The 57,671-nt window shown below is 72.6% G+C and carries 49 protein-coding genes and 1 tRNA gene (1 of these 50 running past the window's edge); 35 read left to right on the top strand and 15 right to left on the bottom strand.

What is annotated here, in order from left to right:
- Window positions 1–770, top strand: the 3' portion of a protein-coding gene (locus tag QEZ54_RS28120) for an SUKH-3 domain-containing protein (RefSeq protein WP_281307746.1). Its footprint begins 499 nt before the window's first position; the window shows 770 of its 1,269 coding nt (coding positions 500–1,269); its start codon lies off the left edge, out of view; it ends in the stop codon at window positions 768–770.
- Between the two features lies 1 nt (window position 771).
- Here QEZ54_RS28120 and QEZ54_RS28115 read toward each other — a convergent pair whose 3' ends face one another.
- Entirely contained in the window at window positions 772–2,037 is a 1,266-nt protein-coding gene (locus QEZ54_RS28115) for an SUKH-3 domain-containing protein (protein WP_281307745.1), read from the bottom strand.
- 105 nt (window positions 2,038–2,142) lie between these two features.
- On the opposite strand from QEZ54_RS28115, the gene QEZ54_RS28110 reads away from it, so the two are divergent.
- Window positions 2,143–2,811 (top strand): hypothetical protein, encoded by a 669-nt coding sequence (locus QEZ54_RS28110; protein ID WP_281307744.1) that lies wholly within the window; start codon window positions 2,143–2,145, stop codon window positions 2,809–2,811.
- A gap of 6 nt (window positions 2,812–2,817) precedes the next feature.
- Here the strand turns inward: QEZ54_RS28110 and QEZ54_RS28105 are convergent, their stop codons facing one another.
- On the bottom strand, window positions 2,818–3,504 hold the full coding sequence (locus tag QEZ54_RS28105) for an LON peptidase substrate-binding domain-containing protein (RefSeq protein ID WP_281307743.1): 687 nt from the start codon (window positions 3,502–3,504) through the stop codon (window positions 2,818–2,820).
- A 111-nt stretch (window positions 3,505–3,615) separates the two neighbouring features.
- On the opposite strand from QEZ54_RS28105, the gene hisD reads away from it, so the two are divergent.
- From hisD to priA, 6 genes are read left to right on the top strand one after another with little or no spacing between them, the layout of a single operon-like run.
- A complete protein-coding gene (gene hisD / locus QEZ54_RS28100; protein WP_281307742.1) occupies window positions 3,616–4,971 on the top strand; it encodes a histidinol dehydrogenase in 1,356 nt (451 codons plus the stop codon).
- Window positions 4,968–6,044 carry a histidinol-phosphate transaminase gene (locus QEZ54_RS28095; protein ID WP_281307741.1) on the top strand — a complete coding sequence of 359 codons (1,077 nt, stop codon included), beginning with the start codon at window positions 4,968–4,970 and terminating at the stop codon, window positions 6,042–6,044. The genes hisD and QEZ54_RS28095 overlap by 4 nt, the downstream gene beginning before the upstream one ends.
- Window positions 6,041–6,655, top strand: a complete 615-nt coding sequence (gene hisB / locus QEZ54_RS28090; protein WP_281307740.1) for an imidazoleglycerol-phosphate dehydratase HisB — start codon at window positions 6,041–6,043, stop codon at window positions 6,653–6,655. The genes QEZ54_RS28095 and hisB overlap by 4 nt, the downstream gene beginning before the upstream one ends.
- Entirely contained in the window at window positions 6,652–7,281 is a 630-nt protein-coding gene (hisH, locus tag QEZ54_RS28085) for an imidazole glycerol phosphate synthase subunit HisH (protein ID WP_281307739.1), read from the top strand. The genes hisB and hisH overlap by 4 nt, the downstream gene beginning before the upstream one ends.
- A 52-nt stretch (window positions 7,282–7,333) precedes the next feature.
- Window positions 7,334–7,666, top strand: a complete 333-nt coding sequence (locus tag QEZ54_RS28080; protein ID WP_281307738.1) for a hypothetical protein — start codon at window positions 7,334–7,336, stop codon at window positions 7,664–7,666.
- Complete coding sequence (gene priA, locus QEZ54_RS28075; protein WP_281307737.1) at window positions 7,667–8,392, top strand: bifunctional 1-(5-phosphoribosyl)-5-((5-phosphoribosylamino)methylideneamino)imidazole-4-carboxamide isomerase/phosphoribosylanthranilate isomerase PriA; 726 nt, start codon at window positions 7,667–7,669, stop codon at window positions 8,390–8,392.
- Window positions 8,393–8,433: 41 nt separating this feature from the next.
- Here the strand turns inward: priA and QEZ54_RS28070 are convergent, their stop codons facing one another.
- Window positions 8,434–9,342, bottom strand: a complete 909-nt coding sequence (locus tag QEZ54_RS28070; RefSeq protein WP_281307736.1) for a LysR family transcriptional regulator — start codon at window positions 9,340–9,342, stop codon at window positions 8,434–8,436.
- Between the two features lie 71 nt (window positions 9,343–9,413).
- Here QEZ54_RS28070 and QEZ54_RS28065 point away from each other — a divergent pair, with 71 nt between their 5' ends.
- A complete protein-coding gene (locus tag QEZ54_RS28065) occupies window positions 9,414–10,439 on the top strand; it encodes an EamA family transporter (protein ID WP_281307735.1) in 1,026 nt (341 codons plus the stop codon).
- Window positions 10,440–10,506: 67 nt separating this feature from the next.
- Complete coding sequence (gene hisF, locus QEZ54_RS28060) at window positions 10,507–11,277, top strand: imidazole glycerol phosphate synthase subunit HisF (RefSeq protein WP_281307734.1); 771 nt, start codon at window positions 10,507–10,509, stop codon at window positions 11,275–11,277.
- 226 nt (window positions 11,278–11,503) lie between these two features.
- Here the strand turns inward: hisF and QEZ54_RS28055 are convergent, their stop codons facing one another.
- Window positions 11,504–12,235 (bottom strand): Bax inhibitor-1/YccA family protein, encoded by a 732-nt coding sequence (locus QEZ54_RS28055; protein ID WP_281307733.1) that lies wholly within the window; start codon window positions 12,233–12,235, stop codon window positions 11,504–11,506.
- 171 nt (window positions 12,236–12,406) lie between these two features.
- Between QEZ54_RS28055 and QEZ54_RS28050 the strand changes: the two genes are divergently transcribed.
- The 4 genes from QEZ54_RS28050 to QEZ54_RS28035 are packed head-to-tail and all read left to right on the top strand — an operon-like array spanning window position 12,407 to window position 20,282.
- Window positions 12,407–15,574: an efflux RND transporter permease subunit gene (locus QEZ54_RS28050; protein ID WP_281307732.1), complete on the top strand. Its 3,168-nt coding sequence runs from the start codon at window positions 12,407–12,409 to the stop codon at window positions 15,572–15,574.
- 20 nt (window positions 15,575–15,594) lie between these two features.
- Window positions 15,595–16,068: a hypothetical protein gene (locus QEZ54_RS28045; protein WP_281307731.1), complete on the top strand. Its 474-nt coding sequence runs from the start codon at window positions 15,595–15,597 to the stop codon at window positions 16,066–16,068.
- Window positions 16,069–16,081: 13 nt separating this feature from the next.
- Window positions 16,082–19,567, top strand: a complete 3,486-nt coding sequence (locus tag QEZ54_RS28040) for an efflux RND transporter permease subunit (protein WP_281307730.1) — start codon at window positions 16,082–16,084, stop codon at window positions 19,565–19,567.
- On the top strand, window positions 19,560–20,282 hold the full coding sequence (locus tag QEZ54_RS28035; protein ID WP_281307729.1) for a phosphatase PAP2 family protein: 723 nt from the start codon (window positions 19,560–19,562) through the stop codon (window positions 20,280–20,282). Before QEZ54_RS28040 ends, QEZ54_RS28035 begins: the two co-directional genes overlap by 8 nt.
- A gap of 421 nt (window positions 20,283–20,703) precedes the next feature.
- On the opposite strand, the gene QEZ54_RS28030 is transcribed toward QEZ54_RS28035, so the two are convergent.
- A complete protein-coding gene (locus QEZ54_RS28030; RefSeq protein WP_281307819.1) occupies window positions 20,704–21,345 on the bottom strand; it encodes a hypothetical protein in 642 nt (213 codons plus the stop codon).
- Between the two features lie 180 nt (window positions 21,346–21,525).
- Here QEZ54_RS28030 and QEZ54_RS28025 point away from each other — a divergent pair, with 180 nt between their 5' ends.
- The gene (locus QEZ54_RS28025) at window positions 21,526–22,977 is read left to right on the top strand and encodes a PLP-dependent aminotransferase family protein (RefSeq protein WP_281307728.1); all 1,452 of its coding nucleotides are present in this window, start codon (window positions 21,526–21,528) and stop codon (window positions 22,975–22,977) included.
- A gap of 74 nt (window positions 22,978–23,051) precedes the next feature.
- On the opposite strand, the gene QEZ54_RS28020 is transcribed toward QEZ54_RS28025, so the two are convergent.
- Both QEZ54_RS28020 and QEZ54_RS28015 read right to left on the bottom strand, forming a co-directional pair.
- Window positions 23,052–24,875, bottom strand: coding sequence for a long-chain fatty acid--CoA ligase (locus QEZ54_RS28020; protein WP_281307727.1), 1,824 nt, complete (start codon window positions 24,873–24,875; stop codon window positions 23,052–23,054).
- A gap of 130 nt (window positions 24,876–25,005) precedes the next feature.
- Entirely contained in the window at window positions 25,006–25,638 is a 633-nt protein-coding gene (locus QEZ54_RS28015; RefSeq protein ID WP_281307726.1) for a TIGR03085 family metal-binding protein, read from the bottom strand.
- A gap of 208 nt (window positions 25,639–25,846) precedes the next feature.
- On the opposite strand from QEZ54_RS28015, the gene QEZ54_RS28010 reads away from it, so the two are divergent.
- Both QEZ54_RS28010 and QEZ54_RS28005 read left to right on the top strand, forming a co-directional pair.
- Window positions 25,847–27,640, top strand: a complete 1,794-nt coding sequence (locus tag QEZ54_RS28010; protein ID WP_281307818.1) for an ABC transporter ATP-binding protein — start codon at window positions 25,847–25,849, stop codon at window positions 27,638–27,640.
- Complete coding sequence (locus QEZ54_RS28005) at window positions 27,637–29,439, top strand: ABC transporter ATP-binding protein (protein WP_281307725.1); 1,803 nt, start codon at window positions 27,637–27,639, stop codon at window positions 29,437–29,439. The genes QEZ54_RS28010 and QEZ54_RS28005 overlap by 4 nt, the downstream gene beginning before the upstream one ends.
- A 135-nt stretch (window positions 29,440–29,574) precedes the next feature.
- On the opposite strand, the gene rpsD is transcribed toward QEZ54_RS28005, so the two are convergent.
- On the bottom strand, window positions 29,575–30,183 hold the full coding sequence (rpsD, locus tag QEZ54_RS28000; RefSeq protein WP_281307724.1) for a 30S ribosomal protein S4: 609 nt from the start codon (window positions 30,181–30,183) through the stop codon (window positions 29,575–29,577).
- Window positions 30,184–30,265: 82 nt separating this feature from the next.
- Here rpsD and QEZ54_RS27995 point away from each other — a divergent pair, with 82 nt between their 5' ends.
- Complete coding sequence (locus QEZ54_RS27995; RefSeq protein WP_281307723.1) at window positions 30,266–30,730, top strand: hypothetical protein; 465 nt, start codon at window positions 30,266–30,268, stop codon at window positions 30,728–30,730.
- On the opposite strand, the gene QEZ54_RS27990 is transcribed toward QEZ54_RS27995, so the two are convergent.
- The 4 genes from QEZ54_RS27990 to QEZ54_RS27975 form a co-directional block, all read right to left on the bottom strand.
- Window positions 30,685–31,302 carry a TetR family transcriptional regulator gene (locus tag QEZ54_RS27990; protein ID WP_281307722.1) on the bottom strand — a complete coding sequence of 206 codons (618 nt, stop codon included), beginning with the start codon at window positions 31,300–31,302 and terminating at the stop codon, window positions 30,685–30,687. The genes QEZ54_RS27995 and QEZ54_RS27990 overlap by 46 nt on opposite strands.
- Window positions 31,303–31,366: 64 nt before the next feature.
- Window positions 31,367–32,095 (bottom strand): ABC transporter permease, encoded by a 729-nt coding sequence (locus tag QEZ54_RS27985; protein ID WP_281307721.1) that lies wholly within the window; start codon window positions 32,093–32,095, stop codon window positions 31,367–31,369.
- Complete coding sequence (locus QEZ54_RS27980; protein ID WP_281307720.1) at window positions 32,092–32,814, bottom strand: ABC transporter ATP-binding protein; 723 nt, start codon at window positions 32,812–32,814, stop codon at window positions 32,092–32,094. Before QEZ54_RS27980 ends, QEZ54_RS27985 begins: the two co-directional genes overlap by 4 nt.
- A 182-nt stretch (window positions 32,815–32,996) precedes the next feature.
- Complete coding sequence (locus tag QEZ54_RS27975) at window positions 32,997–35,141, bottom strand: hypothetical protein (RefSeq protein WP_281307719.1); 2,145 nt, start codon at window positions 35,139–35,141, stop codon at window positions 32,997–32,999.
- Between the two features lie 198 nt (window positions 35,142–35,339).
- Here QEZ54_RS27975 and hisI point away from each other — a divergent pair, with 198 nt between their 5' ends.
- From hisI to QEZ54_RS27930, 9 genes are all read left to right on the top strand, one after another.
- The gene (gene hisI / locus QEZ54_RS27970; protein ID WP_348650582.1) at window positions 35,340–35,726 is read left to right on the top strand and encodes a phosphoribosyl-AMP cyclohydrolase; all 387 of its coding nucleotides are present in this window, start codon (window positions 35,340–35,342) and stop codon (window positions 35,724–35,726) included.
- Window positions 35,723–35,980: a hypothetical protein gene (locus QEZ54_RS27965; RefSeq protein ID WP_281307718.1), complete on the top strand. Its 258-nt coding sequence runs from the start codon at window positions 35,723–35,725 to the stop codon at window positions 35,978–35,980. The genes hisI and QEZ54_RS27965 overlap by 4 nt, the downstream gene beginning before the upstream one ends.
- Complete coding sequence (locus QEZ54_RS27960) at window positions 35,964–36,761, top strand: fused MFS/spermidine synthase (protein ID WP_281307717.1); 798 nt, start codon at window positions 35,964–35,966, stop codon at window positions 36,759–36,761. The genes QEZ54_RS27965 and QEZ54_RS27960 overlap by 17 nt, the downstream gene beginning before the upstream one ends.
- A gap of 181 nt (window positions 36,762–36,942) precedes the next feature.
- The gene (gene trpC, locus QEZ54_RS27955; RefSeq protein WP_281307817.1) at window positions 36,943–37,746 is read left to right on the top strand and encodes an indole-3-glycerol phosphate synthase TrpC; all 804 of its coding nucleotides are present in this window, start codon (window positions 36,943–36,945) and stop codon (window positions 37,744–37,746) included.
- Between the two features lie 44 nt (window positions 37,747–37,790).
- On the top strand, window positions 37,791–39,008 hold the full coding sequence (trpB, locus tag QEZ54_RS27950) for a tryptophan synthase subunit beta (RefSeq protein WP_281307716.1): 1,218 nt from the start codon (window positions 37,791–37,793) through the stop codon (window positions 39,006–39,008).
- A complete protein-coding gene (trpA, locus tag QEZ54_RS27945; RefSeq protein ID WP_281307715.1) occupies window positions 39,005–39,784 on the top strand; it encodes a tryptophan synthase subunit alpha in 780 nt (259 codons plus the stop codon). Before trpB ends, trpA begins: the two co-directional genes overlap by 4 nt.
- Window positions 39,785–40,134: 350 nt before the next feature.
- Window positions 40,135–40,320, top strand: a complete 186-nt coding sequence (locus QEZ54_RS27940; protein ID WP_281307714.1) for a hypothetical protein — start codon at window positions 40,135–40,137, stop codon at window positions 40,318–40,320.
- A 122-nt stretch (window positions 40,321–40,442) separates the two neighbouring features.
- On the top strand, window positions 40,443–41,465 hold the full coding sequence (lgt, locus tag QEZ54_RS27935) for a prolipoprotein diacylglyceryl transferase (protein ID WP_281307713.1): 1,023 nt from the start codon (window positions 40,443–40,445) through the stop codon (window positions 41,463–41,465).
- Window positions 41,466–41,532: 67 nt separating this feature from the next.
- Window positions 41,533–42,732, top strand: coding sequence for an NAD(P)/FAD-dependent oxidoreductase (locus QEZ54_RS27930; protein WP_281307816.1), 1,200 nt, complete (start codon window positions 41,533–41,535; stop codon window positions 42,730–42,732).
- A 256-nt stretch (window positions 42,733–42,988) separates the two neighbouring features.
- Here QEZ54_RS27930 and QEZ54_RS27925 read toward each other — a convergent pair whose 3' ends face one another.
- Window positions 42,989–43,840: a hypothetical protein gene (locus QEZ54_RS27925; protein ID WP_281307712.1), complete on the bottom strand. Its 852-nt coding sequence runs from the start codon at window positions 43,838–43,840 to the stop codon at window positions 42,989–42,991.
- Between the two features lie 537 nt (window positions 43,841–44,377).
- Between QEZ54_RS27925 and gltB the strand changes: the two genes are divergently transcribed.
- The 6 genes from gltB (at window position 44,378) to QEZ54_RS27895 (ending at window position 54,507) form a co-directional block, all read left to right on the top strand.
- Complete coding sequence (gene gltB, locus QEZ54_RS27920; protein WP_281307711.1) at window positions 44,378–48,955, top strand: glutamate synthase large subunit; 4,578 nt, start codon at window positions 44,378–44,380, stop codon at window positions 48,953–48,955.
- Window positions 48,948–50,417 (top strand): glutamate synthase subunit beta, encoded by a 1,470-nt coding sequence (locus QEZ54_RS27915; RefSeq protein ID WP_281307710.1) that lies wholly within the window; start codon window positions 48,948–48,950, stop codon window positions 50,415–50,417. Before gltB ends, QEZ54_RS27915 begins: the two co-directional genes overlap by 8 nt.
- 184 nt (window positions 50,418–50,601) lie before the next feature.
- Window positions 50,602–51,495 (top strand): LLM class flavin-dependent oxidoreductase, encoded by an 894-nt coding sequence (locus tag QEZ54_RS27910; protein ID WP_281307709.1) that lies wholly within the window; start codon window positions 50,602–50,604, stop codon window positions 51,493–51,495.
- A gap of 55 nt (window positions 51,496–51,550) precedes the next feature.
- Window positions 51,551–52,984 carry a pyruvate kinase gene (gene pyk / locus QEZ54_RS27905; RefSeq protein ID WP_281307708.1) on the top strand — a complete coding sequence of 478 codons (1,434 nt, stop codon included), beginning with the start codon at window positions 51,551–51,553 and terminating at the stop codon, window positions 52,982–52,984.
- 36 nt (window positions 52,985–53,020) lie between these two features.
- A complete protein-coding gene (locus QEZ54_RS27900; RefSeq protein WP_281307707.1) occupies window positions 53,021–53,899 on the top strand; it encodes an acyl-CoA thioesterase II in 879 nt (292 codons plus the stop codon).
- A gap of 173 nt (window positions 53,900–54,072) precedes the next feature.
- A complete protein-coding gene (locus QEZ54_RS27895; protein ID WP_281307706.1) occupies window positions 54,073–54,507 on the top strand; it encodes an Rrf2 family transcriptional regulator in 435 nt (144 codons plus the stop codon).
- Window positions 54,508–54,756: 249 nt separating this feature from the next.
- Here QEZ54_RS27895 and QEZ54_RS27890 read toward each other — a convergent pair whose 3' ends face one another.
- Window positions 54,757–55,323, bottom strand: coding sequence for a hypothetical protein (locus QEZ54_RS27890; protein ID WP_281307705.1), 567 nt, complete (start codon window positions 55,321–55,323; stop codon window positions 54,757–54,759).
- A gap of 215 nt (window positions 55,324–55,538) precedes the next feature.
- Window positions 55,539–55,623: transfer RNA gene (locus QEZ54_RS27885), tRNA-Leu, on the bottom strand.
- A gap of 73 nt (window positions 55,624–55,696) precedes the next feature.
- On the opposite strand from QEZ54_RS27885, the gene QEZ54_RS27880 reads away from it, so the two are divergent.
- Window positions 55,697–56,311: a response regulator gene (locus QEZ54_RS27880; protein ID WP_281307704.1), complete on the top strand. Its 615-nt coding sequence runs from the start codon at window positions 55,697–55,699 to the stop codon at window positions 56,309–56,311.
- A 32-nt stretch (window positions 56,312–56,343) separates the two neighbouring features.
- Window positions 56,344–57,597, top strand: a complete 1,254-nt coding sequence (locus tag QEZ54_RS27875; protein ID WP_281307703.1) for a hypothetical protein — start codon at window positions 56,344–56,346, stop codon at window positions 57,595–57,597.
- The last annotated feature ends 74 nt before the right edge of the window (window positions 57,598–57,671 follow it).

The raw sequence follows: 57,671 nt of genomic DNA, 5'->3' as shown, positions 1-57,671 counted from the left end.
TCCTGTCGGACTGGCTGCACGAACTGGACCAGCACGCCGCTCGCGACGGTGCCGCGCCGGTCGACCTGGCCGGGGTGCGCGAGCTGGCCGCGACGGTCCTGGACCTGCGTATCACGCTGCTGCGCGACCCGGGCGACCCGCTGGACGGCACGCCGGCGGGCCCGTGCGACACCTGCCTGGCGGTATGGATCCACGTCGGCCTCGCGCCCGAGTCGGCCGCCCCGGTGGTGCGCGAGCCGGTCGCCCCGCTCACCGGCATCCCCGCCGCCCTGGCCGGGCTGCCCGAGGACATCGCGGTCACGCTCGCGGCGGGCGGCTGGGACCGGCCGGTACGCGTCGGCGGCCGGGACCTGACCTCGGCCGAGTGGGCCGACCTGTCCGTGCGGGCGCTGGCCGCGCACGGGCATCCGCCGCTGGAGTCGCTGCGCGCGGCGGTGGTGAAGTTCCCCTACCTGGCCTCGGTGCGGCGCGGCCCGGGGGTGGCCAGCCGGGTGCAGCCGTTCGAGCTCGGCGCCGAGCTGGTGTCGGACACCACGGCCACGCTGGCGCGGTTCGCCGAGGTGACCGGGGTGCCGCTGGCGCCGATCGGGGCCGAGCACGACGGGGACGGCGTCATCGCGATCGACGCGCTGGGCCGGGTGTGGGTGCTGGACCAGGCCGGGGAGTGGTACGCCGGCCCGGACCTGGACACCGCGTTCACGGTGCTGCTGCAGGGCCATCCGATGCCGCGCGTACGCGACGACGGCAACCTGGCCCCGCCGGGGCAGTAGCTCACCAGCTCCCGTCGGCGCGCACCCGCGGCGTGGCCGCCCCGGTGTCCAGCGTGTGCAGGGCGGCGGGCAGGTCTACGCCGAGGAACCAGGCTCCGGCGTGGTCGACGGCGTACACCCGGCGCAGCTCGTCGACGGCGAGCAGGCCGTAGTAGCCGCCCTCCTCGGTGCCGACCGGGAACAGCCGCGCCCCGATGCGCTCGGCGAGTTCGCCGAGGGTGTCGGCGGTGTGCTCCGACACCCAGGCGTTGATCGTGTACGACTCCACCCGCTGCTGCGCCCCCGGGGAGCTCTGCAGCACGGGCATCATCGGCGCGTACGGCAGCAGCACCTCGACCAGGAACGGCAGCGCCGTCAGCCGGTGCCGCAGACCGGGCACCGCCGCGGTCGCCGCGAGCGCCTCGACCAGGATCGAGGTCATGAACTCGTCGCCGCCCGGCGGCCGCCCGGGCATCTGCGGGGTCACCACGTCGCGCGGCGGCGCACCCGGCAGCCCGAGGTCGGTCAGGACGGTCGCGCAGGTGTGGCAGGAGCGGGTGGGCTGGGCCTCCGCCGGGTCGGCGGCCTCGCGCAGGCGGCGCAGGTCCAGGGTCGCCCCGGCGAGCAGGTGCGCCAGCCACGCCGGGTCGGCCTCCTCGCCGGCCAGCGAGAACAGGGCCCGGGAGGCGGCGATCAGCTCAGGGTGCCGGGTGGCGCCCCGGCTGCGGGCGGGAGGCGGGATCTCGGCCAGGGCGCGCAGGATCGCGGGGTGGTGGTCGTACTCGGCGTCGTCGGTGTGGGCGGCGGCCTCGAACACCCGGCCGTCCACCGTCAGCGCGGCGGTGAGCTGCGGCAGCCTGGCCTCGACGCCTAGCCGGGCCAGTTCGGCGGCGGCCGCGGCGGCCCGCTCCCGCAGCACCGGCAGGGGCAGCGGGGCGGGGCCGAAGGCGGAGAACGGGAACGACGGCGGCGGGGGCGGGGCGGATGCCTCGAACCGGGGCGCGGGGGGCAGGTCGGGCAGTCCGAGGGGCGGGCGCGGCGTGTACCGGTCCATGGCGACCTGCGGGGGCAGGCCGGGCACGACCGACAGCTCGCCGGTGTTGCGGTCGATGATCACGGTCTCGCCGGTGCCCGGCTGCGCCAGGGGCGCGTCGGCGGGCGGCGGCGCCCAGACGACCCAGCCGCCGTCGAACTCGTACACCCTGGGCTCGCAGGGGTGGCCCCGGCGCAGCGTCTCGGTCGCCCCCCAGTGCCGCACGATCTCCTGCAGCCGGTCCTGTGAAATCATTGCGGCTCCCGTGATGGCTCGGTCCGGACAACCTATCGCAGGAGGGCACGAACGCCCTATCCCGCCGGATCGGTCCACGGGCACCGCCGCGGAGAGGTTTACGGTATGAGCATGCTTTCCGACGACACGTCCTCGTACGAGGCGCCGCTCGACCTCCAGCCCCGGCCCCGCCCGTCGGTGGCCGCCGAGCTGTGGCCCGCGGCGGCGGTGGCGCTCGGGATCGCGCTGCTGGGGCTGGTGCTGGGCTGGGCCTGGCACGCGCTGGCGCCGACCCTGCCGCTGAAGATCGTGGCGGAGGGCGCGGTCTACACCTCGGCCGAGCCGGAGCAGCTGGCCGCCTCCGACAGCTGGTTCGCGCTGCTCGGGTTCGGCTTCGGCCTGCTCGCGGCGCTGCTGGCCTGGGTGCTGCTGCCCAACCGGCGCGGTCCGTGGCAGCTGGCCGGGGTGGTGCTCGGCTGCCTGGTCGCCGGGTGGGCGGCGTGGTGGCTGGGCCACAACCTCGGCCTGGCGCACTACCAGGACCTGCTGGCCCACGCGCCGGTGGACACGCTGATCCAGAAGCCGGTGGACCTGCGCGCGGTCAAGCACCTGGACTTCTTCCCGTACGCGATCGGCGGCAGCCTGCTCGTCCCGGCGCTGGGCGCGGTCATCATGTACGCGATGCTCGCCGCCTGGTCGAGCTGGCCGTCGCTGCGCCGCGGCGAGGAGCCGGACGACGAGCCGTTCGGCGACCAGCTCGGCTACGGCGTCGAGCCGCCGCGCCAGGACGCCTGACCCGGCTCAGTTCGACGAGGGCGCCGGTCCCAGCTGCGCCAGCTGGGCCGGCACCGCCCGGACCTCGCGCAGCAGCGACGTCTCCCGGGCCAGGATCTTCAGCTCCAGCCGCAGCCGTGCCGCCGGGTCCAGCGCGCTGAGCAGCTGCTGCCGGTCGGCGATGGTCAGCGAGGCACTGGCCGCGACCAGGTGCGACAGCACCACCGGATCGTCGGGCAGCTGGTCGTCGGGGTTGCCGCGCAGCACGCCCAGGTACTCCCGGAACGAGGCCAGCACGCGCGGCGCCAGCGCGTCGGCGGCCGCGTCGGGCTCCGGCTCCGGCAGCCACTCCACCCCCACCACCGGGTACGGGTGCGAGCTCGGCACGAACCCGGTGATGCGGAACCGCCGCTGGCCCACCGTCACGATGTCGAACTTGCCGTCGGGATGCTCGGTGATCTGCCGCAGCTGCGCCACGCAGCCGACGTCGTGCACCACCACCTCGGAGGTGGACAGGCCGTCGTTGGGCGGCGGCATGACCTCCAGCCCGCGCTCGATGGCGACCACGCCGAACTCGCGCGGGGTGCCGTCGGGCAGGTCCATCAGGTTGCGCACCAGCGTGCGCCAGCGCTCCTCGAAGATGTGCAGCGGCAGCACCAGGCCCGGAAAGAGCACCGTGCCCAGCGGGAACAGCGGCAGTGTGCCGGTGGTCATGCGCTGAGACTAGCTCCCGCCACCGGGCGCCCGCCTCCGTGGCGCGGGTCACTTTCCCAGTGCCTGGGCCGGTTCGACGCGGCGAGTGGGGGCGCCAGTAGACTTTGGGAAGTGTTGACCCGTATCGACCTGCGCGGACGGGATTTCGCCGGTGCCGGCGCCGATCCGCGAACCCTGCTGCCCCGTGCCCAGCTCGACGTCTCCCAGGCGGTCGAGCAGATCCGCCCGCTGGTGGAGGGGATCCGGGTCCATGGGGTGGAGGCGATCCGCGAGGCGACACATCGCTTCGACGGCGTGCGGCCCGCGGCCCTGCGGGTGCCCGCCGAGGTGATCAAGGAAGCCGAGCAGGTGCTGGAGCCCCAGGTGCGGGCCGCGCTGCTGGAGGCGATCGCGCGTACCCGCAGGGTCCACGCCGACCAGCGGCGCACCGACCACACCACCCAGGTGGTGCCGGGCGGCACCGTCACCGAGCGCTGGCTGCCGGTCGCCCGGGTCGGGCTCTACGTGCCCGGCGGCCTGGCCGTCTACCCGTCGACCGTCGTGATGAACGTGGTCCCGGCCCAGGCCGCGGGTGTCGAGAGCCTGGTCGTCGTGAGCCCGCCGCAGCGCGGGACCGGCCTGCCGGACGCGCGGGTGCTGGCCGCGTGCGCGCTGCTCGGCGTCGACGAGGTGTACGCGGTGGGCGGTGCCCAGGCGGTGGCGATGCTGGCCTACGGCAGCCGCGGCAGCGCCGACCCGGGCCGCGAGCTGTCGCCCGACGACGACTGCGCCCCGGTCGACCTGATCACCGGGCCTGGCAACGTGTGGGTGACCGCCGCCAAGCGCCTGGTGCGCGGCGTGGTGGGCATCGACGCCGAGGCGGGGCCGACCGAGATCGCGATCCTGGCCGACGACACCGCCGACCCGGCGCATGTCGCCGCCGACCTGATCAGCCAGGCCGAGCACGACCCGATGGCGGCCAGCGTGCTGGTCACCGACTCGCCCGCGCTCGCCGACGCGGTGGACGCGCAGCTGGCGGTGCGGGTGGCCCGCACCAAGCACAGCGAGCGGGTCACCACGGCCCTGTCCGGGCCGCAGTCGGGCGTGGTGCTGGTCGACTCGGTCGAGGCCGGGCTGAAGGTCGTCGACGCGTACGCGGCGGAGCACCTGGAGATCCAGACCCGGGACGCGCGCGCGGTGGCGATGCGGGTGCGCAACGCCGGCGCGATCTTCGTGGGGGCCTACGCGCCGGTGTCGCTGGGCGACTACTGCGCCGGATCCAACCACGTGCTGCCGACCGCGGGCTGCGCCCGGCACTCCTCGGGCCTGTCGGTGCAGTCGTTCCTGCGCGGCATCCACGTCGTGGAGTACGACGAGGCGGCGCTGCGCGAGGTCGCCCACCACGTGGTGGCGCTGGCCGACGCCGAGGACCTGCCCGCGCACGGCGAGGCCGTGACCGCGCGCTTCGAGAATGAGGTCGGGGCATGACCGAGTGGGTGCAGCAGCTTCTGCGCGAGGATCTGCGCGGACTCAGCGCGTACGGTGCGCCGCAGCTGGACGTGCCGGTCCGGCTCAACACCAACGAGAACTCGTACCAGCTGCCCGACGAGGTCGTGCGCGCGGTGCAGCGGGCGATCGCGGGCGAGATCGCCGACCTGAACCGCTACCCCGACCGGGAGGCGGTGAAGCTGCGCGCCGACCTGGCCGCCTACTGCGGGCACGGGCTGACCGCCGAGCAGCTGTGGGCCGCCAACGGCTCCAACGAGATCCAGCAGCAGCTGTTCCAGGCGTTCGCCGGGCCGGGCCGGATCGCGCTGGGCTTCGGCCCGGCGTACTCGATGCATCCGCTGTTGGCCAAGGGCACCGCCACCGGCTGGGCCGACGGGCTGCGCGGCGAGCGCTTCGAGCTGACGCCCGAGCACGCCGCCGAGCAGGTGCGCCTGCACCAGCCCGCGCTGGTGCTGCTGTGCTCGCCGAACAACCCGACCGGCACCGCGCTGGACTTCGCGGTGGTCGAGGCCGTCCTCGCCGAGGCGCCCGGCCTGGTGGTCGTGGACGAGGCGTACGCGGAGTTCCGCCGCCCCGGCACGCCCAGCGCGCTGGAGCTGCTCGACGAGCACGAGCGGCTGGTGGTCACCCGGACCATGAGCAAGGCGTTCGCGTTCGCCGGTGCCCGGGTCGGCTACCTGGCCGCGCACCCGGCGATCGTGGAGGCGGTGCAGCTGGTGCGCCTGCCGTACCACCTGTCGGCGCTGACCCAGGCCGCCGCCCGCGCCGCCCTGGCCCACGCCGACGTGCTGCTGGGCACGGTCGAGGCGATCAAGGCGCAGCGCGACCGGATCGTGTCCGAGCTGCGCGCCGACGGCTGGGAGGTGGCCGACTCGGACTCGAACTTCGTCCTGTTCGGACGCTTCGCCGACCAGAAGGCGGCCTGGCGCGCACTGCTGGACCAGGGCGTCCTGGTCCGTGATGTGGGACTGGACGGCTGGCTGCGCGTCACCGCAGGGACCGAGCAGGAGACTGATGCCTTCTTGGAGGCGATGAAGGGGCTGAGCGCATGAGCAGGACCGGCCGGGTCGAGCGGGTCACCAAGGAGACCAAGGTCCTCGTCGAGATCGACCTCGACGGCACGGGCCAGGCCGAGATCAGCACCGGCATCGGCTTCTTCGACCACATGCTCAACCAGATCGCCCGCCACGGCGGCTTCGACCTGACCGTGCGCACCGAGGGCGACCTCGAGATCGACGCGCACCACACCATGGAGGACACCGCGCTGGCGCTGGGCGAGGCGTTCGCGCAGGCGCTGGGCGACAAGGCGGGCATCCGCCGGTACGGCGACGCGGTGGTGCCGATGGACGAGGTGCTGGTCCAGGCCGCCGTCGACCTGTCCGGGCGGCCGTACGTGGTGCACGACGAGCCGATGGACCTGGCCCCGTACATCGGGCCGGTCTACCCGGTCTCGATGACGCGGCACATCCTGGAGTCGTTCGGGCAGACCGCGAAGATCACACTGCACGTCTCGGTGCTGCGCGCGGCCCGTCCGGGCACCAAGCCCGACGCGCACCACGTGGTCGAGGGCCAGTTCAAGGCCCTGGCCCGCGCCCTGCGCACCGCCGTGGAGATCGACCCGCGCAGCCGGGGCGCCGTGCCCAGCACGAAGGGCGTGCTGTGAGCGTCGACGTGGTCGTGCTCGACTACGGGTCGGGCAACCTGCGCTCGGCCCAGCGCGCGCTGGAGGCGGCCGGTGCCGCCGTGACCGTCACCGCCGACCTGGGCCTGGCCGAGCGGGCCACCGGCCTGGTCGTGCCGGGCGTCGGGGCGTACGCGGCGTGCATGGCCGGGATGGACGAGGTGCGGGCGGCCCCGGTCATCGCCGAGCGGGTGCTGGCGGGGCGGCCGGTGCTGGGCATCTGCGTCGGCGCGCAGATCATGTTCGAGGAGGGCGACGAGCACGGCGTGGTCACCAAGGGCCTGGGCCTGCTGCCCGGCACGGTGACCCGGCTCGACGCCCGCCGGGTGCCGCACATGGGCTGGAACCTGGTCGACGCCCCGGCCGGGTCGCGGCTGTTCACGGGCATCGAGGCGGACGCGCGCTGCTACTTCGTGCACTCGTACGCGGCCGTGCCCACCGCCGAACTCGACGCGGTCGCCTTGGTCACCACCACGACCCACGAGCAGGCCACCTTCGTGGCCGCCGCCGAGCGGGGCAGCCTGTCGGTCACCCAGTTCCATCCGGAGAAGTCCGGCGCCGTGGGCGCCGCCCTACTGCGCAACTGGATCGAGAGTCTGTCATCGTAGGTCGCGATCCCGCTGACCCCCCGGCGGGCGACGTGATGACGCGGGTGATCCGGTGAGCAAGGAACGCAAGCTGCGCCGGGAGGCGCGGGAGCTGGCCGCGCGCCAGGCGCAGGAGACCGAGGCCAGGCGCGCGGCGCGGCGGCTGGCCCGCCGTGAGGTGTGGCGCCGGATCTCGCTGTACGAGCTGCGCCGTCGCAGCAGCGGGCGGCTGTCCGTCGGGCAGACCCGGGCGCAGCGGGCGATCGTGGCCGTGTTCGTGCTGGTGTCGCTGTTCGCGATCTGGCAGCTGGTGCCGTCGGTGGAGCTCGCTGTGGTGCTCACCCTGGTGCTGCTGCTGACCCTGCCCGTGTTCGTACTGATCGCATTCGATCGAAGGAGTTCCTAGATGGCACTGGACCTGCTGCCCGCCGTGGACGTCGCCGGAGGCCAGGCGGTGCGCCTGGTGCAGGGCGCCGCCGGCAGCGAGACGTCGTACGGCGACCCGCTGACCGCCGCACTGGACTTCCAGCGGGCCGGGGCGCAGTGGATCCACCTGGTCGACCTCGACGCCGCCTTCGGCCGGGGCGCCAACGCCGCGCTGCTCGCCGACGTGGTGGGCCGCCTGGACGTGAAGGTGGAGCTGTCCGGCGGCATCCGCGACGACGCGTCGCTGGCCGCCGCGCTGGGCACCGGTGCCGCGCGGGTCAACATCGGCACGGCGGCGCTGGAGGACCCGCAGTGGTGCGACCGCGTCGTCGGCGAGTTCGGCGACCGCGTCGCGATCGGGCTGGACGTGCGCGGGCGTACCCTGTCGGCGCGCGGCTGGACCCGCGACGGCGGCGACCTGTACGAGGTGCTCGCCCGCCTAGACAAGGCCGGCTGCACCCGGTACGTCGTCACCGACATCCTCAAGGACGGCACGCTGCAGGGACCGAACCTGGACCTGCTGCGCGACGTCTGCGCCGCCACGCCCGCCCCGGTCATCGCCTCGGGCGGCGTGTCCACCCTGGACGACCTGCGCGCGCTGGCCACCCTGGCCCCGATCGGCGTCGAGGGTGTCATCACCGGCAAGGCGATCTACGCAGGTGCCTTCACCGTCGAAGAGGCGCTGGCCGCCCTCGCGCAGGCCTGAGCCGAAGCGGCGGCCCGAGCCGAGGCGGCGGCCCGCGCGGGCTAGGCGGGCATGCCCGCGGTGGTGCGCGAGTGCCACGCGCGGGTGAGGGCGTCGATCACGGCGGCGACGGCGGGGCGGTGATCGGCGGCGCCCCGCCAGGCCACGCTGACGCGGCGGGTCGGCACCGGGTCCAGCGGGACCACGGCGGTGCCGGGCACGGCGGTGATGCGGGCCAGGCGGGGGATCAGCGCCACGCCCAGGCCCGCCGCCACCAGTGAGAACTGGCTCTCGAACTCGCCGACCAGGAACTCCGGCCTGAGGCCGGGCAGGATGCGGATCAGCCAGTCGTGGCAGATGGTGCCCTCCGGCGAGGCGATCCAGCGCTCGGCGGCCGCCTTCTCCAGCGGCACCGGCCCGGCCCCGGCCAGCGGGTGCCCAGCGGGTACGACCAGGTCGGCGGCGTCCTCGCCCAGCGCCCGCGCCGACACGCCGGGCGGCAGCACCAGCCGCACCTGGCGCCAGTCGTCGACCACGGCGAGATCCACCCGCCCCTGGTCCAGCGCCTGCAACCCCTCGTACGGGTTGCACTCGACCAGTTGCGGGCGCAGTCGGGGGTGCTCGGCGGCCAGCAGGGCCAGGGCGGGCGGCAGCAGGCCCCGGCAGGCGGTGGCGAAGCTGGCGACGGCGATCGTGCCCGCCACCTCGCCCCGGTAGGCGTCCAGGGCCGCCGCGGCGGCGTCGACGGCGGTCAGCACGGTCGCGGCGTGCTCGGCCAGCAGCCGCCCGGCCCCGCTGAGCCGCAGGCCGCGACCGTCCTTGTGGCACAGCGTGGTGCCGGCCTCGCGCTCCAGCTTCGCGAGCTGCTGCGAGACGGCCGAGGGGGTGCAGTGCAGCGCCGCTGCGGCGGCGTGGACGGTGCCGTGCCGGGCGAGGGCGTCGAGGGCGCGCAGGCGGCCTAGGTCGAACATGCAGTCATACTAAACGAACTGTGAAGAACTATTCGCTGGTGCTTCACGATGGCGCGGGCCACGATCTGTGCATGCGACCCAGAGACATCCTGCTGGCGGTGGCCGTGGCCGCCGCGTGGGGCTTCAACTTCGTGGCGATCGAGGCCGGGCTGGACCGGATGCCGCCGCTGCTGTTCTGCGCGCTGCGGTTCGGGCTGGCCGCCGTACCGGCGCTGTTCTTCGTGGGGCGGCCGCAGGTCGCCTGGCGGTGGGTCCTCGCGGTCGGCCTGGTCCTCGGCGTGGTCAAGTTCTCGCTGCTGTTCGCGGGGGTCGCCGCGGGGCTGCCCGCGGGCCTGTCCTCGCTGGTGCTGCAGAGCCAGGCGATCTTCACCACCGTGTTCGCCGTGGCGCTGCTGCGCGAGCGCCCCGCGCTGCGCCAGTGGGCCGGGCTGGGCATCGCCGTCCTGGGCGTGGCGCTGGTCGCCGGGCGGCTCGGCACCGACCGCCCGGTCGAGGGGTTCCTGCTGGTCCTGGCCGCCGCCGTGGCGTGGGGCCTGTCGAACGTGCTGATGCGCCGGGCCGCGCCGCCGGACATGCTGCGCTTCGTGGTGTGGGTGTCGGCGGTCGCCACGCTGCCGCTGCTGGCGCTGTCGCTGCTGGTCGAGGGGCCGGAGCAGATCGGCCCGGCACTGCGCGGACTGGACCTGACCGGGCTGGGCGCGCTGGTCTACATCGCCGGGATCTCCACCCTGGCCGGGTTCGCGGGCTGGGGCGCGCTGCTGCGCCGGTACGGCGCCGCGACCGTGGCCCCGTTCTCGATGCTGGTGCCCTTCTTCGGGATGAGCTCGGCGGCGCTGCTGCTCGGCGAGCCGCTGCAAGCCACCGACCTGCTCGCCGGCGTACTGGTGATCGGCGGGGTGCTGCTCGGCGCGGCCCGCCGCCCCGCCGGCCCGGTCCCGGACCCGCACGCGGCCCTGCCCCACCCGGTCCGGGAGCCGGACGCGGCCCTGCCCCGCCCGGTCCGGGAGCCGGACGCGGCTCGGCGGTCCCATCAGCCGGTCCCGGAGCCGGGCGCCCTGACCGTGCCGACGAGGGCCCAGGTAGCGTCGGCGGCATGATCGAGCTCGGCGGGCGGCACCGGTCACCGGTCCCGGACCCCGCCGACCGGCGCAGCGAGGAGAACCCATGAGCGTCGCGGTGCGAGTCATCCCCTGCCTGGACGTCGACGCCGGGCGCGTGGTCAAGGGCGTCAACTTCGTCGACCTGCGCGACGCGGGCGACCCGGTCGAGCTGGCCGCCGCCTACGGCGCGGCCGGTGCGGACGAGCTGACCTTCCTCGACGTCTCGGCCTCGGCGGAGGGTCGCGGGACGATGCTCGACGTGGTGCGGCGTACCGCGGAGACCGTGTTCATCCCGCTGACCGTCGGGGGCGGGGTGCGCTCGCCCGAGGACGTGGACGTGCTGCTGCGCGCCGGGGCGGACAAGGTCGGGGTGAACACGGCGGCGATCCGGCGCCCCGAGGTGATCACGGAGATCAGCCAGCGCTTCGGCAACCAGGTGCTGGTGCTGTCGCTGGACGTGCGGCGGGTCGCCGACGCGCCGTACGCGCCGAGCGGGTTCGAACTGACCACGCACGGCGGGCGGCAGTCGGCCGGGATCGACGCGATCGAGTGGGCCCGGCGGGTCGCGGAGCTGGGGGCGGGGGAGATCCTGCTCAACTCGATGGACGCCGACGGGACCAAGGACGGGTTCGACCTGGAGCTGATACGGCTGGTGCGCGACGTGGTGGACATCCCGGTGATCGCGTCGGGCGGTGCGGGCAGGGCGGCGGACTTCCCGCCCGCGGTGGCCGCCGGAGCCGACGCGGTGCTGGCCGCGAGCGTGTTCCACTTCGGCGAGGTCGCGATCGGCGAGGTCAAGACGGCCCTGCGCGCGGGCGGCCACGCGGTCCGCTGACCGCCGCGTGCCTCGCCGTGCCTCGTTCGGCGGAGCATGATTCGAATTCGTGGACGCTGGATGTCGCCATAGCAGCATCAGGCGTCCACGAATTCGGATCATGGGCTGACCCCGTGCGATCGGCCGCGAGCACTCGCGTCGCGGCGCGTTAAGAAGGGGCCCTTCTGCTACGGAAAGCGATAAGAAGGGGCCCTTCCTTGCGTCCGGGGCGGATGGGCGGGCGGGGCTAGCGGCCGCGGATGAAGCTGAGCAGGCGGATGATCTGCCAGTACAGGAAGATCAGCCCCACCAGCAGCCCGAACGCCAGGTACCACCCATACCGCGCCGGCAGGCCGCCGTTCACCGCCCGCTCCACCTGGTCGAAGTCGACGATGAACGTGAGCGCGCCGACCACGATGCAGATCAGCGCGAACACGATCCCCGCCGTGCCGGGCTTGTAGATCCCCAGCCCGCCGCCGAACAGCCGCAGCGCGAAGTCCACCAGCGACAGCAGCAGGATCCCCACCAGCGAACCCACGATGATCTGCGTGAACCGCTTCGTGGCGCGCAGGATCCGCATCCGGTAGAGCAGCGCCATCGCCAGGAACACCCCGAAGGTGCCGATCACCGCCTGCACCACGATGCCGGGGAACCGCGCCTCCAGCTCCCGGCTGACCACGCCGAGGAAGACGCCCTGCAGCACGGCGTACCCGCCGATGACGAACGGGTTGGTGATCTGCTTGAACGTGATCACCAGGACCAGCGCCAGGGTGGCCAGGGTGGAGCCGAGTACGAACAGGCCGGTCCAGGCCGGGGACCGCAGCAGGTTCCACGACAGCGCGGCCGCGATGACGGTGACGGCTACCAGCACGAACGTGCGTCCGGCGACACCGTCCACGGTGGCCCGGCCGACCTCGCGGCGCTCCAGCACCGGCGGGTCGATGGGGCGGGTCAGCACCGGATTGGAGCTCTGCATCATGTCGCCGTCATCCTCCTGTGCGCTTCCCGGATGTTTCCTGGAACTTATCTGAATTTTCCGTATTGATACCGCAAACCCGTTGCGTGAGTAAGTTTCCCATTATGCGCCTGGTACGTGGGGCTGCTTCGTCCGGACCGCGCCTGACGGCGCCGCGGCGGGGAGCGTGAGGTCATGATGCGGTGGCTGGTGCGGGCGAGCCTGCGCTTCCGATTGTTGATCATTCCACTTGCGGCGGCGCTGCTCGTGCTCGGCGCGGTCCGGCTCAAGAGCGCCCCGCGCGACGTGCTGCCGGAGTTCACCGCCCCGCGGGTCGAGGTGCAGACCGAGGCGCTGGGGCTGTCGGCCACCGAGGTGGAGCAGCTGATCACCGTGCCGCTCGAGTCGGACCTGCTCAACGGCGTGGCCTGGCTCGACGACATCAATTCGGAGTCGGTGCCCGGCCTGTCGTCCATCGAGATGATCTTCGAGCCGGGCACCGACGTGTTCCGGGCCCGGCAGATGGTGCAGGAGCGCCTGACCCAGGCCCACGCGCTGCCCAATGTGTCCAGCCCGCCGGTGATGCTGCAGCCGCTGTCCTCCACCAACCGCGTGATGATGGTGGGCCTGACCTCGAAGGACCTGTCGCTCACCGAGATGTCGGTGCTGGCCCGCTGGGTGCTGAAGCCCCGGCTGACCGGCGTGCCCGGCGTGGCCAACGTGTCCGTCTGGGGCAACCGCGAGCGCCAGCTGCAGGTGCAGGTCGACCCCGAGAAGCTGCGCGCCAACGGCGTGACGCTGAACCAGGTCGTGTCCACGGCGGGCAACTCGCTGTGGGTGTCGCCGCTGACCTTCCTGGAGGCGTCGACCCCGGGCACCGGCGGCTTCATCGACACGCCGAACCAGCGGCTGGGCATCCAGCACATCCTGCCCATCCGTACGCCGGAGGACCTGGCCCAGGTGACGATCGAGGACCAGGAGTCGGGCAAGCGGCTGCGCCTGGGTGACGTGGCCACCGTGGTCGAGGACCACCAGCCGCTGATCGGCGACGCGCTGGTCTCCGGCGGACCCGGGCTGATGCTGGTGGTGGAGAAGTTCCCGAACGCCGATACCGTCGAGGTCTCGCGCGGGGTCGAGGCGGCGCTGGAGTCGCTGCGGCCCGGCCTGACCGGCGTCCAGGTCGACCCGCACATGTACCGCCCGGCCACCTTCATCGACCACGCCCTGGGCAACGTCGGCCTGGCCGCGCTGCTCGGGCTGGTGCTGCTGGCGCTGGTGCTGATCCTGCTGCTGTGGGAGTGGCGGGCCGCGCTGATCACGTTCCTCGCGGTGGTCCTGTCGGTCACGCTGGCCTGGGTGGTGCTGAGCCTCGCCGGGTACGGGCTGACGTTCATGCTCATCGCCGGGGTGCTGATCGGGCTGGTCTTCGCGATCGCCGACGCGGTCGGCGACACCATGCACCTGTCCCAGCGCCTGCGCGAGCGCCGGATCGCGCAGCGCGACACCGGGCAGGAGATCTCGGCGGGCCGGACCATCCTGAACGCCGCGCTGGAGGTGCGCGGCCCGATGACGTACGCGACGCTGATCATCCTGGTCGCGACCGCGCCGCTGCTGCTGCTCCCGGAGCTGACCGGGTTGTTCTTCCGCCCGCTGGTGCTGGCCTTCGTCGCGGTGGTGCTCGCCTCGTCGCTGGTGTCGCTGACGTTCACCCCGGCGATGGCCGCGGTGCTGCTGCGCGAGGCCCCGCTGGAGCGGCACCGCTCGCCGGTGCTCAGCTGGTGGCACCGGGTCTACGCGCAGGGGCTCGCCGCGGTGCTGCGCGGGCCGGCGCTGGTGTACGGCCTGGCCGGGCTGGTGCTGCTCGGCGGGGCGGTGGCCCTGCTGCAGCCGCTGGCGCAGTCGGCCATCCCGGCCCTGCGGGAGCGCAACCTGCTGGTCCAGTGGGACGCGGTGCCGGGCACCTCGGCCCGCGAGATGACCCGGCTCACCGAGCGGGTCAGCCAGGAGCTGCGCGCCATCCCGGGCGTACGCGACGTCGGCGCGCACCTGGGCCGGGCCATCGCCGCCGACCAGGTCGTCAACGTCGACTCCGGCGAGCTGTGGGTGACCCTGGAGCCCGGCGCCCACTACGACCGGACCCGGCAGGCGGTGGCCGAGCTGGTGGCCAGCTACCCGGGGCTGGACACGGACGTGGTCACCTACCCGGAGCAGCGGATCACGCAGGTGCTGTCCGGGGCCGACGACGCCGTCGTGGTGCGCGTCTACGGCCAGGACCTGAACGTGCTCAAGGCCAAGGCCGCCGAGGTGCGCGACCTGCTCGGCGGGATCGACGGCGTGGTGAACCCGCAGGCCGACCTGCCGGTGGAGCAGCCGACGGTGCAGGTGAAGGTGGACCTGGCCAAGGCGCAGCAGGCCGGGATCAAGCCTGGTGACGTGCGCCGCGCCGCCGCGACGATGCTGTCGGGCATCCAGGTCGGCAACCTGTTCGAGGACCAGAAGGTCTTCGAGGTGGTCGTCTGGGGCAGCCCCGAGGTGCGCAACAGCCTCTCCGGGGTACGCGACCTCATGATCAACACGCCGACCGGCGGGCAGGTGCGCCTGGGCGACGTCGCCGACGTGAACGTGGTGGCCGGACCGAACGTGATCGAACGCGACTCCGTGTCGCGCTACATCGACGTCAGCGCCGGCATCCACGCCCGCGACTACCGCTCCGTGGTCGGCCAGATCGAGGACCGGCTGGAGCACGTGTCGTTCCCGCTGGAGCACCACGCCGAGCTGCTCGGCGGGTACGAGCACCGCATCGACGACCAGAACCGGCTGCTGCTGGGCGCGTTCGCCGCACTGGTCCTGATCTTCCTGCTGCTGCAGGCGGCCGTCGGCGGCTGGCTGCTGTCCACGATGCTGTTCCTGATGCTGCCGGTGGCGGTCGCGGGCGGGCTGGTCGCCGGGGCGATCGGGTCGCAGCTGACGGCGATCAGCTCGCTGGCGGCGTTCACGGCCATCGCCGGGCTCAGCCTGCGCATGGTGCTGCAGCAGGTCAAGCACGCGCAGCAGCTCGAGCGCGGCACCCCCGACACGCCGGGCCAGCCGTTCGGGCCGGAGCTGGTCGCGCGCGCCGCGGCCGAGCAGGCCGGACCGCTGCTGGTCACCGTGGTCGCCACCGCTGCGGCGATGCTGCCGCTGCTGCTGCTGGGCTGGGTGGCCGGGCTGGAGGTGCTGCGCCCGATCGTGTGGGTGCTGCTGGTCGGCCTCGTGGTGACGCTGCTGCTGGCCCTGTTCGTGGTCCCCGCGCTGTACCTGCGGTTCGGCCGCGACAGCCTGCGCGACGAACTTTCCCTGCCCGCCGAACCGCAGGCGATCTGAGTCCGAAGGAGATGACCGTCGTGAAGCGTTGGGGCGGCAAGTGGGACCGCTGGACCGTTATCGCCCTGGTGGTGGGCCTGCTGCTGGTCGCCGGGCTGGGGGTGGCGGCGGTGCTCAAGGAGCCGGCGAGCACCGCGGCCGCACCGAAGCCGGCCAAGGTCGAGGCGCTGCCGGGGCGTACCGAGAAGAAGATCGTGCTGACCGAGGAGGGCGCGGCGCGGCTTGGCCTGCAGACGCAGCCGGTCGCGGCGGCCACCGCCGGCAAGCGCGCGATCACCACCATCCCGTACTCGGCGCTGATGTACCTGCCTGACGGCAGCACCTGGGCGTACACCCCGACCGACCACCCGCTGGCGTTCGTGCGCCACCCGGTGCAGGTCACCGCGATCCAGGGCGACAAGGTGCTGCTCGCCCAGGGCCCCGCCGCGGGCACGCCCGTGGTGACGGTGGGCGTGGCCGAGCTGTACGGCGCGGAAACCGGCGTGGGCAAGTGACGGGGCAGCGGCCATGATGCGATGGATCGTCGGTTCCAGCCTGAAGTTCCGGGCGCTCGTGGTCGCGATCGCCTGCGGCCTGATGCTCCTCGGCGTCGGCCAGCTGCGCGACATGCCGGTCGACGTCTTCCCCGAGTTCGCCCCGCCCCGGGTGGAGATCCAGACGCCCAGCCTGGGCCTGTCCGCCGCCGAGGTCGAGTCGCTGGTCACCGTGCCGCTGGAGCAGGCGCTCAACGGCGTCGAGGGGCTGGACGCGATCCGGTCCAAGTCGGTGCCGCAGCTGTCGTCCATCGTGCTGATCTTCAAGCCCGGCACCGACCTGCTCCGGGCCCGGCAGCTGGTCTCCGAGCGCCTCAACGAGGTGACCGCGACGCTGCCGACCTGGGCCAGCCCGCCGTTCATGCTGCAGCCGCTCTCCTCGACCAGCCGCGTCATGAAGATCGGCCTGTCCTCCCAGGACCGGTCGCTGATCGACCTGTCCATGATCTCGTACTGGACCATCCGCAACCGCCTGCTGCGCGTGCCCGGCGTGGCCAACGTGGCCATCTGGGGCGAGCGCATCCAGATGATGCAGGTCCAGGCCGACCCGGTACGGATGAAGCAGCACGACGTCACCCTCGACGAGGTCATGGAGGTGACCTCCAACGCGCTCGACTCCGGTCTGCTGCGCTACTCCGAGGGCGCCGTGGTCGGCACCGGCGGCGACCTGGAGACGCCCACCCAGCGCATGCCGATCCAGCACGTGCTGCCCATCGTGATGCCCGCCGACCTGGCGCAGGTGCCCGTCGCCGAGCGCGACGGCAAGACCATCAAGCTGTCAGACGTCGCCACCATCACCGAGGACCACCAGCCGCTCATCGGCGACGCCGTCATCAACGGCGGACCCGGCCTGATGCTGATCGTCGAGAAGCTGCCCTGGGGCAACACGCTGGAGGTCACCCAGGGCGTCGAGGAGGCGATGAAGGAGCTCGCCCCCGGCCTGACCGGCATCGACGTCGACACCACCATCTTCCGGCCGGCGACCTTCGTGGAGACCGCCATCGGCAACCTCGGCCGCGCCCTGGCGCTGGGCTGCCTGCTGGTCGTGCTGGTGCTGGCCCTGTTCCTGTTCGAGTGGCGTACGGCGCTGATCAGCCTGATCGCCATCCCGCTGTCGCTGACCGCCGCGACGCTGCTGCTCAACGCGTTCGGGTTCGGCATCAACACCATGATCCTCGCGGGGTTGGTGATCGCCGTCGGCGTCGTCGTCGACGACGCGATCATCGACATCGAGAACATCGTCAGACGCCTGCGCCAGACCCGGCGCGACGGCGCCGACACCTCGCTGCGCACCACCGCCAGGACCGTGCTCGACGCGTCGCTGGAGGTCCGGGGCCCGATCGTCTACGCCACCCTGATCATCATCGCCTCGGCCGTGCCGGTGTTCTTCCTGGAGGGCCTGACCGGCTCCTTCTTCCGGCCGCTGGCGCTGGCGTACATGCTGGCGGTGCTCGCCTCGATGGTCGTCGCGCTGACGGTCACCCCGGCGCTGGCGCTGATCCTGCTGCGCAATGCCCCGCTGGAGCGGCGCGAGTCGCCGCTGGTGCGCTGGCTGCAGCGCGGCTACACGGCGGCGCTGTCGCGCATCACCAAGCGCCCCGGCCGCGCGTACGCCCTGGTCGCGATCATGGTGCTGGCCGGTGTCGCGGTGCTGCCGGGCCTGGGCCAGGCGCTGCTGCCCTCGTTCAAGGAGCGCGACTTCCTGATGCACTGGGTCACCGAGCCGGGCGCCTCGCACCCGGAGGAGGTGCGCATCACCCAGCAGGCCAGCAAGGACCTGATGGCCATTCCGGGGGTACGCAACTTCGGCGCCCACATCGGCCAGGCGCTCATCGCCGACGAGGTCGTCGGCGTGAACTTCGGCGAGAACTGGATCAGCGTCGACCCGTCGGCCGACTACGACACCACCCTGAAGAAGATCGAGGATGTGGTGCAGAGCTACCCGGGCCTGCGCCGCGACGTGCAGACGTACCTCAAGGAGCGGGTGCGCGAGGTGCTGTCCGGCGCGGGCGACGCGGTCGTGGTGCGCATCTACGGCGAGGACCTCACGACCATGAAGGCCCAGGCCGAGCAGGTGCGCGACATCCTGGGCGGCATCGACGGCGTCGTCGACGAGCACATCTCGCTGCAGGCGAACGTGCCGCAGGTGCAGGTCGAGGTGGACCTGGCCAAGGCGCAGGCGCTGGGCGTCAAGCCCGGTGACGTACGCCGCGCCGCCGCCACGCTGATGGCCGGCGAGGAGGTCGGCGACATCTTCCGCGACGGCAAGGCCTACGACGTGAACGTGTGGAGCACGCCCGAGACCAGGCAGAACGTCGACGCGATCAAGCAGCTGCCGATCGACGTGCCCGGCGGCGGCACCGTGCCGCTGGGCGAGGTGGCCTCGGTCAAGGTCGCTGCGACACCCAACCAGATCGAGCACGACGCCGCCTCCCGGAAGATCGACGTGGGCGCGAACGTGCACGGCCGCGACCTCGGCTCGGTCGTCAACGAGCTCGAGACCAAGATGGCCGAGCAGGTCGACTTCCCGCGCGGCTACCACGCCGAACTGCTCGGCGAGTACGCCGAACGCCAGGCCGCCCAGAAGCGGCTGCTGCTGTTCGCGGTACTGGCCGTGGTGGCGATCTTCTTCCTGCTGCAGGCGTCGTACGACAGCTGGCGGCTGGCCCTGCTGTCCTTCCTCACCCTGCCCTCCGCCCTGGTCGGCGGCGTGCTCGCGGCCTTCCTCACCGGCGGACTCATCACGCTCGGATCGCTGGTCGGCTTCTTCACCGTGCTCGGCATCGCCGCCCGCAACGGCATCCTGCTGATCAACCACTTCCAGCACCTGGAACGGGAGGAGGGCGAACCCTTCGGCCTGAGCCTGGTGCTGCGCGGGGCCAAGGAGCGACTCTCGCCGATCCTGATGACCACCCTGGCGACCGGGCTGGCGCTGGTGCCGCTGGTCGTACTGGGTGACATTCCCGGGCACGAGATCGAGCACCCGATGGCCGTGGTCATCCTCGGCGGGCTGGTCACCTCGACGCTGCTCAACCTCTTCGTCCTGCCCGCGCTGTACCTGCGCTTCGGCAAGGGCAAGGCGGGCCGCGCCGCCGCGACCACCGCCCCGGACAGCCCGCTGCCCGCCGGCGCCCCGGGCCGCCCGGCCCCCGCCACCGGCACCATGGCCTCCACCGCCGGCATCGGCCTGGCCGCTGCTGCTGTCGGCCTGGCCGCTGCCGCCGCTGGCGTGGTCAGGGTTGCCGGTGGCCTGGCTGTTGCGGAGCATGATCGCGGATTCCGGTCTTCTGGCCGGGTCGGAGGGGGCGTTCTGACCGCATTCGCTGATCTCCTGCCACGTGATCGGAATCCCCGGGCGGAAAGTGGGGTAGGTGACGCAGTGGCGAGATGGGCGGCTGGGGCGTTGGCGTGGTTGTCCAGGTATCTCACCGGCTGCTACGGGAGCGCGCGCGTTGCCTGACCGTGTACTACGACGCTGGCTGGCCTTCGGGGCAGCCGCCGTCGTGCTCGCCGCCTGGGTGTTCGGGTCGCTCGCCGACGATCTCGTCGCCCAGGACGACCCCGGGCCGACCGATCCGGCGGTCACCGGCTGGCTGGTCTCGCACCGTACCGGCTGGCTCACCCGGTCCCTGCAGGTGCTGACCTGGCTGGGCAGCGGCTGGGTCGCCATCCCGGTGCTGCTGGGCGCGGCGGCCGCCATCCCGCTGTGGCGCTCGCGCCGATGGACGGCGCTGCTGGTGATCGTGGTGACCGTCGGCGCCGCCGCACTGGTCAGTATCGGCAAGCTGGCTCTGGCCCGGGCGCGCCCAGAGGTGTCCGAGGCCCTGACCGGCGCGGGCGGCTACGCGTTCCCGTCCGGCCACACCGCCCAGGCCGCCGCCGCCTACGGTCTGCTCGCCCTGCTCATCTCACTGCGGGTACGCGGACCCGCCCGGGTCGCGGCGTGGCTGGGCGCGGCGCTGCTGGTGCTGGTGGTGGCCTTCTCCCGGGTGTACCTCGGCGTCCACTGGCTCACCGACGTCATCGGCGGCGCCGCCCTCGGCACCGCCTGGCTCGCCGCGGTCCTCGCCGCCGCCTGCCTGCTCAGCCGCCGCTACGTCTGGCGCCCCAGCGCCGACAGCCCCGACCCCGACCGCCCGCACTCCGACGGCCCGCAGTCCGCGACCCGACGATGATCCGAAATCGTGGACGCCAGGTGTCGCTATAGCAGCACCCAGCGTCCACGATCCCGGATCTTCCCACCCGCACCCGACCACGCCACGCCTGACCGCACCACGCGACGCCGCCTAACCACACCCGGCCACGCCGCATTGACCACATCCGGCCACGCCGCGCTGACCGCACCGCGCCCGGCCACGTCGCGCTGACCGCACCGCGCCCGACCGCGCCGGTCCGGGACCGCTGCAGTTCGCGCCCGAGCGCCCACGCTCGCGCCAGTTCGCGCATCCGCCGCGCGGCCTGGTGGTCGTGCAGTTTCGGGGAAGGTGCACGAAAGCGGGCCAAGATTCCTGCACTTTCCCCGAAACTGCACCACCCACGCGCGCCGCGCGTGGACCGCGTGGACCGCGCGGACCGCGCGGACCGCGCGGGGTGCGGTCAGGCGGGGCAGGGTTCGGCGGTGGGGGAGGCGGTTGCGGTGGCCGTCGGGCGGGGGGTGACGGTGAGCATCGGGAGGAAGAACTGGGCCAGGGGGCCGATGGCGAGGGCGTACAGGATGGTGCCGATGCCGACGGTGCCGCCGAGCAGTGCCCCGGCCACGACCACGGTCACCTCCAGCAGCGTGCGCCACCCGCGCAGCGACCACCGGCGGGCGGCCAGGCCGGTCATCAGCCCGTCCCGCGGCCCCGGCCCCAGATTGGCTCCGATGTAGAGGCCACTGGCGAATCCGCACAGCACGATCCCGCCGAGCATGAACGCCCACCTCCCGGCCAGGTGGTCCAGATCGGGCAGCAGCGGGTTCACCGCGTCCACGACCAGCCCGATGACCACGATGTTGGCGACCGTGCCGATGCCGGGCCGCTGCCGCAGCGGGATCCAGCACAGCAGCACCACCGCGCCCATCCCGATCAGCACCGTCCCGACCGACACGCCGAGGTGCCCGGCGATGCCCTGGTGGAGCACGTCCCAGGGCTGGTTGCCCAGGTGGGCGTGGAGCATGAGGCTGATGCTGACGCCGTACGCGGCCAGACCGGCGACGAGCTGGAACAGGCGGCGGGGCAGCCGCTCGCGCAGGGGCATGGCCGCGGGGCGGTGTCCGGCGCGGGGTGGCACGGTTGGCATGGTCAGTGGCTTGCTTGGGCCGGTCATGTCTGCCAGTCTGGAGGCCAATTGAAGAGTCAGGAAGTGCCAATTCGCGCCAGGTGGCTTGGATCAAGTCACTGACCTGGGCGGCTGCGGCGCGAGAGTGGGGAGCGCGACATGAGCGTCTCGGTACGCGGCGGACAGCTCGCCCGCCTGCTCGGCCGCTGGCACGCCCTGCCGGCCCGGCGGCGCAGCCCCGACTACGCCGCGCTGGCCTCCGCCGTGCGCGGCCTGCTCGCCGACGGCCGACTGCCGCTGGGGGTGCGGCTGCCCGCGGAGCGGGAGCTGGCCGAGGCGCTGGAGGTGTCGCGGACGACGGTCAGTGCCGCGTACCGCGAGCTGCGCGACTCCGGCCATCTGACCAGCCGCCGGGGGGCCGGGAGCTGGACCACCCTGCCCAGCGGGCACCGGGTGGCCAGCAGCGGCCTGTGGCTGGCCGACGACGACCTCGACCTGATCGACCTTAGCTGCGCCGCGCTGGCCGCGCCGGACTCGCTGCTGGCGGCCTCGCGGGAGGCGGTCGAGGAGCTGCCGCACTACCTGGGCGGGGCCGGATACCACCCGAGCGGCATCATCGAGCTGCGCGAGGCGGTCGCCGAGCGGTACGCGGCCCGGGGCCTGCCCACCAGCCCCGAGCAGATCATGATCACCAACGGGGTGCTGCACGCGCTGGACCTGATCCTGCGGCTGCAGGTGCCGGTCGGGGCGCAGGTGCTGGTGGAGTCCCCGACGTACCCGAACGCGCTGGCGGCGCTGGCCGGGCGGCGTGCCCGGATCAGCACGCACGGGCTGGACGAGGGCGGCTGGGACGCCGAGCTGCTGCTGGGTGCGCTGCGGCAGACCCGGCCGGGGCTGGCGTACCTGATCCCGGAGTTCCACAACCCGACCGGCCACGTGATGGGCGAGCACCTGCGCGAGCAGCTGGTGGCCACGGCCCAGCGCACCGGTACCGACCTGGTCATCGACGAGTCGTTCGTCGACCTGGCGCTGGACGGCCAGGAGCTGCCGCCCGCGGTGGCCTCCTTCGACCGGCACGGCCGGGTGCTGACCATCGGCGGCATGAGCAAGCCGTTCTGGGGCGGGCTGCGGATCGGCTGGATCCGCGCCTCGGCGCCGATCGTGCAGCGCCTGGCGGCGGTGCGCGTCGGCGTGGACACCGCCGGGCCGGTGCTGGACCAGCTGGTGGCGGTGCGGCTGCTGGCCCGTGCCGACGAGGTGATCCCGAGCCGCCGGGCGCAGCTGGCCGCCCAGCGCGACGCCCTGGTCGCGGCGGTACGCGAGCACCTGCCGACCTGGCGGGTCACCGTGCCCTCGGGCGGGGTGACGCTGTGGGCGGAGCTGGACGGCCCGGTCTCCAGCGCGCTGGCCCGCGCGGTCGAGCCGCTCGGGGTGCGCCTGGCACCGGGTCCGCGCTTCGGCGTCGACGGCACCCTGGAGCGCTTCATCCGGCTGCCGTTCACGCTGCCCGTGCCGGAGCTGGTCGACGGCGTACGCCGCATCGCCGCGGCCCGCTACGACCTGGACCGCACCGGCCGCCCGCAGTGGAGCGAGCCCGCGCTGATCGCCTGAGCAGGCACTATGTGACAAAAACGGAGGGGCGGCTTGTGGCCGCCCCTCCGTACCTCACTTGCGCGGGTGCCGAGTCAGATCTCGACGAGCGATCCCTGGTACATCTTCTCGATTTCTGAGGCGAAATTGGTCTCCACCGTGCGTCGCTTCAGCTTCAGCGATGGGGTGATCTCTCCCGACTCGATGGTGAGATCGCGCGGCAGGATGGTGAACTTCTTGATCGTCTCCCACCGGTTCAGCTTGGCGTTCAGCTCGTCGATGTGGCCGCTGACCATGGCCTTCGCCTCGTCGGAGCCGACGATCTCGGCGTAGCTCTTGCCCTCCAGCGGTCCGCCCGCCGCCCAGCCGACGATCGACTCGGGGTCGAGCGTCACCAGCATCGAGCAGTAGTTGCGCGCGTTGCCGATGACCAGGACCTGCGAGGTGTACGGGCACAGCGCCTTGAACAGCCCCTCGATGTGGCTGGGGGCGATGTACTTGCCGCCGGAGGTCTTGACCAGGTCCTTCTTGCGGTCAGTGATCTTGAGGTAGCCCGAACCGTCCAACTCGCCGATGTCGCCGGTGCGGAAGAACCCGTCCTCGGTGAAGACCGACGCGGTCTCCTCGGGCAGGTTGTGGTAGCCGCGCATGACCGGAGCGCCGCGCATCAGGATCTCGCCGTCGGTGTCGAGCCTGACCTCAAGGTCGCCCAGCGCCTGGCCGACGGTGCCGATCTTCAGCTGGCCGGGCCGGTTGACGAAGGCGCCCGCGCAGTTCTCGGTGAGGCCGTAGCCCTCGCTGATGGGCAGGCCCGCGGCGGCGAAGAACTCCGCGATCGGCACCGACAGGGCGGCCGACCCGGAGACCATGTAGCGGATGTTGCCGCCCAGGCGGGCGTGCAGCTTGCTGAAGACCAGCTTGTGCGCGAGGCCGTACTTGCGGTTGAGGCTGCTGGGGACCGGCTTGCCGGCCTGCTCCAGGGCCACCTTCCGGCGACCGACGCCGACGGCCCAGGCGAAGATCTTCGCCTTGAGCCCGCCTGCCGAGGTGGCCTGGGTGACCACCCGGTTGTAGACCTTCTCGAAGATGCGGGGCGCGGCGCACATCAGCGTCGGCTTGATCAGGCTCAGGTTGTCGATGATCTTGTCGACTCGGCCGTCGACGTAGGTCGGCACGCCGACGTGGATGATTCCGCAGATCAGCGTCTTGCCGAACGAGTGCGACATCGGCAGCCAGAGGAACTGCACGTCGGAAGCGAGCAGTACGCCGACGTCGGCCTGCGCCACACCCTCCCAGCACCAACCGCGGTGCAGCAGCTCGACGCCCTTGGGCCGGCCGGTGGTGCCGGAGGTGTAGATCAGGGTGGCCAGGTGCTCCGGGGCGATCCCGGCGATGATCGAGTCGACGAGGCCGGGCGTGGCCGCTTGCACCTCGGCGCCGCGGCGCTCCAGCTCGGCCATGGTCAGCTGCGGAATCTCGGCGTCCGGGTCGGCCGCACCGTCGATGAGCACGATGTGGGTGAGCGTCGGCGCCGCAGCCCGGCTCATCTTGGCGGCCTGGGCCGGGTTCTCGGCGAACAGCACCTTGGAGCCCGAGTCGGCCACGATGAAGCAGGCGTCCTCCGGCTCGGTGGTCGGGTACACCGTGGTGGTCGCGGCGCTGGAGCACATGATGCCCAGGTCGGCGACGATCCAGTCGAGCCGGGTGCTGGACAGGATCGCGACGCGGTCCTCCTGCCCGACGCCCAGCGTGGTCAGCCCCGCGGCGATGGCCTTGGCCCGGTCGGCGATCTGCGTCCAGGTGAACCAGACGGGCTGGCCGTCGGCGCCTGGCGCGCCGAAGGCGCGTTTGTCGGGTGACGCCGCCACCCGCTGCAGGAACATGTCCGGAATGGAACGGTACGGCACGTCGAGTGTCATAGGTGAAGGCCGCCTCTGGGGTAGGCAACGGTGACGGGGGACACGTTTTAACTTGGGTGTTACCGAAGGGTAATGCGGTGATCGGGTGTGCGGAACCCCTCCCGAAGATCTTTCTGCAGCACCGGCGGCCTCAGACGCCCAGCCGGGCGGTGCGCAGCCGGGCCGCGTGCTCGGGCGTGCCGTCGACGCTGGCCCGCGCGTGCCCCTGCCGCCCCGACAGGAACATCAGCAGCTCGCCCGGGGTGCCGGTCAGCGAGAGCGGGTGCGTGCCGGGCCGGCCGACGATGACCGTCCCGTGACCGGGCGCGGTCACCCGCACCTGCACCGGGTAGCGGCGCAGCGTCAGCCGGGCCTGGCGGCCCACCGCCTGCCACAGCGCCTCGGACAGGCCCGAGGGCAGGTCGCGCGGCAGCCAGCCCGGTTCGGCCCGGCGTACGTCCTCCAGGTGGATGAACATCTCGGTGAGGTTGGCCGCCTCGTCCACGAGCCGGTTGCTCACCGGGCTCCACCACGGCGGGTCGCGCAGCTCCCGCAGCAGCTCGGCGAAGTCGCGCCCGGCGATGCGCCGCTGCACCCGCTCGGTGCGCGCGGCCAGCTTCTTGATCAGGATGCCGCCCGCCGCGTCCGGCCGCCGCTCCCGCAGCAGCAGGTGGGCCAGCAGGTCCCGCACGGTCCAGTCGCCGCAGAGGGTGGGGGCGTCCGGTCCGACCTCCGCCATCAGGTCGGCCAGGGCTAGCCTTTCGGTGAAGGCGTACCGGGTCATGTCGGCGATACTACGGAGGCGCGTCGAGGTGTGACGCCCGGCACAGCACTAACCCGCTCGCCTGCGGCGGGGCGCGTCGGTAAGGATAGGAAGCCAAGCTAATTACTTACCGATCGACGGGGCAGCACAGGTGACGACCGACGAACCGGCCGAAGCGGCCAAACCCCAGGTCACTGGGCGCGACGTCCTGGCGCGCGGCGCCAGGGTCATGTGGCGCGGCATCCGCGACGAGCCCCGCCGCTTCACCATCGCGGTGGTGGGCAGCTGCCTCTTCGGCAGCCTGGTCATCGGCCAGGCGTTCGTGGTGGGCGAGATCATCGAGGACGTGGTGGAGCCGGCGCTGGCCCCCGGCGGCAGCGTCACCGCGCGGGCGCTGGTCCTGTCGGCCGTCGCGCTGATCGCGATGGGCCTGGGCCGGGTGCTCGGCATCTTCGGCCGCCGCCTGGGCGCCGGGTTCATGCAGTTCGCGCTGCAGGCCCGCTACCGCCACGAGGTGACCGGCCGCTACCTGCGCCTGCCGCTGTCCTGGCACCAGCGCCACGCCACCGGCACGCTGCTGTCCAACGCCAACTCCGACGTCGAGGCCGCGTGGATGCCCGTCGCGCCGCTGCCGTTCGCCGTCGGCACCGTCTTCATGCTGATCGTCGCGGTGACCGCGCTGTTCCTGGTGGACTGGGCGATGGCCCTGGTCGGCCTGGTCGTCTTCCCGGTCCTGTTCGTGATGAACGTGGTCTTCTCCCGCCGGATGGCGCCGCGTACCGCCCGCGCCCAGCACCTGCGCGCCGAGGTCAGCGCGATCGCGCACGAGAGCTTCGACGGCGCGCTGGTCGTGAAGACGATGGGCCGCGAGGACCTGGAGACGCGCCGCTTCGAGGCCCGCGCCCAGGAACTGCGCGACGCGCTGGTCAGCGTCGGGCGCCTGCGCGGCCTGTTCGACCCGCTGATGGAGTCGCTGCCGTTCCTGGGCACCCTGGCCGCCCTGGTCGTCGGCGCCTGGCGGCTGCAGGCCGGGGCGATCGACCTGGGCCAGCTGATCCAGGTGACGTTCCTGTTCACGGTGCTGGCGTTCCCGGTCCGGGCCATCGGCTGGGTGCTGGGCGACCTGCCCCGCGCCGTCGCCGGATGGGACCGGGTCGAGCGGGTGCTGCAGGCCACCGGCGAGATGCCGTACGGCACCGGCGGCGCCACCGGCACCGGCCCGGCGCAGCTCAGCTTCCAGCAGGTGCACTTCGGCTACGACACCGGCCAGCCGGTGCTGCACAACGTCAGCTTCACCATCCCGGCGGGCAGGACCGTCGCCCTGGTCGGCCCGACCGGCTCCGGCAAGTCGACCATCGCCACCCTGGCCACCCGCCTGCTCGACCCGCAGCACGGCACCGTCGCCCTCGACGGCGTGGACGTGCGCGAGCTGTCCGCCGCCGCGCTCGCCTCGACCGTGGCGCTGGTCCCGCAGATCGCCTTCGTATTCGACGACACGGTGCGCGGCAACGTCGCGCTGGACCGCCCCGGCACCGACGACGACCGGGTATGGCAGTCGCTGACCACCGCCCAGGCCGACACCTTCGTCACCCGCCTGCCCGAGGGGCTGGACACGGCGCTCGGCGAGCGCGGCACCTCCCTGTCGGGCGGGCAGCGCCAGCGGGTCACCCTGGCCCGCGCCCTGGCCGGGCAGCCGCGGCTGCTGATCCTCGACGACGCGACCAGCGCCGTCGACCCGCGCGTCGAGGCGCGCATCCTGGCCTCGCTGCGGGGGGCGTCGCACGCGGCGTCGATCCTGGTCGTGGCGTACCGCCGGGCCACCATCGCGCTGGCCGACGAGGTGATCTACGTCGAGCAGGGCCGGGTGGTCGCCCACGGCACCCACGACGAGCTGCTGTCGACCGTCACCGGCTACGCCGACCTGGTCACCGCGTACGAGAAGGCCGAGGCCGAACGGGAACGCGACACCGGCTACGACTCCGACGACGCCGCGTCCGTACGCGAGGAAGAGGTGGCGGCGTGACCGCGCAGGCAGAACCGAAAGCGCAGCCGACCGGCACCTTCCGCACGCTGCGGCGCGGGCTGGCGCTCTCGCCCGAGCTGCGGGCGGGCCTCGCGGGGACCGTCGCGCTGGCCCTGGTCTCGATGGTCGGCCGGGCGGCCGTCCCGGTCGCCATCCAGCAGGGCATCGACAAGGGCCTCAGTGTCGCGGGCGGCCCCGACATGGCCGTCATCCTGCGGATCGTCGCCATCACCGTGGGCATCCTGGCGATCACCACCACCTGCGGCTACTTCATGATGCGGCGGCTGTTCACGGTCAGCGAGACCGCGCTGGCCAACCTCCGCGTCCGGGCCTTCCGGCACATCCACGACCTGTCGATGCTGCACCAGCAGTCCGAGCGGCGGGGCACGCTGGTCTCCCGGGTCACCAGCGACATCGACACCATCACCCAGTTCCTGCAGTGGGGCGGGGTGATCCTGCTGGTCAACGGCGGGCAGCTGGTGGTCACCACGATCGTCATGTCGGTCTACTCGTGGAAGCTCACGCTGGTGGTGCTGGCCGCGTTCCTGCCCGCGGTGGTGGTCATCCGGGCCTTCCAGAAGCGGCTGGGCGGCGCGTACGCCGAGAGCCGCCGCCGCATCGGCGTCATGCTGGGGGCCGTCTCCGAGTCGGTCGTCGGCGCGAGCGTCATCCGGGCGTACGGCATCTCCGAGCGCAGCGGCGCGAAGCTGTCCGAGACCATCGACGACTACCAGCGTGCCCAGCGCCGCGCCATGCGGCTGAGCGTCACCAGCTTCTCCACCGGCGAGATCGCCGCCGCGCTGGCGCTGTCGGCCGTGGTGGTCGTCGGCACCCTGCTCGGCGTCGACGGCCAGATCTCGCTGGGCGAGCTGACCGCGTACCTGTTCCTGGTCACGCTGTTCATCCAGCCCGTGCAGATCGCCACCGAGGTCCTCAACGAGCTGCAGAACGCCACCGCCGGCTGGAGCCGGGTGCTGGACGTCCTCCAGCTCCAGCCCGACGTGGCCGACCCCGCCCACAACGGCGTCGACCTGCCCGAAGGCCCGCTGGACGTGCGCTTCGACCAGGTCAGCTTCGCGTACCCGGCCGGCGAGCCCGGCAAGACCGGCCCGCGCGTACTGCACGAGGTGCACCTGGACATCCCGGCCAAGACCCGGGTGGCCGTCGTCGGCGAGACCGGCAGCGGCAAGACCACGTTCGCCAAGCTGCTGACCCGCCTGATGGACCCCACCGACGGCGCGGTCCACCTGTCCGGCACGCCGCTGACCTCGGTGCGCTTCGGCTCGCTGCGCTCGCGCGTGGTGATGGTGCCGCAGGACGGGTTCCTGTTTGACGCCTCCATCGCCGACAACGTGCGCTTCGCCCGCCCTGACCTGACCGACGAGCAGCTCACCGCCGCCTTCGCGGAGCTGGGCCTGCTCGACTGGGTGCAGGGCCTGACCAACGGGCTGGACACCCAGGTGGGGGAGCGCGGCGAGGCGCTGAGCGTGGGCGAGCGGCAGCTGGTCGCCCTGGTCCGGGCGTACGTCGCCGACCCGGATCTGCTCGTCCTCGACGAGGCCACCAGCGCCGTCGACCCCGCCACCGAGGTACGCCTCCAGCGCACCCTCGACGCGGTGACCCGGGGCCGGACCACGGTCGCCATCGCGCACCGCCTGTCCACGGCCCAGGCCGCCGACGAGGTGATCGTCGTCGACCGGGGCGTGGTCGTCCAGCGCGGCCCGCACGACGAGCTGGTCACCCACCCCGACTCCATCTACGCCAAGCTCTACGCCAGCTGGCTCGAACAAACCCGCTGACCCCCCACGAAGGGCGGCGCCCCCTCGGGGAGCGCCGCCCTTCGTGCAGTTTCGGGGAAAGTGCTGGAATCGCGGCCGAGATTCCAGCACTTTCCCCGAAACTGCACGGCCGGTCGCGCGCGTGAGGCGGGCGGGTCAGCGCGAGTAGAACTCCACCACGAGCTGCTCGTCGCAGATGACGGGGATCTCGCTGCGCTGCGGTTCGCGGGTGAGAGTGGCGCGCAGGTCCGGCAGCGACACCTCCAGGTACGGCGCGGTGGGCCCGTCGAGGTGCGCGCCGGCCGCGGCGAGCTGGAACGGCGGCTTCACGCGGCTGCGCTCACGGACCCGGATGGTCTGCCACGGCGCCACCCGGTACGACGGCCGGTCCACCTTGCGCCCGTCGACCTCGATGTGCCCGTGCGCCACCGCCTGGCGCGCCTGGTAGACGGTGCGCGCGAACCCGGCCCGCAGCACGAGGGCGTCCAGGCGGCACTCCAGCGCGACGAGCAGCCGCTCGCCGGTCTTGCCGGCGCCCCGCGCCGCCTTGTCGAACTGGTTGCGCAGCTGCGTCTCGCTCACGAAGTACTGGTGGCGCAGCCGCTGCTTCTCCAGCAGCCGGACCTGGTAGTCCGACGGCTTCTTGCGGGCCCGCCCGTGCACGCCCGGCGGGAACGGCCGCCGCTCGAAGTACTTGACGCACTTGGGTGTCAGCGGGATGCCCAGTGCGCGCGACAGCTTCGCCTTGGGCCGGGACTGATTCACGAGGGTGCCTCCAACGCGCGTTCGGTGATATAGGTTAGGCTGTCCTAACAAAGGACACCCTAACCTACGTTGGAGGTACGTCGTGCCGCACCCCGCCGCCACCGCCCGGACCATCGCTTGCGGACACCACGCCGGCATCGCGCAGGTGCCGTGGGCCGACAGCCCGTTCCGGGTGCGCCACGCCGTCGACTCGGTGGGCCGCCCGCTGCTGCTCGTACGCGTCGGCGGTGCGCTGGACCGCGCGCTCACGCCCCGCGACGGCGACGAGGACACGGCGATGGTGCTCGCCGTCGGCGGCGACCGCAGCCGGGTCTGGATCTCCGGCTGGGCGACGGGGCTGGCGGGCCTGGCCGCCCGCGCCGCCGCGCTGGAGTTCGCCGAGGCCAACCCGGCCAGCGACCTGCTCGACGTCGGCCGCGGCTTCCGGCTGTACCGGCTGGACGTGGCCGAGGTGCGGCTGCAGTGCCCGGCCGGGCACCTGACCGACGTGGACGCCGACGACTACGCCGCAGCCGAGCCCGAGGTGTCCAGCTCCCCGGTCAGGTAGCGCTGCACGTTCGGGGCGATCATGCCGACCAGCTGCTCGGAGGGCAGCGAGGCGATGGGTTCGAGCTTCAGGATGTACCGCGCGAACGCGAGCCCGCCGATCTGGCTGACGACCAGGCTCGCCCGCAGCTGCGCCTGCGCCGGGTCGAGCTGCAGCTCGGCCAGCACCCGGCGCAGGATCTGCGTGGTCAGGAACTCGCGCAGCAGCTTCAGCGTCCACTCGTTGCTCACCGCCGAGCGCAGCAGCGACGCCCCGATGGCGCCCACCGGCGAGTCCCAGATGCTCAGGAACGTACGCACCAGCCGGGCCCCGGCCTCGTCCCGGCCGCCCGCGGTCACCTCGGCGACCAGCTGCTGCGGGTCCACCGGGAACTGCATGGCCGCGATGAACAGCTTCTCCTTGGTGCCGAAGTAGTGGTGCACCAGCGCCGGGTCGACCTCGGCCTCGGCCCCGATCGCGCGCATCGTCGCCGCGTCGAAGCCCCGCTCGGCGAACAGGTTCCGGGCCGCGGCCAGGATCGACTCGCGGGTGTCGGGATTGCCCGGTCGGCGCCCGGAACGGCTGCGCTTCATCTGGTCCCTCCCCGTCGGCGGCCCGGTCCGGTCCGATTCTTCCGGACCGGACCGCCGACGCGGCCTACGGGGTGCGGCGGCGCAGCGTCGCGGCCGCGGCGAGCAGCGCGACGAGCACCGCCCCGACCACCACGGCGAAGTCGCGCCACATGGTGCCCGTGGCGTCGGTGTGCGCGCCGACCTCCTGCAGCGCCTCCACCGCGTACGTCAGCGGCAGCGCGCTGCTGACCGCCTCCAGCCAGCCGGCCATCGCCTCACGCGGCACGAACAGCCCGCACAGCAGCAGCTGCGGGATGGCCACCACCGGCATGAACTGCACCGCCTGGAACTCGGTCTTGGCGAACGCGCTGGCCAGCAGGCCCAGCGCCATGCCCAGCACGGCGTTGGCCACCGCGATCATGATGACCAGCCCGGGGCTGCCCTGGGTGTCCAGCCCGAGCAGCAGGTAGGCCAGGGCGCTGGCGACGGCCGCCTGCAGCGCGGCGGCCAGACCGAACGCCAGGCCGTACCCGAAGAGGAGGTCGGTCTTGCGCAGCGGCGTGGTGAGCAGGCGTTCGAGGGTGCCGGTGGTGCGCTCGCGCAGCATCGCGATGCTGGTGATCAGGAACATGATGATGAAGGGGAAGACGCCGAGCATGACCAGCGCCAGGTGGTCGAAGACCATGCCCTGGCCGTCGAACATGTAGTAGAGCAGCGTCAGCAGCAGGGTGGGCACGGCCACGAGCATCGCCACGGTACGGCGGTCGTGGCGCAGTTGGCGCAGGATGCGCCCGGTGGTGTGCAGCAGGATCATGCGGGCACCGCCTCCCGACGGCGGATCAGGGTGAGGAAGGCCTGATCGAGGTCGTCGGTCCCGGCGGCGGCCTTCACCGCGGCGGGGGTGTCGTCGGCGATCAGCAGGCCCTCGCGGATGAGCAGCAGCCGGTCGCAGCGGTTCGCCTCGTCCATGACGTGGCTGGACACCAGCACCGTCGACCCGGCCTCGGCCAGGCCGCGGAACTGCGCCCACAGCTCGTCGCGCAGCACCGGGTCCTGCCCGACGGTGGGCTCGTCCAGGATCAGCACCTTCGGCTTGCTGACGATCGCGCAGGCCAGCGAGGCGCGGCTGCGCTGGCCGCCGGACAGGTCGCCGACCAGCTGCCTGGCCGCCCCGGCCAGGCCCACGTCGCGGACGGCCGCGTCGGCATCGGCCGCGCCCAGCCCGTAGAGCGAGGCGAAGTAGCGGGCGTTCTCGCGGACGGTGAGGTCCGCGTACACACTGGGGGCCTGGGTCAGGTAGCCGATCTGGCGGCGCAGCGCGGTATGGCCCGCGGGGTGGCCAAGCACGGTGACCGTGCCCGACCGCACCACCTGCACGCCCACGACGGCCCGCATCAGCGTGGTCTTCCCGCTGCCCGACGGCCCCAGCAACCCGGTGATGCTCCCCGCCTCGATGGCGCAGGTCAGGCCGTGGAGCACGGGTCGGGAACCCCGATGCACGACGAGGTCGGCGACCTCGATCGCGATTGTCATCGACATCCTCCTAATTCAACACTTGGTGAACTCAACGCTAGATGAATTCTGCGGGTACGCGCAACCCCGCCCCTCCCCGCCGCCCCGGGGGCGGGCGCCCCGCCGAACGGCGGGCTGCAGTTTCGGGGAAAGTGCACGAATCTTGGGGTGGATCGGTGCACTTTCCCCGAAACTGCTCGAACTCAGAGCGCGAGTACGCGCTCCAGGAAGTTCTTGTAGCCGCGCATCGCGATGCGCATCGCCTCGGTGTCCGCCGCGGCCGCCTCGCGCGGGTCGAGGCCGTTCTGCTCGGCCAGTAGCGCCGACGCCAGCTGCTGCACCGCCTGCGTCACCAGGTCCTGCGCCTCGCTCAGCGCCGCCTCCGGCTCGTCCACGAAGCGCGCCTGCACCTCGCGGAACGCGTCCCGGAACCGCTGCGCCTGATCGGCCTCCCAGATCGCGATCGGAGTCTCGACCAGGTCACCGGGGCGCAGTGCGGTCGCCGTCGGCGCCACCGACAGCACCTCCTCCAGATCGGCCCCGACGACCACCAGCGTGGTCTCGACGTCCTGGGCGGGAGTCTCCACCACCGAGATCGCCACCAGCTCGTACGCCTCCTCGACCGCCACCGGCTCCTCGGCCGCCGCGACCTGCTCGACCGGCGCCTCGGCCTCGGCCGCATCAGCGGCGTCGGTCGCCTCGGTCGCCTCGGTCGCCTCGGTGGCGTCGGCGTCCGCGGCCGCGTAGGGCGACGTAGCCTCGGCCGCGTCGAACACCGCGTCGACGACCTCGTCGTCCGTCTGCGCCCCCGGCTCGGCCGTCTCGGGCGTCCGCCATGCCGCCACGGGGACGACGACGTAGCCCACGTCGAGACTGTCCTCAGTCTCGGTCCCCACGACCGGCGCCGCCTCGTCCGCTGCCGCGACCGCTGCCGCGACCGGCTCGGGCGTCTCGTCCGCACCGAATTCCGCCGCCTCGTCCGCCAGCTCGTATGCCGTCGCCGACCCGGGCTCCAGCTCCGCGTCGGCGTCGTTGCCGGACTGCTCATCCTCGACGTCCGCTGCGGCTTCGGGCTGGTCGGCATCGAACGCGGCCTCGGACTCGGACTCGGCAGCCTCCGACACGACCTCCTCAGCCTCCGGCGCGGTCTCCTCGCCGTAGGCCACCACCTCGGGCTCGTCCAGCTGGGCGGCTGGCCCGGCGTGGTCGGCCGCCTGCTCGCCGACCTCCGCCGCCTGCTCGCCGACCTCGGCGTCCGGCCCGGCCTCCGCCTCCGCCGCTTCTTCGGCCTCCGCGTCGATGTCCGCCGCGGCGGCCTCAGCCTCGGGCCCGCTCTCGGCTTCAGCCTCGGGCTCGGCTGCGCCGTCCGCCACCGCTTCGGCGGCGACCTCTTCACCGGTCTCAGCTACCTCGACCTCGTCCGCAAGCTGATCGTCGGCCTCGGCCACCTCGTACTCGACAGGTTCAGGCTGGTCGTCGCCGTCGCCGTCGCCGTCGCCGTCGCCGTCGCCGTCGCCGTCGGCGGTGGCGTCGCTGCTCGCGCCCGCCTCCTCCGCGTCGCCGCCCTCATCGATGCTCGCCTCGGCCACCTGCTCCTCGGCCACCTGCTCGGCAGGCTCCGGTGCGGCGGTCTCCGGCTCGGCGTCCTCAAGCTCGGCGCTCTCGGGAAGTTCGGCGTCCGCAGGCTCGTCCGTCTCAGCCTCGGCTTCGGCCTCGATTCCGGCCTCGGCCGACTCCCCAACAGCGTCGCCCGCCTCGGCGTCCTGCTCGACGCTCTCGTCGGCCTGCGCCGCCTCGCCGGCCTCATCCAGCGCCACGGCTTCCTGCGCGGTGTCGTCGGCCTGCTCGAAAGCACCCTCGGCGACGCTCTCGCCCTCAACTGCCGCAGCTTCGACCAGGTCGCCCTCGACCTGAGGCTCGTCGGCCTCCGCGCCCGCGTCCTCAGCCGCCTCGGCTTCGGCCACCTCGGACGCCTCTGCCGAGGGAGCCTCCTCGGACCCGGCCTCCGGTGCCGCGGTCTCCTCGTGAACGGCCTCCGGTGCCGCAGCCTCCTCGGTGACGGCTTCGGCGGTCGCCGCACCGTCGGCGAGGTCTTCGGCGACGGTCGGGTGGGGTTCGGCCTCGGCGGTCGGCGGCGTGTCGGCGGCGCTGTCGGTGTCGGGGTGGGACGGTGCCGACTGGGTCACGATGGTGGGCAGCTCGCTGGTCGGCTCGTGCAGGGCCGCGTGGGTAGCCGCGGCGGTGTCCTGCTCCTGGTCGACGAACTCCGCTGCGGGCGGGACCTGCGGGGCGGGGGGAATGTAGGAGGGGATACGTGGTGGCATGGGCGCGAAGTGGGGATTGGTCATGCTTCCTCGGCTCTCGCGGTGAGGGGTGCGCCGCACGCGGCGCTGCGCGTAGATGCCCGTCAACGTACAGCCAGGGGCTGTGAAAGCGCTTCATACCAGCGGCCACAACTGTGATGTGGCCCACCCGATCCCGGTCGGGCGCCGGGTGGCGGCGCACCGCCGTAGGGGACGGGTCCGCGTATGAGGGAAGATGGCGGTGTGGCAGGCATCGAACAGCTCGACCAGGACATCGCAGGCAGGCTCAAACGCGACCGCGACGGGCTGGTCGCGGCCGTGGTGCGGCAGTACGACACCGGTGAGGTGCTCATGCTGGCCTGGATGGACGACGAGGCGCTGCACCGCACCCTGACCACCGGCCGGGCCACGTACTGGTCGCGCAGCCGGGGGGAGTACTGGGTCAAGGGCGACACCTCCGGCCACGTCCAGCACGTCAAGGCGGTGGCGCTGGACTGCGACGGCGACGCGCTGCTGCTCTCGGTCGACCAGGTCGGGCCCGCCTGCCACACCGGTACCCGCAGCTGCTTCACCGACGAACTGCCCGTCACCGCCGACGCCGCCGTGCCAGCGACCGGCTCCGCCCGATGACCCGGCTGCGATGGCTGCTGCTGGCGCTGCTCGCGGCGCTGGCGGTGCTGTGGTTCACGCCGGGCGCCGCGGTGGCGTGGCTGCGGCCGGTGCTGCTGGCGGTGGCCGCGGGCGCGGTCGCGGTCTGGTACTGGCGCCGCTCGGCCGGTTACGGCAGGCGGGCGGCCGCCGCGACGCCGGGCGCGCCCGGCACCCGGGACCTGTGGGACGCCCTGGACCGGGGCGAGGACCTGACCGATGATGCGCACCGGTGACCGGGCCCTGGTCGTACGGGTGGACACCGGCACCGCCGAGCTGATCCCCGACCCCGACCTGCCCGACGCGTGGCTGCTGCGCCTCAACGGCACCGCGCAGTCGCACGTCAACCTCAACGATCCGACGCTGATCGCGTTCGACTACATCCGGCGCCTGGCCGACGTGATCGACACCGTCGCCCCGGCGGGCGCGCTGGACCTGCTGCACCTGGGCGGCGGTGCGCTCACCCTGCCGCGCTGCCTGTCGGTGCTGCGGCCGGGCAGCCACCAGCGGGTGGTGGAGATCGACCGGGCGCTGGCCGAGCTGGTGCAGACCCGGCTGCCGATCCCGGACGAGCTCACCGAGCTGGTCATCGCCGACGCCCGTGCCGCGCTGGAGGAGGCCGAGCCGGCCAGCGCCGACATCGTGGTCGCCGACATCTTCGCCGGGTCGAAGGTGCCCGCCCACGTAACGACGGTGGAGTTCGCGCGGGCCGCGCGCCGGGTGCTGCGGCCGGGCGGCTGGTACCTGGCCAACGTGATGGACAGCGCGCCGCTGCTGTTCGCCCGCCGCCAGGCGGCCACCCTGTGCGCGGCGTTCGGCCAGGTCGCGGTGGTGGCCGACGCGGCGCTGCTGCGCGGCCGGGGCACCGGCAACCTGGTGCTGGTCGCGGGCGAGGACCCGGCGGGGGTGCGGCGGCTGACCCGCCGCATCGCGGCCGACCCGACCCGGGCCCGGGTCGAGCACGGCGCCAAGCTGGCCGAGTTCGTCCGGAACGCCCAGCCGAGGTGGGACGAATGAATGACGTGAGTCAGCGAAGCGGCGCATTATGCCCTAGCCCACTAGGTGAGGCACGCCATACCCCGTCAACCTTGCGCATCTGGGCGATGCCTACAGTCTGCGCATGGCATCCGAGGAGCTGAGCAGCATGGAGCCAGGTGAGCCGGGCCCGACCGCATCGACGCGCGACAACACCGGAAGCGTGCTCGACGAGATCATCGCGGGTGTCCGTGAGGACGTCGAAGCGCGCCAGCGCCTGGTGTCCCTGGACGAGATCAAGCAGCGCGCCGCGGCGGCGCCCCCGCCCCTGGACGCGTACGCGGCGCTGCGCCGCTCCGGCGTCGGTGTGATCGCCGAGGTGAAGCGCTCGTCGCCGTCGAAGGGTCCGCTTGCGGAGATCCCCGACCCGGCCGAACTGGCCGCCGAGTACGAGGCGGGCGGCGCCCGCGCGGTCAGCGTGCTGACCGAGGGCCGGTGGTTCGGCGGTTCCCTGGACGATCTGGCCGCCGTCCGGGCCCGCATCGGCATCCCGGTGCTGCGCAAGGACTTCATCGTCTCGGCGTACCAGGTGCACGAGGCCCGTGCCCACGGCGCCGACCTGGTGCTGCTGATCGTGGCCGCGCTGGAGCAGAAGGTGCTGTCCGGACTGCTCGACCGCATCGAGTCGCTGGGCATGACCCCGCTGGTCGAGGTGCACACCGAGGAGGAGGCGGACCGCGCGCTGGAGGCCGGCGCCCGCGTCATCGGCGTCAACGCCCGCAACCTGCGCACACTTGAGGTGGACCGGTCGGTGTTCGAGCGCATCGCGCCCGGCCTGCCCAACCACGTGGTGAAGATCGCCGAGTCCGGCGTGCGCGGCCCGCTCGACCTGATCAAGTACGCCTCCGCCGGTGCGGACGCGGTGCTGGTCGGTGAGGGCCTGGTGACCCAGAAGAGCCCGCGCGACGCCGTCGCCGAGCTCGTCAACGCGGGCAACCACCCGGCCACGCCACGCCCGACACGCTGAACCTCGTTCGCCGAGGAACGGCTGGACAGCCCGAGGAGGGGCGCATGTTGCCCGACGAGAAGGGCCACTTCGGCCCGTACGGCGGCCGCTTCGTGCCGGAGGCGCTGATCGCGGCGCTGGACGAGCTGGACGCGCACTACCGCAAGGCGATGGCAGACCCCGAGTTCACCGGTGAATTCGAGCGGATGCTGCGCGACTACGCGGGCACCCCGTCGCTGCTGTACGACGCCACCCGGCTGTCCGAGCGCGTCGGCGGCGCCCGCATCCTGCTCAAGCGCGAGGATCTGAACCACACCGGCGCGCACAAGGTGCGCAACGTGCTCGGCCAGGCGCTGCTCACCAAGCGCATGGGCAAGCCCCGGGTGATCGCCGAGACCGGCGCGGGCCAGCACGGCGTGGCCAGCGCGACCGCTGCGGCGTACCTGGACCTCGAGTGCGTGGTCTACATGGGCGAGGTCGACACCCAGCGCCAGGCGCTGAACGTGGCCCGGATGAGGATGCTCGGCGCCACCGTCATCCCGGTGACGGTCGGCTCGCGCACGCTCAAGGACGCGATCAACGAGGCGCTGCGCGACTGGGTCACCAACGTCGACAGCACCCACTACCTGCTGGGCACCGCGGCCGGGCCGCACCCGTTCCCGGCCATGGTGCGCGACTTCGTGCGCGGCATCGGCGTCGAGGCGCGCGAGCAGTGCCTGGCGCTGACCGGGGCGCTGCCCGACGCGGTCGCCGCGGCGGTCGGCGGCGGCTCCAACGCCATCGGCGTGTTCCACGCCTTCGTGCCCGACGCCGACGTGCGCCTGTACGGCTTCGAAGCGGGCGGCGACGGCGTGGAGACGGGCCGCCACGCGGCCAGCATCACCGGCGGCAGCCATGGCGTGCTGCACGGCGCCCGGACCTTCCTGCTGCAGGACGACGACGGCCAGACCATCGAGTCGCACTCGATCTCGGCGGGCCTGGACTACCCGGCGGTCGGCCCCGAGCACGCCTGGCTGCACCAGCAGGGGCGCGCCCGGTACTCCCCGGTCACCGACGCCGAGGCGATGGAGGCGTTCGCGCTGCTCTGCCGTACCGAGGGCATCATTCCGGCGATCGAGAGCGCGCACGCGCTGGCCGGTGCCATCAAGGTCATCCCGGCGCTGCGCGAGGAGCTGGGCCGCGAGCCCACGGTGATCGTCAACCTGTCCGGCCGCGGTGACAAGGACATGCACACCGCGGGCGACTACTTCGGCCTGTTCGGCGCGGAAGACGAGGTCCGATGAGTGTCAGTGTGGGGTACGAGAAGGCGCGCGCCGAGGGCCGGGCGGCCCTGGTCGGGTACCTGCCAGCCGGGTTCCCGACCGTGGCCGAGGGCATCGCCGCGGTGAACGCGATGATCGAGTCCGGCGTCGACGTGGTGGAGATCGGCCTGCCGTACTCCGACCCGGTCATGGACGGCCCGGTCATCCAGCGCGCCACCGAGACGGCCCTGGCCAACGGCGTACGCACCCGCGACGTGCTGGCCACCGTCGAGGCCACCTCGGGCCACGGCGTGCCGGTGCTGGTCATGACCTACTGGAACCCCGTCGAGAAGTACGGCGTCGACGCGTTCGCCCGTGACCTGGCCGCGGCCGGGGGCGCCGGTCTGATCACCCCGGACCTGATCCCGGACGAGGCCGACGAGTGGCTGGCCGCCTCCGAGGCGCACCAGCTGGACCGGGTCTTCCTGGTCTCGCCCTCCTCGACGGACGAGCGGATCGCGATGACCGTGGCGCACTGCCGCGGCTTCGTGTACGCCACCGCGGTCATGGGTGTCACCGGTGCCCGCGACAGCACCTCCAGCGCCGCCCCGACCCTGGTCGAGCGGATCAAGCGGGTGTCGGGCAGCCTGCCGGTCGGCGTCGGCCTCGGCGTACGCAGCGGGGCCCAGGCGGCCGAGGTCGGCGCCTTCGCCGACGGCGTCATCGTCGGCAGCGCCCTGGTCTCGGCCCTCGCGGACGGCGGCCTGCCCGCCCTGCGCGCCCTCACCGCCGACCTCCGCGCCGGCCTCTCCACCTGACCTCAGGCTGCTGTTCCGCGTCGATCATGAACCTATGGCACGGCTCGACGGCGTGTCGCCGCCACAGGTTCATGATCGACATTGCGTGGATGGGGTTTGCTGGCGGCATGCAGACGCGTGAACGTGGGCCGGGCGGCTTCCGTTAGCGCGCCAGGACCGACCTGGCCGCGATCGGAGGATCGCGCAGGTCCCGCACCACCCACCACCTGCCGCTGCACCGGCACCGCCGCGACACCTCGGCGATCCGCGCGGCGGAACTCGCCGACCTGCGCTACAGCCACGCCTGCCTGAACGGGGCGGCCTGGGCGTGCCGCCGCCCCCGGCCGCAGCGCCTGCGCCACCGCGTGCAGGTGCACGCCCTCACCCGGTTCGTGCCCGGCGGCAGCGGCGACGCTCACCACCTGGCCTACATCGACGAGCGCCGCGCCCGCGCCCGCCTGCGCCGCGCCCTGCGCGCCGCCGTCCGCGACCCGTTCGATCCCGACATCGACATAGTTCCCTACCGGCACCGGCACACCGCGCACTGGTACGCCTGAGGTGATCATGAACTTGTGGCGGTGACGCGCCGTTCAGCCGTGCCATAAGTTCATGATCGACATAAATGTCGGGGCGGGCGGGGGTGTGGGGGAGGGGGGTCGGGGCGGTATCGTTCGTGCCCGTGAACCTCGCCTCCATCCCGTCGCCGTCTACCGCGGTCTGGCACCTCGGACCGGTCCCGCTGCGCGCGTACGCCCTGTGCATCATCGCCGGCATCATCCTGGCGTGCTATGTCACCGACCGCCGCATGCGCAGCCGGGGCGCCCCGCCGTGGGCCGTGCTCGACGTCGCGGTGTGGGCGGTGCCGTTCGGCATCGTCGGCGCGCGGATCTACCACGTGCTCACCTCGCCCGAGGCCTACTTCGGCGCCGACGGCAGCCTGGTGAAGGCCCTCTACATCTGGGAGGGCGGCCTGGGCATCTGGGGCGGTGTCGCCGGTGGCGCGGTCGGTGCCTGGCTGGCCTGCCGCCAGCTCGGCATCACCTTCACCTTCGTGGCCGACTGCATCGCGGTCGGGCTGCCGCTGGCGCAGGCCGTGGGCCGGCTGGGCAACTGGTTCAACAACGAGCTCTTCGGCGGCAAGACCGACCTGCCCTGGGGCCTGCAGGTGCACGTGATGTCGGACGAGAACCCGGGCCAGGCGCTGACCGGCCCGGACGGCGAGCCGGTGCTGATGCCGGGCCTCTACCACCCGACGTTCCTGTACGAGCTGCTGTGGAACCTGGGCGTCGCGGGCGCCGTGTTCGCCCTGGACCGCAAGTTCAAGTTCGGCAAGGGCCGCGCCTTCGCGCTCTACGTCATGCTCTACACGCTGGGCCGCGGCTGGATCGAGGCGATGCGCACCGACACGGCCACCATGATCGGCGGTATGCGCCTGAACGTCTGGACCTCGATCATCGTGTTCCTGGCGGCGGCGGCGTACTTCTTCCTGGTCAAGGGCGCGCAGGAGTTCCTGATCCCGGCCATCGACGCCGAGGGCAACCCGGCCAAGGGCTACCAGTCGGTGACCCAGGCGCAGTACGAGGCGTTCCAGGCCAACGGCACCCGTCCCGAGGACACCGTGGTGGCCCCGGCCAAGCCGGCCGAGTCCGACCACGCCACCGACGAGGCCGAGCACAAGAGCAGCACGTCGACGCGCGAATGACGGCAGCGGCGCGGCCCGCGGGGGCGGGTCGCGCCGGAAACGGCGGATGGGCAGGGGGCTGGGTCTGATGCGCAGCGCGGTGGTGGTCGGAGCGGGTGTCGGTGGGCTGGCCACCGCCGGTGCGCTGGCGCGTACCGGCTGGCGGGTGACGCTGCTGGAGCGCGGGGACCGGTTGCGCGCCGACCCGGCAGCCCTGCTGCTGTGGCCCAACGCCGTGGCCGCGCTGCGGTCGCTGGGCCTGGGCGCGGGGCTGGACGCGATCGCCACCCCGGTGCCCGCGGGCGGCCTGCGCCGCGCCGACGGCCAGTGGCTGGCCCAGCCCGCGCCGCAGGGCGCGGCCGCGCCGGTCGTCGTACACGCCGAGGATCTGCACGACACGTTCATCGCGGGGCTGGGCGACCACATCGAGATCCGTACCGGCGTCGCGGTCCGTACCGTGCAGGCGCGGGCGGGCGAGCGCCCCGCCGTCGGCGACGGCCGGATGACCTGGGAAGCCGACCTGGTGGTCGCCGCCGACGGCGCCGACAGCGCGCTGCGCTCGCGACTGGCGCCCCAGTCCATCGCGGTCAGCTCCGGCTACGCCGCCTGGCGCGCGGTCATTCCCTGGTACCGTGCCCCGAAGCTGCCCGACGACCTGGTGCTGGCCGGGGAGACCCTGGGCGGCGGCTACCGCTTCCTGGCCGCCTCACTCGGCCAGCGCGGCAGCTCCGGCGCCTCGACGCGCGGCGGTATCTACTGGACCGCCACCGTGGCGGGGGCGGCCCGGCCCGAGTCGAAGGCCACTCAGCTCACCCTGCTCAAGCGCTGGTTCGCCGGGTGGCACGCGCCGATCTCCGACCTGCTCGCCGCCACTGAGCCCGACGACCTGGTTCAGCAGGACGGCCGCCAGCTGCGGCCGCTGCCCTCGGAACTCGCGTTCCCGTGCGGGCCGGGCGGGTTCGTGCTGCTCGGCGACGCCGCGCACGCGATGCCGCACCACCTGACCCAGGGCGCGGGCCTGGCCCTGGAGGACGCGGCCACGCTCAAGGCCCTGGTGCTGCCGGCGATCCCCGGGCCGGGGCTGAACGCGGCGCTGGCGGCGTACTCGGCGGCGCGTCGTCCTCGGGCGGCGCAGGTGGGCAAGCAGACGCAGCGGGTGGGGGCGGTGCTGGCCCCGCGCGGCTCGCTGGTCACCCGGGCCCGCGACCGCGCCTTCGGCGCGCTGGCCCCCCGCGTCCTGGACAAGGCCGCCGAGGTGGCCGCCCAATGGCAGCCCCCGGCCGCCTGACCGCCCACTCCCCGGCACCAGACCACCCCACCGGGCCGCGAAACCGGCCGGGGCGCAAACCGGCTGACCGGGGCGCAAACCGGGCTGTGAACCGGCCGGCCGGGCTGTGAACCGGCCGGCCGGGCTGTGAACCGGCCGGCTTAGCATCGACGCTGGCCTATCTAGAAGACGGATTTCGAGGAATCGTCTTCTAGATAGGCCAGCGTCAATAGAAGGGCCGGGGGCGGGGGCTGGGCTGGGCCGCCCCCGGCGCTGGTCAGCGGTCCTGGCCGGGTTTGAGTTCGGAGCGCAGGCGCTCGGACGCCTCCTGGGACAGCGAGCGCGCGTCCGACGGGGTCTTGACGTCGGTCGGGGCCGTGCCCGCGTACGGCGGCTGCACCATCCCGCCGTCTCCGGCCGGCTTGGCGCCGGAGACCACCGCCGCCTGCTGCTCGGCGGCGCGCGCCTTCAGGTGGGCCGTCACCCGGCCGCCCTCCACCTCGACCTTGTCGAGCATGCGCTCCCACCGGGCCCGCATCGGCTGGATCAGGCCGCCGCCGAGGCCGACGATCAGGATGCCGGAGATGGTGCCCAGGATCGCCCACAGGATCGGCGCGGTGAGCACGGTGGCGACGCCGATCTGGTTGAGCGCGGCGATGGCGCCGAAGACGATGATGGCGACCTGGGCGATGCGGCCCAGCATGCGGCCGTACGAGAAGTGCGACAGCGCGTTGGTGATCACGTCGAAGACCGCGTTGGCGATCGCGACCGCGACCACCACGATCGCGCAGGCCACGATCAGGCGCGGCAGCCAGGCGATGACCGTGTCGATCAGGTCGCTGATCGGGTTGGGCCCGAACACGCTGAACGCGAGCTGGAACGTGAACAGCAGCAGGGCGTAGTACACCAGCTTGCCCACCAGCCCGCTGGCGGTGTACTTGCCGGTCCACCGGTCGAACCGGGTGCGCTGGGCGAGGTGGTTGAAGCGCGCCTTGGCCAGCCCCTTGTCGACCAGCGAGCCGACGATCTTCGAGATGATCCAGCCGACGATCAGGATCGCGGCGCAGGCGATGGCCTTGAGCGCGATGTACGACAGCACACTCAGCGTGTTCTGCAGGGTCGGATTCACGTGCTCCCACCTTCCGCCAGAGCGGAGCCGGGGTCGGCCGGCGTCGACGGCCGAGGTCGGACCCCGCGTGCAGTGGCCCGCTACGGGCCCTCAGCCGCAGACTAGGACCGTTTGGGGCTGCTATCAGCGGAAATGTCGAAACTGATGCCGCCCAGGACGGCACCGTTGGTTAACGCGGTCGATGTCGATGTCACCTGTCTGAAACTCGTTCGCAACGCGTACGAACACCCTGCTGGCTGCCTGGTCGAGTACGTCGGCATGAACATAGACTGGGAAGTAGCTTCCCAGCATTCGGACGTGTGATCAATCTGTGTCTGGTGGACACCCCTGCCGGTTAACGTAGACTCAACACTCACAGACTCGTCCCCATACTCGTGCACGGCACGAGGGAGTCCGTGCACCGCCGAACAAGCGAACATCGCACCGCAGCGAACAATCGCACCTCAGTTCTGCGACAGGGCCGACGTCGTCCCGCTCGGAAGAGGCATCGCTCGCCTCCGCTACCGAAGTTCTTTCCCCGTGACGACAGGAGGCCCGGTGGCATCGCCGTACCCGCACCCCCTGCAGCCCCTCAGTGCGGCTCCCGCCGCCGTCGGCCTCTACGACCCCGCGTTCGAGCACGACTCGTGCGGCGTCGCGTTCGTGGCCGACGTGCACGGCCGCCCCAGCCACGACGTGGTCGCCAAGGGCCTGGGCGCCCTGTGCCGGCTCGACCACCGCGGCGCCCGGGGTGCAGAGACCACCACCGGCGACGGCGCCGGCATCCTGCTGCAGGTGCCGGACGCGTTCCTGCGCGAGGTGGTCGACTTCCCGCTGCCGCCCGCCGGGCAGTACGCGACCGGTCTGGTCTTCCTGCCGGTCAACGGCGCCGACGAGGCCCGCGCGCTGACCGTGCTGGAGAAGTACGCCCTGGTCGAGGGGGCGCAGATCCTCGGCTGGCGCGACGTGCCGGTCGACGCGGAGGGCCTGGGCGCCACCGCCGAGCAGGCCCGCCCGCGCATCCGCCAGGTGTTCCTGGCCGCGCACAGCATCGCCGCGCACCGCTACGGCGAGCCGCTCTCCGGCCTGGAGCTGGAGCGCGTGGCGTACTGCGTGCGCAAGCAGACCGAGCGGGAGACCCGCGAGCGCGGCGTGCCGCTGTACTTCCCGTCGCTGTCCGGCCGGACCATGGTCTACAAGGGCATGCTCACGCCCGACCAGCTCGCCTCGTTCTTCCCGGACCTGTCCGACGAGCGCGTGGTCAGCGCGATCGCGCTGGTGCACTCGCGGTTCTCGACGAACACCTTCCCGAGCTGGCCGCTGGCCCACCCGTACCGGTTCATCGCGCACAACGGCGAGATCAACACGATCCGGGGCAACCGCAACTGGATGCAGGCGCGCGAGGCGCTGCTGGCCAGCCCGCTGCTGCCGGGCAACCTGCGCCGCCTGTTCCCGATCTGCACCGCCGACGCCTCCGACTCGGCCAACTTCGACGAGGTGCTGGAGCTGCTGCACCTGGCCGGGCGCAGCCTGCCGCACGCGGTGCTGATGATGATCCCGGAGGCGTGGGAGAACGACGCCGTGATGGATCCGGCGAAGAAGGCGTTCTACCGGTTCCACGCCAGCCTGATGGAGCCGTGGGACGGCCCGGCCAGCGTCGCGTTCTCCGACGGCACCATCGTCGGCGCGGTGCTGGACCGCAACGGCCTGCGCCCGGGGCGCTGGTGGCGTACCGCCGACGGCCTGGTCGTGCTGGGCAGCGAGGCGGGCATGCTCGACCTCGACCCGGCCACCGTCGTGGCCAAGGGCCGCCTGGAGCCGGGGAAGATGTTCCTGGTCGACACGGCCGCCGGGCGGGTCATCTCCGACGACGAGATCAAGGGTGAGCTGGCCGCGGCCGCGCCGTACGAGCAGTGGCTGCACGGCGGGCTGATGCACCTGGAGGGCCTGCCCGAGCGGCAGCACATCGTCTACACCCACGACTCGGTGCAGCGGCGCCAGCAGACCTTCGGCTACACCGAGGAGGAGCTGAAGATCCTGCTCGCGCCGATGGCGCGGGCCGGGTCCGAGCCGCTGGGCTCGATGGGCACCGACACGCCGATCTCGCCGCTGTCCAAGCGCCCGCGGCTGCTCTACGACTACTTCCACCAGATCTTCGCGCAGGTCACCAACCCGCCGCTGGACGCGATCCGCGAGGAGATGGTGACCAGCCTGTCGCTGACCATCGGGCCGGAGGGCAACCTGCTGGACCCGGGCGCGGGCAGCTGCCGCCAGATCGTGCTGCCGTACCCGATCATCGACAACGACGAGCTCGCCAAGATCCTGTCGATCGACGAGGACGGCGACCTGCCCGAGTTCAAGGCGGTGCGGGTCTCCGGCCTGTATCCGCTGCGCGACGGCCACGCGGGCCTGCGCGCCCGGCTCACCGAGATCTGCCGCCACGTGTCGGAGGCGATCGAGGACGGCGTGCGCATCCTGGTGCTGTCGGACCGCGACTCCACCGCCGACCTGGCCCCGATCCCGTCGCTGCTGCTCACCGCCGCGGTGCACCAGCACCTGGTGCGCGAGCAGACCCGCACCCAGGTGGCGCTGGTCGTCGAGTCCGGCGACTGCCGCGAGGTGCACCACGCCGCGGTGCTGATCGGCTACGGCGCCGCCGCGATCAACCCGTACCTGGCGTTCGAGGGCGTCGAGGACCTGATCGCGACCGGCATGCTGCCCGGCATCGCGCCGGAGAAGGCGATCCGCAACGTGGTCAAGGCGCTCGGCAAGGGCGTCCAGAAGATCATGTCGAAGATGGGCATCAGCACCGTCTCGTCGTACTGCGGGGCGCAGGTGTTCGAGGCCGTGGGCCTCAAGTCCGGCCTGATCGAGCGCTACTTCACGGGCACCCCGAGCCGCATCCAGGGCGTCGGGCTGGCCGAGATCCACGCCGAGGTGGCGGCGCGCCACGCGACCGCGTACCCGACCAACCCGGCCGAGCAGTCACACCGCCGGCTGGAGGTCGGCGGCGAGTGGCAGTGGCGCCGCGAGGGCGAGGTGCACCTGTTCAACCCCGAGACGGTGTTCCTGCTCCAGCACGCGACCCGCTCCGGCCAGGCCGAGGTGTTCCAGCGCTACACCGACACCGTCGACGGCCTGGCGGCCGAGGCGGGCTCGCTGCGCGGGCTGTTCCGGTTCAAGGAGGCCACCCCGATCCCGATCGAGGAGGTCGAGCCGGTCACGGAGATCGTGAAGCGGTTCGCGACCGGCGCCATGTCGTACGGCTCGATCTCGGCCGAGGCGCACGAGACCCTGGCCATCGCCATGAACCGGATCGGCGGCAAGTCGAACACCGGCGAGGGCGGCGAGGACGTCGAGCGCCTGTACGACCCGCTGCGCCGCTCGGCGGTCAAGCAGGTCGCCTCGGGCCGCTTCGGCGTGACCACCGAGTACCTGGTGCACGCCGACGACATCCAGATCAAGATGGCGCAGGGCGCGAAGCCCGGCGAGGGCGGCCAGCTGCCCGGCAACAAGGTGTGGCCGTGGATCGCCAAGACCCGGCACGCCACGCCGGGCGTCGGCCTGATCTCGCCGCCGCCGCACCACGACATCTACTCGATCGAGGACCTCGCCCAGCTCGTCTTCGACGTCAAGTGCGTCAACCCGGGCGCCCGGGTGCACGTCAAGCTGGTCAGCGAGGTCGGCGTCGGCACGGTCGCGGCGGGCGTCGCCAAGCTCAAGGCCGACGTCATCCTGATCTCCGGCCACGACGGCGGCACCGGCGCGTCGCCGCTGAACTCGCTCAAGCACGCGGGCACCCCGTGGGAGCTCGGCCTGGCCGAGACGCAGCAGACGCTGCTGCTCAACGGGCTGCGCGACCGGGTCACGGTGCAGGTCGACGGCCAGCTCAAGACGGGCCGCGACGTGGTCGTGGCCGCGCTGCTCGGCGCCGAGGAGTTCGGCTTCGCCACCGCGCCGCTGATCGTCGCGGGCTGCGTCATGATGCGCGTCTGCCACCTGGACACCTGCCCGGTCGGCATCGCCACCCAGAACCCGGTGCTGCGCGAGCGGTTCAACGGCAAGCCGGAGTTCGTGGAGAACTTCTTCTGGTTCCTGGCCGAGCAGGTCCGGGCGTACCTGGCCCAGCTGGGCCTGCGCAGCATCGACGAGGCCGTCGGCCGCGCCGACCTGCTCGACCTGGCCCCGGCCACCGACCACTGGAAGGCGCACGGGCTGGACCTGTCGCCGGTGCTCGCGGTGCCGGTCTCGCCGTACGGCGACGCGCCCCGCAAGGTGCGCGAGCAGGACCACGGGCTCGAGGCGTCGCTGGACAACCAGCTGATCCGCGACGCCGAACCGGCCCTGGTCGGCGGCCTGCCCGTCCGGATCGAGGCGGCGGTGCGCAACGAGCACCGCAGCGTCGGCGCGATGCTCGGCGGCGAGGTCGTGCGCCGCGCCGGTGGCGCGGGCCTGCCCGCGGGCACCGTCGACGTGACCCTGCACGGCACCGCGGGCCAGTCCTTCGGCGCGTTCGTGCCGTCGGGCGTCACGCTGCGGCTGTTCGGCGACGCCAACGACTACGTCGGCAAGGGCCTGTCCGGCGGGGTGCTGGTCATCCGCCCCGACGAGCGCAGCCCGTTCACCGCCGAGGAGCAGATCATCGCGGGCAACACGCTGCTGTACGGCGCGACCTCCGGTGAGGCGTTCCTGCGCGGCCGCGCCGGCCAGCGCTTCGCGGTGCGCAACTCCGGCGCGACCGCGGTGGTCGAGGGCGTGGGCGACCACGGCTGCGAGTACATGACCGGCGGCACCGTGGTGGTGCTCGGCCCGACCGGCCGCAACTTCGCCGCGGGCATGTCCGGCGGGGCGGCGTTCCTGCTGGACCTGGACCCGCTGCTGGTCAACCGGGAGCTGGTCGACCTGGGCCCGGTCGGCGACGTGGACGCCGAAGTCCTGTACGAGCTGGTCGAGCGGCACTACGCCGAGACCGGTTCGGCGGTGGCCGAGAAGCTGCTGGCCGACTGGGCGGGCAGCGTCGAGCGCTTCACCGCCGTCATCCCGCGCGACTACAAGCGCGTGATCGAAGCAATGCGTGCCGCCGAGGCTGCCGGCCGTGACGTCAACGCCGCGGTCATGGAGGTGGCACGTGCCTGATCCGAATGGTTTCCTGCGCTTCGGCCGGCGGATGCCGTCCCGCCGCCCGGTCCCGGTGCGGATCATGGACTGGCGCGAGGTGTACCCGTCCGCCGACGACGAGCTGATCCGCGAGCAGGCGGGCCGCTGCATGGACTGCGGCGTCCCGTTCTGCCACGAGGGCTGCCCGCTGGGCAACCGCATCCCGGACTGGAACGACCTGGTGCGTACCGGTTCGTGGAGCGCGGCGATCCAGTCGCTGCACAGCACGAACAACTTCCCGGAGTTCACCGGGCGGCTGTGCCCGGCGCCGTGCGAGGCGTCGTGCGTGCTCGCCATCGGCGACGACGCGGTCACGATCAAGCAGGTCGAGGTCGAGATCATCAACCGGGCGTACGCCAACGGCAAGGTCAAGCCGCAGCCCGCCGCGACCCCGTCGGGCAAGACGGTGGCCGTGGTCGGCTCCGGCCCCGCCGGACTGGCCGCCGCCCAGCAGCTGGCCCGCGCCGGCCACCAGGTCACCGTGTACGAGCGCGACGACGCCATCGGCGGCCTGCTGCGCTACGGCATCCCGGACTTCAAGCTGGAGAAGCACCACATCGACGCCCGCGTCGAGCAGCTGACCGCCGAGGGGGTGCGCTTCCGCACCGGCGTGAACGTCGGCGTGGACGTCTCCGCCGCGCAGCTGCGCGCCGAGCACGACGCGGTGCTGCTGGCCACCGGGGCCCTGGCCGGGCGCGAGACCGACACGCCCGGCCGCGAACTGGCCGGGATCCACCAGGCCATGGTGCACCTGGCGCAGGCCAACGTCGAAGTGGCGGGCGGCCCGGCCGCCACGGTCACCGCCGCCGGCAAGCACGTGATCATCATCGGCGGCGGCGACACCGGCGCGGACTGCCTCGGTGTCGCGCACCGGCAGGGCGCCGCCTCGGTGACCCAGCTCGACCGGTACCCGGAGCCGCCGCAGGCCCGCGACGCCGAGCGCGACCCGTGGCCCACCTGGCCGTGGATCCTGCGCAACTACGCCGCGCACGAGGAGGGCGGCGAGCGGGTGTTCGCGGTCGCCGTGCAGCGGTTCGTCGGCGACGAGTCCGGGCAGGTCAAGGCGATCGTGCTGGTCGACGTGGTGGTGCAGCGGGTCGACGGGCGGGGTGTGGTCAGCGAGCTGCCCGGCACCGAGCGGGAGATCCCGGCCGACCTGGTGCTGCTGGCGATCGGCTTCGAGGGCACGGACGCGCTGCCCGCGCTGGAGCAGCTCGGGCTGGCCCGCAGCCGCCGCGGCACGGTGGACTGCGGCGCCGACTGGCAGACCGGGGCCGACGGCGTGTTCGTCGCCGGGGACGCGCACAAGGGCGCGTCGCTGATCGTGTGGGCGATCGCGGAGGGGCGCTCGGCGGCCGCGGCGATCCACTCGTACCTGGGCGGCGCGGGCAGCCTGCCCGCCCCCGTCCGCCCCGCCTCCCGCCCCCTGGCCACCGTCTGACCGTCTGGCCGGCTGGGAGTGATCACCCGCTGCACTTAGCATCGACGCTGGCCTATCCAGAGCACGGATCATGGAAAATGGTCCTCTGGATAGGCCAGCGTCAATAAGAGGGCGGGGTGTGATCCGGCTGACCGCGGGGGTGAAGCGGGTCGTCGCGGCCGGTCGGGCTGCTAGCGTCGGGGCGGTGCGAGTCAGTGCTCTGATCCTGCCCGTCTACCCCTGGCGCGAGGGCCGCCACATCTGGCGCGAAGCCGAGGACCTGGGGTTCCACGCCGCGTACACCTACGACCACCTGTCCTGGCGGGACTTCCGCTTCGGGCCGTGGTTCGGGGCCGTACCCACGCTGACCGCCGCGGCGGCCGCGACCGGACGGCTGCGCCTGGGCACCATGGTCACCTCGCCGAACTTCCGGCACCCGGTCACCCTGGCCAAGGACCTGATCGCGCTCGACGACGTGTCCGACGGGCGGATCACCGTGGGCATCGGCGCGGGCGGGGTCGGCTTCGACGCCACCGTGCTCGGCCAGGAGCCCTGGTCGACCGCCGAGCGCACCGAGCGCTTCGAGGAGTTCGTGCCGCTGCTGGACCGGCTGCTCACCGACCCGGTCACCACCCACCACGGCAAGCACTACAGCGCGTACGAGGCCCGGATGGTGCCCGGCTGCGTGCAGCGGCCGAGGCTGCCGCTGGCCGTGGCCGCCACCGGGCCGCGCGGCCTGGCCCTGGCCGCGGGGCACGGGCAGGCCTGGATCACCACCGGACCGGCCCGCAAGGGCGACGAGACCGATCCGGCCGAGATCCCGGGCATCCTCGCCGGGCAGCTCGCAGCGCTGAATCGGGCATGCGCGGCGATCGGGCGCGACAGCGCGGAATTGTCCAAGATCTTGCTCACGGGGTTCACTCAGGAAGCACCTTTGGAGTCGGTCGAAGCATTCGTCGACTTCGCTGCGCGGTACGCCGAAATGGGCTTCGACGAGATCGTCGTGCACCGTCCCGTGCCCGGGACCTGCTTCGATGCCGGACAGGGCGTCTGGGCGGAACTGCCCGCTGCGGTGAGCGCGATAGCCGGAAATTGTTGAGACAGTGTTGCCCCGTTGCAACGTAAGTCACATCGGAGGACTAGGCTTGCCGGTCGTGACACGCCGCGCAAAGATCGTCTGCACTCTCGGTCCGGCCACCTGGTCTTCCGAGCGCCTCCGGGGGCTCGTCGAGGCCGGCATGGACGTCGCCCGCATGAACTTCAGCCACGGTTCCCACACCGACCACGAGCAGGCCTACCTGCGCGTGCGTGAGGTGGCGGCGGCGACCGGCAAGGCTGTGGCGACGCTGGCCGACCTCCAGGGTCCGAAGATCAGACTTGGCAAGTTCGCGGACGGCGCCGTCGAATGGCGTACAGGTGACAGTGTTGTCATCACCAGCGACGACATCCTCGGCACCGCCGACCGCGTCTCCTGTACCTACCGCAAGCTCCCGGCCGAGGTCAAGGTCGGCGACCGCCTGCTCATCGACGACGGCAAGGTCGCCGTCGAGGTGACCGGCGTCGACGGGCCCGACATCCGCTGCCTCGTGGTCGAGGGCGGACCGGTCTCCAACCACAAGGGCGTCTCGCTGCCGAACGTCGCCGTCTCGGTGCCCGCGATGTCCGAGAAGGACGCCGAGGACCTGCGCTTCGCGCTCGCGCTCGGCGTCGACCTCATCGCCCTGTCGTTCGTGCGCTCGCCCGAGGACATCAAGCTCGTCCACGCGATCATGCACGAGGTCGGCATCGTCCGGCCCGTCATCGCGAAGATCGAGAAGCCTGAGGCGGTCGACAACCTCGAGGCCATCACCGACGCCTTCGACGGCCTCATGGTCGCCCGCGGCGACCTCGGCGTCGAGCTCCCGCTCGACCAGGTCCCGCTGGTGCAGAAGCGCGCCGTCCAGCTCGGCCGCGAGTACGCCAAGCCGGTCATCGTGGCCACGCAGATGCTCGACTCCATGATCGAGAACTCGCGCCCGACCCGCGCCGAGGCCTCCGACGTCGCCAACGCCGTCCTCGACGGCGCCGACGCGGTCATGCTCTCCGGCGAGACCAGCGTCGGCAAGTACCCGGTGCTGACCGTCTCCACCATGGCGAAGATCATCGCCACCACGGAGGCCGGCCAGATCTCGGTCCCGCGCCTGCAGCACGACCCCCGCACCCGCGGCGGCGCGCTCACCGTGGCCGCGTCCCAGATCGCCCGCGCCGTCGGCGCCAAGGCCCTGGTCGCGTTCACCGTCTCCGGCGACACCGTGCACCGGCTCGCCCGCCTGCACTGCGAACTGCCCCTGCTGGCCTTCACCCCGCAGCGGGAGACCCGCGACCAGCTCGCGCTCTCCTGGGGCGTGGAGACCTTCCTGATGCCGTTCGTGCACCACACCGACGACATGTTCCGCCAGGTCGACGAGCAGCTGCTCAGCCTCGGCCGGGCCAACGTCGGCGACTACGTGGTGGTCGTCGCGGGCAGCCCGCCCGGCACCCCCGGCTCCACCAACACCCTGCGCGTGCACCAGCTCGGCTCCCTGGCCGTGCCGAACCGCAACGCGTGAGGCGAGCCACAGCAGGCTCACCCCTAAGCTCAGTGCATGACTGAGCCCTTGACCGGCCAGGCGGCTGTCGACAGCCTGGTCGAGCTGCTGGATCTGGCCCCGGTGGACGACCTCGTCTACCGGGGCCAGAACCCGCCCGTCGGCCCGCCCCGCATCTACGGCGGCCAGGTCGCCGCACAGGCGCTCACCGCGGCCGGGCGCACCGTCGACCCGTCCCGCACCGTGCACTCGCTGCACGGATACTTCGTCCGCGCCGGGGACATGACCGAACCCGTCGACTACCACGTCGAGCGCATCCGCGACGGGCGCTCCTTCTCCGTCCGGCGCTCCGTGGCCAAGCAGCGGGGCAAGGAGATCTTCGTGATGTCGGCCTCCTTCCAGGTACGCGAGGAAGGCCTCGACCACCACGACCCCGCCCCGGCCGACGTCCCCGGACCCGACGACGTGCCCACCATGACCGACCGGCTCGCGCCGTACCCGGAGCGCCTCGGCGTCTGGAAGCTCATCCCGCGCCCCATGGACGTGCGCTACCTCGGCGAACCCGGCTGGGTCCGCCCCGGCACCCGCGAAGCCGACCCCAGGCAGCGGGTATGGATGCGCCTGGACGGCAAACTGCCCGACGACCCGCTGCTGCACGCCTGCGCGCTCACCTACATGTCCGACCTGACCCTGCTCGACGCGGTGCTGTCCGTGCACGGCGAGGTATGGGGACCCGGCGGCGTCATCGGCGCCAGCCTCGACCACGCCCTGTGGTTCCACCGGCCCTTCCGCGCCGACGAGTGGTTCCTGTACGACTGCGCCAGCCCGTCCGCGTCCGGCTCGCGCGGCCTGGCCACCGGCCGCATGTTCACCCGCGACGGCCGCCACATCGCCACCGCGGTCCAGGAGGGCCTGCTGCGCCGCGTCGGCGGCTGACCGGCTCCCGGCGGCGCTGCCGCGGCCCGGCGGGGCGGCAAGATCGCGGCTTCGGGTCTGGGGATACGTTCGACGGGCGGTTGTTAACCGGAGACGGCGATCACGAACAAGCTGGTGGGATCGACCGCGATGATGCGGTGGGGGAAGTGATCTTTTTGAGCGATAATCGCGTCATGCGACTTTCCGCCCGCGTCGACTACGCGCTGCGCGCCGTCATCGAGCTCGCGACCAGTGGCGGCGCGCCGATAACCGCCGAGCGCATCGCCCGCGCGCAGGAGATCCCGCCCAAGTTCTGCGAGAGCATCCTGCTCCAGCTGCGGCGCGGCGGCATCGTCTTCGCCCAGCGCGGACCCGAGGGCGGCTACTGGCTCGCCAGGACGGCCGATCAGATCACCCTCGTCGACGTCATCGAGGTCATCGACGGCCCGCTGGGGTCGCCCCGCTCGCCGGGCGGCGACGCCCCACTCGGCGCGGCCGCCGCACTGGCCCAGGTCTGGTCCGCGGTGGAGGAGTCCGAGCGGCACATCCTGACCCAGGTCACCATCGCCCACGTGGTGTCCGGCCCGCTGCCGGAGGCGGTCATCCGGTACAACCCCGCGGTCGTCTGAGCCGAGCCCGGCACTGCCCCCTGGCACCGCCGGATATTCAATCCGCGTTAAATCGGCGAGAACTCCAGCTTTCGGACCACTTAGCTGGGTTCCTAGGACGGCCTGCGGGTGTGGGCTGTCCGGAGGCGGGCGGCTGAGGGGTGGCGGGGCGCGATGATCGTCGTCTGCGGTGACATCGCCGCTTGAGAGGGCCGTTGGCGACCGCGAACGCTGATCACCAGGGCGGCCGGCAGGGCGGCGGCAGGCGGCTCAGGACTTGGGGCCGACGTGGTGGTCCAGGCGGGCGACGGCGGCGCGGCGGGCGACCGAGAGGCTGTTGCGGCGGTTCAGGCGCCAGGCGATGCCGAGGCGGTCCAGGGCCTGGCCGCAGAGGGCGAGGATGTCGGCCGACTCGTTGGCGAACAGGTAGCGGGGGTACTCGTAGGTTCGGCCCGCCTTGACGATCCGGTTGGTGGTGCGGCAGCCGTCGGAGTGGAACAGGCCCCGTACGAACGGACCCGGATGGGCCGCGACGACCTCCTCCTGCCACGGCTCCAACACGATCGGCCGTTCATGCTTGCGCCCCGGCCCCGCCTGCGGAAACAGGCACGGCCAGTGCTTGGAGTAGCTCTGGATCCTGGTGCAGTTCCTCGCGGAGATCCGCTGGACGCTGTTGGCCAGCACCGCGAGCATGGCGTCACTCACCTCCGCCATGATCGCCGGATACGCGTCGGCGCAGTACACGCGGAGCACGGGCACCTTGGCCTTCAGGACGAGATGTCCATCACCCAGGTAGGAGCCGAGGAGGTACGCGTACGGCTCGCCCGCGTCCGGCATGCGCTGCGGTTGCCTGCAGCGCGGACATCTGAGTTCGGTGTACCGGTGTTCGGAGGCGATCTTTCCGTGGCACCACTTGTCGACGGTGCTGTACGGAACGTTCAGTGATGCGGCGATGGCCCGGACCGAATTGCCCTGGCTCCGAAGACGTCGTGCGTGCGACCTTACGGCGAGTGGATGCACGCACAGATGTTGATACAGATGTACGACAAAAGTGCCGGGAGCGGGACTCGAACCCGCACGCCCTCTCGGGCAATCGCTTTTGAGACGATCGTGGCTGCCTGATTACACCATCCCGGCGAACTTGGGACACTGTACCCGACTAGGCTTCCGGCTAAGCAATAGAGTTCGTTGGTGTGGGGGTAGGGTTCCGGTGACCGAGGTGCAGGCAAGTTCCGCGCGCAAGCGGGTGCTGATCGCGGAGGACGAGGCGCTGATCCGGCTCGACCTTGCCGAAATGCTCGGCGAGGAGGGCTACGACGTGGTCGGCGAGGCGGGTGACGGCGAGACCGCCGTGAAGCTGGCCGAGGAGTTGCGGCCCGACCTGTGCATCCTCGACATCAAGATGCCGATCATGGACGGGCTGGCCGCCGCGGAGAAGATCGCAGGCGCCCGGATCGCCCCTGTGATCATCCTGACCGCGTTCAGCCAGCGCGACCTGGTGGAGCGGGCCCGTGCGGCCGGCGCCATGGCATACCTGGTGAAGCCGTTCCAGCAGAGTGACCTGGTGCCGGCGATCGAGATCGCGCTGTCCCGCTTCGCCGAGGTGTCGGCGCTGGAGGCCGAGGTCGCCGGACTGAACGACCGGCTGGAGACGCGCAAGGCGGTCGAGCGGGCCAAGGGCGCGCTGATGACGCAGTACGGCATGAACGAGCCGCAGGCGTTCAAGTGGATCCAGCGCACCGCGATGGACCACCGCCTGACGATGCGCGAGGTCGCCGAGCGCATCATCGTCGAGGCGGCCGACGCGGCGGCGGCCGAGGAGTAGCCACAATGGACCGCTGCTCCTAGAATCGCCGGATGCGCACTGGTCACGGCGTTTCCACGGGCCGCGGTTCCATCGACGACGATAGCGGGCCCGGAGGTCTGCCCGGCCGGGGCGGACCGGTCCGGGCCGCGCTCGCGGTCCTGCTCGCGGGTGCGGCGATGGCGGGGTGCACGGCCGGTTCGGCCGATCCCGCGCCGTCGCCGCAGCCGTCCCCGCTGAGTGTGTCCTGGCAGCCGGTGTCGCTGCCGGTGCCGCCCGGCGAGCCGGGCCGCCTGATGCTGCGCGACGCGACGGTCTGCGCCGGGCGGTGGGTGCTGGTGGGGGCCGTGGCCGAGGCGGACGGCGGCACCCGGCCGGCGGCCTGGACGGCGCCGGACGGCCTGGCCTGGCAGCCGCTGGCGCTGCGTCCGAAGACCTTCTACGGCGAGCAGGACGTGCTCTACTCCGTCGGCTGCGCGGGGGACCGGGTGGCGGTGCTGGGCGCCAAGAGCGGCGGCGCGCACGGCAACCCCCGGGTGAGCAGCTGGTACAGCGCCGCGGACGGCTCGCTGGTCGAGGTGACCGCGTACATGGAGGTGTACGGCGGCAACGACGCGGTGAACGTGGCGCGGGTGCGGGGCGGGCAGCTGGGGTTCGCGATCGCGGGCAACCGCAAGTCCGGGGCGGCGGTCTGGCTGTCGCCGGACGCGACCGAGTTCACCCTGGTCGACGGGGTGCCGGGGCTGGCCTCCGACGACGGGGGCCGCACGGTCGCCAACGATGTGGCGGCGACCGCCGACGGCTGGCTGGAGGTCGGGGCGCTGGCCCCGGCGGGGCGGATCGACCGCGACCCGATGGCGTGGACCTCGGCCGACGGCCGGTCGTGGCGGCGGGTGCCTGCTCCGGCGACGACCGCGTACGAGGAGTTCGGGCGGGTGGTCGTGGCGGGCGGGGTGCCGGTCGCGGTGGGCCTGCGCGGGGACGTGTTCGGGGCGTGGCGCCTGGTCGGCGGGGCCTGGCAGGACGGGGGCGGTTTCGGCCGTACGGACGGTCCGACGGCCTGGGTGGCCGGGTTGGCGGCGGCCGGGCCGGGGGTGCTGGCGGCGGTGTCGGACGCGGTGGAGTACCGGTTGTGGCTGTCGCCGGAGCCGGGCCGCTGGGTTCCGGTGGCCCTGCCGGGGGCGCTGGCGGCCAAGGGTGAGGCGGCGGCGGGGGTGGCCGCGGCGGGCCGCCGGGTGCTGCTGCTGGCCGATGACGGGGCCGCCGGGCGGGTGTGGCTGGCCGAGCTGCCCGAACGGGTCGGCTGATGCCCCGCCACCTGGGCGGGTGACCTCTCAGGGCTGGTCAAGTAACGGTTGGGTCAACCCTTCAGCGAGGTCTT

Origin of the sequence: Catellatospora sp. KI3, from assembly GCF_029948125.1 — a bacterium.
In the GTDB taxonomy this organism is placed as follows: domain Bacteria; phylum Actinomycetota; class Actinomycetes; order Mycobacteriales; family Micromonosporaceae; genus Catellatospora.
Note: the sequence above shows the minus strand (reverse complement) of the source record. Positions and strands in the feature narration are given on the sequence as shown.

Coding starts and splice junctions, on each gene's coding strand:
- QEZ54_RS28115 (WP_281307745.1), bottom strand. CDS start 2,037: ATGATTTCACAGGACCGGCTGCAGGAGATCGTGCGGCACTGGGGGGCG.
- QEZ54_RS28110 (WP_281307744.1), top strand. CDS start 2,143: ATGAGCATGCTTTCCGACGACACGTCCTCGTACGAGGCGCCGCTCGAC.
- QEZ54_RS28105 (WP_281307743.1), bottom strand. CDS start 3,504: ATGACCACCGGCACACTGCCGCTGTTCCCGCTGGGCACGGTGCTCTTT.
- QEZ54_RS28095 (WP_281307741.1), top strand. CDS start 4,968: ATGACCGAGTGGGTGCAGCAGCTTCTGCGCGAGGATCTGCGCGGACTC.
- hisB (WP_281307740.1), top strand. CDS start 6,041: ATGAGCAGGACCGGCCGGGTCGAGCGGGTCACCAAGGAGACCAAGGTC.
- priA (WP_281307737.1), top strand. CDS start 7,667: ATGGCACTGGACCTGCTGCCCGCCGTGGACGTCGCCGGAGGCCAGGCG.
- QEZ54_RS28070 (WP_281307736.1), bottom strand. CDS start 9,342: ATGTTCGACCTAGGCCGCCTGCGCGCCCTCGACGCCCTCGCCCGGCAC.
- QEZ54_RS28065 (WP_281307735.1), top strand. CDS start 9,414: ATGCGACCCAGAGACATCCTGCTGGCGGTGGCCGTGGCCGCCGCGTGG.
- hisF (WP_281307734.1), top strand. CDS start 10,507: ATGAGCGTCGCGGTGCGAGTCATCCCCTGCCTGGACGTCGACGCCGGG.
- QEZ54_RS28055 (WP_281307733.1), bottom strand. CDS start 12,235: ATGATGCAGAGCTCCAATCCGGTGCTGACCCGCCCCATCGACCCGCCG.
- QEZ54_RS28050 (WP_281307732.1), top strand. CDS start 12,407: ATGATGCGGTGGCTGGTGCGGGCGAGCCTGCGCTTCCGATTGTTGATC.
- QEZ54_RS28040 (WP_281307730.1), top strand. CDS start 16,082: ATGATGCGATGGATCGTCGGTTCCAGCCTGAAGTTCCGGGCGCTCGTG.
- QEZ54_RS28030 (WP_281307819.1), bottom strand. CDS start 21,345: ATGCCCCTGCGCGAGCGGCTGCCCCGCCGCCTGTTCCAGCTCGTCGCC.
- QEZ54_RS28025 (WP_281307728.1), top strand. CDS start 21,526: ATGAGCGTCTCGGTACGCGGCGGACAGCTCGCCCGCCTGCTCGGCCGC.
- QEZ54_RS28020 (WP_281307727.1), bottom strand. CDS start 24,875: ATGACACTCGACGTGCCGTACCGTTCCATTCCGGACATGTTCCTGCAG.
- QEZ54_RS28015 (WP_281307726.1), bottom strand. CDS start 25,638: ATGACCCGGTACGCCTTCACCGAAAGGCTAGCCCTGGCCGACCTGATG.
- QEZ54_RS28010 (WP_281307818.1), top strand. CDS start 25,847: ATGTGGCGCGGCATCCGCGACGAGCCCCGCCGCTTCACCATCGCGGTG.
- QEZ54_RS27990 (WP_281307722.1), bottom strand. CDS start 31,302: ATGAAGCGCAGCCGTTCCGGGCGCCGACCGGGCAATCCCGACACCCGC.
- QEZ54_RS27985 (WP_281307721.1), bottom strand. CDS start 32,095: ATGATCCTGCTGCACACCACCGGGCGCATCCTGCGCCAACTGCGCCAC.
- QEZ54_RS27980 (WP_281307720.1), bottom strand. CDS start 32,814: ATGACAATCGCGATCGAGGTCGCCGACCTCGTCGTGCATCGGGGTTCC.
- QEZ54_RS27975 (WP_281307719.1), bottom strand. CDS start 35,141: ATGACCAATCCCCACTTCGCGCCCATGCCACCACGTATCCCCTCCTAC.
- QEZ54_RS27965 (WP_281307718.1), top strand. CDS start 35,723: ATGACCCGGCTGCGATGGCTGCTGCTGGCGCTGCTCGCGGCGCTGGCG.
- QEZ54_RS27960 (WP_281307717.1), top strand. CDS start 35,964: ATGATGCGCACCGGTGACCGGGCCCTGGTCGTACGGGTGGACACCGGC.
- trpB (WP_281307716.1), top strand. CDS start 37,791: ATGTTGCCCGACGAGAAGGGCCACTTCGGCCCGTACGGCGGCCGCTTC.
- trpA (WP_281307715.1), top strand. CDS start 39,005: ATGAGTGTCAGTGTGGGGTACGAGAAGGCGCGCGCCGAGGGCCGGGCG.
- QEZ54_RS27930 (WP_281307816.1), top strand. CDS start 41,533: ATGCGCAGCGCGGTGGTGGTCGGAGCGGGTGTCGGTGGGCTGGCCACC.
- QEZ54_RS27900 (WP_281307707.1), top strand. CDS start 53,021: ATGACTGAGCCCTTGACCGGCCAGGCGGCTGTCGACAGCCTGGTCGAG.
- QEZ54_RS27895 (WP_281307706.1), top strand. CDS start 54,073: ATGCGACTTTCCGCCCGCGTCGACTACGCGCTGCGCGCCGTCATCGAG.
- QEZ54_RS27890 (WP_281307705.1), bottom strand. CDS start 55,323: ATGCCGGACGCGGGCGAGCCGTACGCGTACCTCCTCGGCTCCTACCTG.
- QEZ54_RS27875 (WP_281307703.1), top strand. CDS start 56,344: ATGCGCACTGGTCACGGCGTTTCCACGGGCCGCGGTTCCATCGACGAC.